The following is a 57,671-nucleotide window of genomic DNA, read 5'->3' on the forward strand; positions in this document are numbered from 1 at the left end:
TAGAGAGCAAAGCGTTAGGTGATGGTGATTCAATCACAGATACTAAGTCTGCACTTGTTTTAGAAGAGTTAATAGGGCAGTTTTTATTCAACCAAGGTAGTGAGTAATTATTATGTTGAAACAGTTTTTAGCCGTTATTGCACTTGGTGCAACCCTAGCTGTGCAAAGTGTTAGCGCAGCCGAAGTTAAACTGACAGATCCTAACAAAATGGTGCGTCAGGTAGCAGAGCATACATTTGAGCGCATTAAAAAAGATCAACCGCTTATCACTAAAGATAAAGAGCACCTTCGTGTTATTGTAGAAGAAGAGCTGATGCCATACATAGACTACAAATATGCAGCACTTCGTGTGTTGGGTAGTGAAGTGTCTAAAGTGCGTGCAATTACCGATGAAGCCGAAAAAGCCGAAGCAATTAAAGATATCCAAGAATTTATTGGCGCGTTTAGAGGCTATTTAGTTGCTACTTACGCGGGGGTATTTACTCAATACACTGACCAACATGTAGAATTTGGCGCAGAGCAGCCATTTAAAGGCAAAGATGTAGTTGTAGTAAAAACTAAAATTACAGAAGATGGCAAACCTGACATAAAAATTGATTTTAAAGTGCGTGAAGATCGCAGCGGCGAGTGGCGCGCATACGATATGATTGCAGAAGGAATTAGCTTACTCGATGCAAAACAAAGTGAGCTACAAGGTATTTTACGCCAGCAAGGTATTGCACACGTAAGTAAATTACTAGAGCAAAAGAGCCAGTTACCTGTGCAATTTAGAGGCAACAGCAGCAATGACTAAATTGGCAATTAGCCAAGTAGATGAGCAGCACTATAGGGTAAGTGGTGAACTTACCCGCAGCTCAATTGGCAATGAACAGCTTCTGAACGCCAAGTCATTAAGTAAGCATAAAACCATCTATTTTGACCTTTGTGAGGTAATGAGGGTTGACACAGCGGGCTTAGCTTGGTTAATTCACTCTTTTGCTGAATTTAAGCAACAGGGCACACGCCTTGAATTGCAAAATCCACCTGAGCAATTGCAAAATTTAATGCAGTTGGGTCAGGTAACAACTTTATTTGAGTGAGAGTTATGGAAACTAGCCAAGTCGAAACATTATTACGCGACGAACTTCAATTATCTGAAGTAAAAGTAAAAGCCAATGGTAGCCATTATGAAGTAATTGCAGTAGGTGAGTGCTTTGACGGTTTAAGCCGCGTTAAAAAGCAACAGCTAGTTTATGGCCCATTAATGAATACTATTTCAGACGGTACAATTCACGCTGTATCAATTCGTGCATTTACGCCAACTGAGTGGAAGCGTGAACAAAAATTTATTTTACCTCAATAGTTAAGGCCTCTTAATGGATCAGTTTGTAATTCAAGGTGGCACTTCACTTGCGGGTGAAGTAACTATTTCTGGCGCTAAAAATGCCGCATTACCAATTTTGTTTGCCGCACTGCTTGCCGATGGTAAAAGTACATTTACGAATGTTCCTCGCCTTCGCGATATTGTGACCACTGAGGCGCTTTTAAGCACCTTAGGCGCAACTGTAAATTGGCAAGGCGATACACTGTATATCGATGGCGCAACCGTTAATAAAACGCTTGCTCCTTATGATTTAGTTAAGCAAATGCGTGCCTCTGTTTTGGCACTTGGGCCTTTAGTGGCGCGTTTTGGTGAGGCGCAGGTATCGCTACCTGGTGGCTGTGCTATAGGCGCACGTCCGGTTGATATACATATTCAAGGTTTAGAGCGCATGGGCGCACAAATAAACGTTGAAAATGGTTATATCAATGCAAAGGTAGAAGGCCGCCTTAAAGGCGCTGAAATTTTCATGGAAATGGTCAGTGTTGGCGCAACCGAAAACTTACTAATGGCCGCAGCACTTGCCGATGGTAAAACGGTGCTTGAAAACGCAGCACGCGAGCCCGAAATTATTGACTTGGCCAATTGCCTAATTGCTATGGGTGCAAAAATTACTGGTGCAGGTACAAGCCGTATAGAAATTGATGGCGTAGAGCGTTTAGGCGGCTGTGAGCACAGCATTTTACCTGACCGCATTGAAACGGGCACTTTTTTAGTTGCAGCAGCGATGGCTGCAGGCGAAGTACTTTGTAAAAAAACAGATTTTCATTCACTTGAGCCTGTTATTGAAAAATTACGTGCCGCAAATGCATTAGTTGAAGTAAACGATGACAGCATTTATTTAGATATGCGTAATCGTGAGCTCAAAGCCGTTAATATTAAAACCATGCCACACCCTGGTTTTCCAACCGACATGCAAGCGCAGTTCACCGCGCTAAATGTAGTGGCTAATGGTAGTGCAACAATTACCGAAACCATTTTTGAAAACCGCTTTATGCACGTACCAGAGTTACAACGCATGGGCGCTAATATTCGTTTAGAAGGGCACACCGCTATTTGTGGTGAAACGCAAAGTTTAAGTGGCGCACAAGTAATGGCAACCGATTTACGCGCCTCTGCAAGCTTAATTTTAACCGGTATTGTGGCGCAAGGTGAAACGGTAGTCGATCGTATTTACCACGTAGACCGAGGCTATCAACGCATTGAAGATAAACTCAGTGGCTTAGGTGCCAATATTAAGCGCAGAAGTAGCTAATACCCATCCGCAATAATATTTATTCGCTTTGAGGTGAGAGCACACTTGCTCCTTAATTAAGCGCGCTGGGTTAAACACAGTTTACTTTAGACATAAAAAAGGTCGGATACGCGTATTGCTATCCGACCTTTTTATTGCCATTTTGGTTAGAGTTTAGTTTCGAGCTCTGCAACTCTAACCATTATTTTTTCTACTTTACCGTTTCGGTACAGCTCAAATTCTATTTCTTTACCGGGCTGTGTATTGCCTATTTTTTCGAGTACTTTTTGCGGGTTGGCCACACTTAACCCTGCAATTTTAATAACGATGTCTTGCTCTTCAATGCCAGCTTGCCATGCAGGGCCTAATGGGTCTAAATTGGTGATGCGCATACCAGCAACCTCAGTAAGGCTGTCGTTTACCTCTTTGCCCGTGCTATCAACCGCAGTGCCTTCAAAGCCTAAATAGCCACGTACTACACGGCCATGGCGTATTAGCTTTGCCATTACTTCTTTGGCGAGCGAATAGGGAACAGCAAAAAAGATTCCTTGGATATTAAGATTTTCACGAGTTTTAAATTGCGCAGAAGTGATCCCTACTAAATCACCATTTGAATTAACCAAAGCACCGCCAGAGTTACCTACATTTATAGCTGCATCCATTTGCAGTAAGTTGTTATAAGGGCTATCGGTAATTTTTTGTTTACCGGTGGCACTAATTATACCTTGGGTGATGGTTTGCCCTAAATTGAGTGGGTTACCAATGGCCAGCACTACATCACCTACACTGGTGGTGTAATTATCGTTTACGGGGATCACCGGCAGGTGGTCGGCGTTAATTTTTAATAAGGCTAAATCGGTAATGGTGTCAAAGCCAATTAACTGCACATCAAAAAAGCGTCGGCCATCGGTTAATATAACCAAGATTTGATCTGCATTATTTATAACGTGGTAGTTAGTTAATATGTAGCCATCTTGCGCCATAATTACGCCAGAGCCAAGCTCTTGAACGGTGTTTTGTTGCTTATAGCGAGGCTCTTTAGAAATGCTTTCTGAAAAAATAGTTACTACCGACGGTGCAGCACGTTTAACCGCGTCAGCAAAACTAAGGTGATTTGAGCTCATAGCACTGGGCAAGGGAACATTAGGGAGTAAAGAGGCGCGCATATTAGGGCTGAAAAAAACCACTAAAAAAGCGATACCTAAACCGACAAACAAAGGGGGAAGTACAAATTTTAGTAATTTCAGCACGAGATTCTTATTGTTAGTGAGCAATTCTTTATGATGGCACAAAAAAAATAACAGCGGCAAGTGCTGCTGTTATTTTTATTGCTTATTTATAACGTGTTACTTATTGGATAAGTACAAAGATAGACTCTCGGCCACGTTTAACGCCAAGTACAATATTACCTTGGGTATCTTCGATAATTTTGTTCATTTGACGAATGTTTTCTACACGTTGGCGGTTAACTTGTACAATCACATCACCTTCTTCAAGGCCAACACGTGCAGAAGGAGAGCGCGGATCTACTGTGGCGACTTCAATACCTTTAGTGCCATTTTTTTGCACGTTTTCAAGCGTTGCACCTTGGAATGCAGGATGCAGTTCATCGCCTGCGGCGGTTACACCCGAAGCACCATCAAGCGTTACTTTAATGGTTTTTACTTTGCCATCGCGGTAAATACCTAATTTAACTTCGCGTCCTTCACCTAACGTTGCTATTTTACTGCGCAGCTCGTGGAAGCCACTAATATCGCTGCCATTAATACTAATAATAACATCGCCGGCTTTAATACCTGCTTTGCTTGCTGCGGTATCATCCATTACTTGCATAACGTAAGCACCTTGTTTAACGTCAAGTTGCTGTGCTTTTGCAAGGCCTGCATCAAGTGGGCGGCCAGAAATACCCAGTGAGCCACGGCGAACTTCGCCATGTTCAATAATTTGGTCAACTAAGTTTTTCATCATATTTGATGGAATGGCAAAGCCAATACCAACATTTCCACCCGAGGCACCTAAAATAGCAGTATTAATACCAATAAGTTCACCATTTAGGTTAACTAAAGCGCCTCCTGAGTTACCTTGGTTAATAGCTGCATCGGTTTGAATAAAGTCTTCGTAGCCTTCAATATTTAAACCACTACGCCCTAATGCACTTACAATGCCCGAGGTTACTGTATGGCTTAAACCAAATGGGTTACCAATTGCTACTGCAAAGTCGCCGACACGCAATTTATCTGAATTTGCCAGTTTAACTTCGGTTAAGTCATCTGCATCTATTTGTAATAGCGCAATATCAGACTCTTTATCGGTACCAATTTTGGTGGCTTCAAATTCACGGCCGTCTTCTAGCGTTACCACCATTTTTTCGGCATCTTGAATTACGTGGTTATTTGTTACTACATAGCCTTCGTCGGCATCAATAATAACCCCTGAGCCTAAACCGCTAAATTGGCGCTTTTGACTACGTGGTTGAGGGTTTCCAAAAAAGTATTCAAGCGGGTCTGCACGGCGGCGCACTTCTTTTGAGCCAGAAACCTGAATGCTCACAACGCCAGGGGTAATTTGCTCAAGCATAGGCGCAAGTGTGGGTAATTGTTGGCCGTTAACTGCAATAGGCAGTTTTGCATAAGAGGCCATTGGGCTTAGTAATAAGCTTGTAGATAAGATTGCAGCACTAATAAGTGATAATTTCATTTTCATAGTCAGGGTGTACTCCACATCACAGGAAAAGCAAAAAGGCTGCATAAGCAGCCTTTTCGAATTTAAATATAAAGCTGTTACATTTAAAGACTATGGGGTCAAAAAAAAGTTCCTCAAGATAGCTTTAACATTTTAGCGTGCTCAGTGTTTTAAGAAGCTTTAGCAGGTTTTGTATCGCCATTTTGCCCTGCAAATAAACCAGACTCACCCGAGACGTAATCGGCAGGTTGTGCTTGTGCAGATGAACGGTCAACCTCGCGCTCTTTTAAAGACGCTTGTAATTGCTCTGTTGTTTCTTTAGAGAAAAACGGCTCGCTAGGTGCTTTGTTTTTATCATCAAGTAAGAGTTGATTGGTTTCTTCAACATGGCTGAGTAGTTGGTCGTAGTTTTCTTTCATTTTATTCACAAGCTTACCTGTGCTTGCTAAATGATCGGCCACATCTTGGCGATACTGCTCAAGCGCGTTTTGTGCTTGCTCGGCTTGCTCTTTTAATTCATCTTGCTTAAATTGCTTTTTAGTAACGAATGCACCAACAAAAAATGCCACTACAGCAGTAATAATAATTAAACCTACCCACGTAACTGTGCCCATAACTTTACCCCTTTGGGAAAAAATATCTAATAATGCCTGATTCAAATATAAATCATCCTGTGGGTAATATACCCCGAGTTAAGATGCGTGTTAATATGTTGTGCAAATTAAACTGTGTTTAAAATGTAATTAGATATGACTCCTTGGCAAACTTACCAGCAAGATCTCAAGCGCGATGACTTTGTACATGACCAAGCACAAGAAAATGCAGTGCGCCATTTACAACGTTTATACGATGACCTCACAAATAAAAAACCACAGCAACAAGGCTTTTTTGCAAAGTTGTTTAATAAAAGCGAACCTGAGCCAATTAAAGGGCTTTATTTTTGGGGTGGTGTAGGGCGTGGTAAAACCTATTTAGTAGATACCTTTTACGAAGCGCTGCCAGGTGAGCGTAAAATGCGTGTGCATTTTCATCGCTTTATGCACCGAGTTCACGATGAACTAAAAAAGCTAAATAATAAAAGCAATCCACTGGAAATTGTTGCCGACATATTTAAAGCCGAAACCGATATCATCTGTTTTGATGAATTCTTTGTTCAAGATATTACAGATGCCATGTTACTCGGCGGCTTAATGCAGGCATTATTTGCACGCAATATAGTATTAGTCGCCACCTCTAATATAGTGCCTGATGATTTATATAAAAACGGCTTACAGCGTGCGCGTTTTGTTCCGGCCATTGAACTGGTAAAAGCGAACACAGAAATAGTAAATGTAGACTCTGGTATTGATTATCGCTTGCGTACACTTGAGCAAGCCGAAATATTTCACAGCCCGCTAGATGAGCAAGCCGATAAAAACTTATTTGAATATTTTGATAAGCTCTCGCCAGAGGCGGGGGAGCTTGATCAACCCATAGAAATAGAAGGGCGCTTAATCAACACACGCAAAGTGGCTAAGTGTGTAGTGATGTTTGAATTTAGCGAATTGTGCGAAACCGCACGTAGCCAAGTCGACTACATGGAAATTAGCCGCTTATATAACACTGTTATTATTTCTAATGTTAAACAGCTTGGACAAAATAATGATGATGCAGCTAGGCGCTTTATCGCTTTAGTGGATGAGTTTTACGAGCGACATGTAACATTAATTATTTCGGCTGAAAAACCGATCACGCAGCTTTATACCCAAGGTAATCTTAACTTTGAATTTAAGCGCTGCATTAGCCGCCTGCAAGAAATGCAGTCTTTAGAGTATTTAGCAAAAGAGCATTTAGCATAGCGCTAATACGACTGTATCGACTCTTTAAAGTGGCCTTATTGTTGTTTTTATATAAATGCATAAATTTTTGTAATTTTCTTGTGGAAAAAACAACCGCTCGGTAGCAATGTGTTTTAAGTGCTGGTATACTCCCGCGTCTGCCACGTTGCGTTCTATGTCCTCATATAGTTTAGCCACTTGTGAGCGGCGCTAAAGTCTAAAACTCGAAGGGGTTATAGCATACTTAGAGCGGTAGTTAATAATAACTGCCTGTGGTTTTAATTGAAAAACATTGGATTTTTATAAATGAAAACGTTTGTTGCTAAACCAGAAACAGTAAAACGTGACTGGTACGTAGTTGACGCTGAAGGTAAAACTTTAGGTCGCATCGCTACTGAAATCGCTCATCGCCTACGCGGTAAGCACAAAGCTGAATACACTCCACACGTAGATACTGGTGATTACATCATCGTTATCAACGCTGAGAAAGTTACTGTAACTGGTAACAAATTCAAAGATAAAGTGTACTACGCTCATACTGGTTTCCCAGGTGGTCTTAAGTCTACTACTTTTGATAAACTTCAAGCTGCAAAGCCTGAAATGATCATCGAAAAAGCTGTTAAAGGCATGTTGCCACGTGGTCCTTTAGGCCGCGCTATGTACCGTAAACTTAAAGTTTACGCAGGTACTGAGCACAACCATGCTGCACAACAGCCTCAGGTTCTAGACATTTAAGGAGCACTATCATGGCAAATCAATACTACGGTACAGGTCGTCGTAAAAGTTCAAGTGCTCGCGTATTCTTACGCCCAGGCACTGGTAACATCGTAATCAACAAGCGCTCTTTAGAAGAGTACTTTGGTCGCGAAACAGCACGCATGGTTGTTCGTCAAGCTCTTGAGCTTGTTGACATGACTGAAAAATTTGACCTTCACATCACCGTTGCCGGTGGTGGTACAACTGGTCAAGCTGGTGCTATCCGTCACGGTATCACTCGTGCACTTATGGAGTTTGACGAGTCATTACGTCCACAACTTCGTAAAGCAGGTTTTGTTACACGTGATGCACGTAAAGTTGAACGTAAGAAAGTGGGTCTTAAGAAAGCGCGTAAGCGTCCACAGTTCTCAAAACGTTAATTTTTACGTTATCAAGAATTCAAAAACCCAGCTTATGCTGGGTTTTTTGTTTTTGGCATTAAAATTTAAGTACTTACCTACCTCAAGCCCGCTTTTTTAAGGCTAGGCGCTGATCATATTTTATAAATACTGCGTATTTAATGTACGAAAGCTTTAAAATACCCATTTCGCTGCAAAAAAGTTAAATAATTATCGCAATTAGTGTAAATCCATCAGTTAATTGGTGGAATTTTTTGCTACAATTGGCTGGCAAGTAGTATGAGCAAGTTCAACATCACCATGTACAGTTTATCTGTTTCCTCGTAGTGGGGTTGATCTTGGTCAGTATATTGTTTTTACAGAAGCGCTATTATAGTCATTCGGCTTTATTCTCGAGCTTACTTTATCAAACTATTGATCAAGTCGGGTTATTCGAGCGTGAGGCTGTGAATAACCTTGTTTTAATCAAGGGTTTTAATTATGATCGCTTCTATTTTAAAAATTTCGAAAAATTAACCTGCTGTAACTGATGTTCTCAATATAGCAAGTGTTGAGAATCATAGTGGAGATAAGTGGATGAGCAATGCGCCTGTAGACAATGGCCGACGTCGCTTTTTAACCATAGCTACCTCTGTTGTAGGTGGTGTTGGTGCGGCTGGGGCTGCTGTTCCTTTTATTGCGTCTTGGAATCCAAGTGAGCGAGCTAAATCTGCGGGTGCGCCTGTAGAAGTAGATATCAGCAAACTTGAGCCAGGACAATTAATACGTGTCGAGTGGCGTGGTAAACCTGTATGGGTTGTATCACGTACCCCTAAAATGCTTGAGCAGATGAAAGAACATGAAGGTCAACTTCGTGATCCGCAATCGCAAGAGCCACAACAACTAGAATCATCAACAAATGATTACCGTTCATTACGCCCAGAGATTTTTGTCGCTGTTGGTATTTGTACGCATTTAGGGTGTTCTCCAGGCTTTTTCCAAGGTAACTTTAGTGAAAAAGTTGAAGGGACAGATGATGGTTTTTACTGTCCATGTCACGGTTCTAAATTTGATATGGCTGGGCGAGTATTTCAATCAGTTCCTGCACCATTGAACTTAGAAGTACCACCTTATACTTTTCTTGATGAAACCACTATTTTAGTGGGCGAAGAAAAAGGGGTAGCCTAATGTTTGGTAAAATTGTTAGTTGGATTGACGACCGTATCCCAATGACACGTGTTTGGAACATGCACATTGCACAGTATCCAGCACCTAAAAACTTTAACTTCTGGTATTTTTTTGGCTCACTAGCCATGTTAGTACTAGTAAACCAAATACTTACTGGTATTTGGTTAACGATGAACTTTGTTCCCTCTTCTGAAGGCGCTTTCGCATCAGTAGAGTACATCATGCGTGATGTTGAATACGGTTGGTTATTACGTTATTTACACTCAACGGGTGCATCTGCGTTTTTCATCGTTGTTTATATGCATATGTTCCGTGGCATGATCTACGGCTCTTACCAAAAACCACGTGAATTACTGTGGTTGTTCGGTATGTTTATTTTCTTAGCATTAATGGCTGAAGCCTTCATGGGTTACTTACTACCATGGGGTCAAATGTCGTTCTGGGGTGCGCAGGTAATCATTTCGTTATTCGGGGCTATTCCGGTAATTGGTGACGACTTAACACTTTGGATCCGTGGTGACTACGTAATATCGGGTGCAACGCTTAACCGCTTCTTTGCATTACACGTTATTGCACTACCATTGGTTATTGTAATTTTAGTGTTCTTACACATTGTTGCGCTGCACGAAGTGGGCTCTAACAACCCTGACGGTGTTGAAATAAAACGCAAAAAAGGCACTGTGGCTGAAGAAGATAAGTCTAAATTTAAATTTCATGAGTATTACACCGACAAAAAAGACATTGTTGATGCGATACCGTTCCACCCGTACTACACAGTAAAAGATATTGTGGGCGTGGTTGGTTTCTTAATCTTGTTCTGTTGGGTTGTATTCTTTATGCCTGCGATGAATGGTTTCTTCCTAGAAGCGCCAAACTTTGAAGCAGCAAACCCACTTAAAACACCAGAGCACATTTTCCCAGTTTGGTACTTTACGCCATTCTATGCAATCTTACGTGCAATCCCTGATAAACTTATCGGTGTTGCGGCAATGGGTGCGTCAATTGTGGTACTCGCATTGTTACCGTGGATTGACCGTGGTCGTGTTAAATCGGTTCGTTACCGTTGTGGTTTCCACAAATGGAACATTGCAGGTTTTGTTGTAACTTTCGTTCTTTTAGGTTGGGTGGGTGCAACGCCACAAACTGATATGAAAACGATAATTTCTCAAATCTGTACTGTGACTTACTTTATGTTCTTCGTACTGTTATTTATATACAGTAAGAATGAAAAAACTAAGCCATTGCCTGAGAGGTTAACGAAATGATGAAAAAGCTACTTATTGGTGTATTTGCTTTATCAGTAAACTTGCTGCCTAACATGGTTATGGCTGCGGGTCCTTCGGTTCCTCTTATGGAAGCGGGTAACGATATATCTGATCAGCCTTCTTTGCAGCGCGGCGCAAAGTTGTTCATGAACTACTGTCTTGGTTGTCACCAAATGCAGTATCAACGTTATGAACGTACTTTCCGTGATATTGGTATTCCAACCGAGCTTGGCAAAGAGCAATTGATTTTTGATGGTTCAAAAGTAGGTGGCCATATTCTTAACGCTATCGCAAAAGAAGATGCTGCTAAATGGTTTGGTGCGGCTCCGCCGGATTTAACCAATGTGGCGCGTGTGCGTGGCAGTGATTGGATTTACACTTACTTAAAATCGTTTTACAAAGATGAATCTCGCCCGTTTGGCGTAAATAATACGTTATTCCCATCGGTGGGTATGCCACATGTTCTTCAAGAACTACAAGGGCTACCAACACCTATCATTGAAGAAGTTGAACAACATGGTCAAACAGTGACTAAAGTTGTTGGTACTGAAACAGATGGTAAGGGCGAATTAAGCGTTGATGAATACGATCAAGCGGTTCGTGATTTAACGAATTTCTTAGAGTATGTAGGTGAACCTACACGCCTTGAGTCAGAAGCGTTAGGTATTAAGGTAATTGGATTTTTAGTTATCCTGTTTATCTTGGCATTTATGCTTAAGAAAGAATACTGGAGAGATGTTCATTAATTTGAGCATTTTACAAGGTAATTTTGCAATAGGGGCTTAAGCCCCTATTGCTGTTTTAGTTATTTAATGGAGGTATAGGCATGGCCGTAGCTGCCAATAAGCGCCCTGTAATGACCCTTTTTTCTGGTGCTAACTGTATGTATAGCCACCAAGTACGTATTGTACTTGCAGAAAAAGGTGTAAGTGTAGATATTCATTTGGCTGAAAAGGATAACTTGCCAGAGGCACTTCACGAAATTAACCCTTACGGTACAGTACCCACACTGATTGACCGTGAGCTTGGCTTATATCAGGCAAACATCATCATGGAATACCTTGATGAACGTTTCCCTCATCCTCCACTAATGCCTGTGTATCCGGTAATGCGTGGTCGTAGCCGTTTAATGATGCACCGTATTGATACTGATTGGTACAGCCTTGCTGAAAAAATCATTAACAATACAGCAGATGCTGCACAAGCTCGTAAAGAGTTAACTGAAGCGTTACTTGCAATTGCACCAATCTTTAACGAAGCTCCATACTTTATGAGTGAAGAGTTTAGCTTAGTAGATTGTTATTTAGCACCACTATTATGGCGTTTACCAGAGTTTGGTATTGAGCTTAATGGCTCTGGCGCTAAAGAGCTAAAAGAGTACATGATCCGCTTATTTGAGCGTGAGTCATTCCAAGCTTCTTTAACTGAAGCAGAGCGTGAGATCCGTTTATAATGACGCCTAATCGTCCTTATTTATTACGTGCTTTTTTTGATTGGATCGTAGATAACGACTGCACACCACATTTAGTGGTTGATGCGCAGTACCCAGCAGTACAAGTGCCTACGCAGTTTGTACAAGATGGCCAAATAGTGCTTAATATTAGCCCTTCTGCCGTTACTGGGTTTTCGTTAGATATGGAACAACTAAGCTTTAATGCGCGCTTTGGCGGACAGCCAATGCAAGTATATGTGCCTTTAGGTGCGGTGCTTGCTATTTATGCGCGTGAAAATGGCGAAGGAACAGTCTTTACTGCAGATGAGTTTTTAGAGGACGAAGACGATTTTGCACCTGACCTTGAAAGTGTGGAAACATCAGATGAAATTATTGATGAAACCCCGCCAGAAAAGCCAGAAAAGAAAAAAGGCTCACATTTACGCGTTATCAAGTAACGCTTAAATACAAAAAAACCGCTAATTAAGCGGTTTTTTTATGTGCCTCATAAACGGCTTTTTATGTATTTTATAAATATTCAAACACTTTAATAACGCGCTCTACACCCGATACATTGCGTGCAATGTTAACCGCTTGGTTAGACTCAGATTCTGATACTAATCCCATTAAAAATACTTCAGCGTTTTCGGTCACTACTTTAATATTATTACTCGGTATATCTTTAGCTGTTAAAAGCTGCGCTTTTACTTTAGAGGTTAGCCACGAGTCATGCGTTTGTGTGGTAATTCCAATATTTGAGCCAATTCTAATTTGGTTATGTATTTTACGTATACCTGAGAGCCCCTCAATGCTCTGCTGAGCTTGGTTTTTCATTTCTTGATTGGCAACCTGACCTACTAGTAAAACAATGCCATTAACGCTTATAGCGTCTACATTGGCGAACTTTTCTAGTCGTTCAACTTCACTAAGCGCAATACTGGCTTTAATTTCTATATTATTGTCGTCTATTTGTGAGCCTATGGTGCGGCGATCATTTGCTGCTGTTACTGCACCAGCTGTTCCTGCAACCACTGCGGCTGCACAGCCTTGCAGTAAAACAACAGTACCTAAAACAATAAGAGAGCGTTTAAACATAATTTTCATCCTGCGGGAAAAGAGTTAAATCAACCAGTTCACTTAAGCAATGTAAGTTAACTAAGTGAGATTCAATAATGCGGCTAGGGCGCTTAGATGGCGTACGAATTTCTACATCATTAGGGCCTAATAAGCCAACGAGTTCTCCACCATCGTCACCTACCATCACTATGACCTTCATATCTTTAGTAAGTGCAGCTTCTACAGCAGAAATAATATGTTTTTCGTTGCCATTAATTGCTAACGCAAGCAGTAAATCGCCTTGTTGTGCAAAAGCACGTACTTGGCGAGCAAAGGTATCATGCTCATCTACTTGGCTACTTTGCCCTAAATTGATATTTTCTTGAGATAGCGCAATAGCAGGTAAACAGGGGCGCTCTGTTTCGTAGTGATTAACTAATACGCCGGCCATGTGCTGCGCTAGCATATGGCAGTTTGCCGTGCCACAGCAAAGGAGTTTGTTACCATTAATTAAACTTTGTGCAATGGTAAATGCCGCAGACTCTAGTGCGCTTGGCAGTACTTCGCCTGCTGCTATTTGTACTTGAATGCTTTCTGTAAAAATTTCTTTAATTGTATCTTGCATAGACTACCAATAATTTATTCGTCATTTTTGTTTGTTGCTGGGCGTTTTACTAATCTGTTTGCGTGTTGTTAAAGTACGCTTTTGATCCAATTTATATTGGCAGAGCCTTCACCTGTAATGGCAACATAGTCGACTCTTATAGGCTGATTAGTTAAGTTTTTTGCTGCCAAGTAGTGATAAATAGTGCGTTTTAATCGTGCTTGTTTTTGTGCGCCAAGGGCATAATTTGCACCGCCTCTCGCATTGTTTTTACGAAACTTAACTTCCACAAATACAAGCGTATCGCCGTGTTTCATAATCACATCAAGCTCACCAAAGGGGCAATAATAATTACGCTCAATAGGCGTAAGCCCTTCACGGGTTAAGTATTTTTCTGCTTGGCGTTCATAGTACTGGCCTTTTTCTCGGCTATTTTGCCACAGCTCTTTAAACCACGACATAGCCGCTCCAGATTAATCAAACGTAAGCGTATTGCTTTCGTTGGCTGATTGCATAAATAAAGGCACGGGCTGCTTTGTTTCTAGCTGTACGGCTTTTATGCGTCTATTTGTGTATTGTGCCCAATCAAGCGTACGCTCTATGTGTCCGCTTGTATTTACCGAAAGCTTCCCACTTAAACCTGTAAACTTATTACCGGGCATTACACTCAGTTGCCTAATGTCGCTGAGCACCGATACGGCATCGTAAGCCATGGCAAATAGGCGTTGGCTTATATCAGCATTTTCAGGCCACAGCGTGTTGTATTGGTTGCGTAAATTATGTTGTTTAACTGTCGCATTAAGCATCCACGGAAGCTCTGTAAAGTAAAGCCCTTCTAAATCACCTTTATCGGTGCGATCTATTTGCTTACTATGGCTTTTAGAGCTGGCATAAAGCGGGATGCGCTGTGCAAAAGTACTTACATTTACATCTAAATAAGGTTTTATCAGGCGTGTTTCTATAGCGTCGCCTAAAATGTATATGGCATCAATATCGCTACGAGAGCGAGTTTCACTTTCTACTTCTTGTTTAAATAAAGACTTAACCGTTTTAATACGCTGCTTAGATTTATCAACCTCTAACAAGCTTGTAATTGTGTTTGGCATGTCTTTGTTATCGTTATAAAACCCAATTTGCGGTTTTGTTTCGCTATAGCGCTGCCACTGAATATTAAAGTAATCAACCAAACGCTGACCATTGGCATTATTAGGCGCTAATAACATAGGCTTTTGATAACCTTTAGCTAAAAAGTGCTCCAGCGCTTGCTGCACTTCATGCTCAGGGTTTAAAGCAAAAAAGTAATGTTGCAGCGAAAGTCGCTCACCATCAAATGTATTTAAGTGTAATGTAGGGGTATCAATAAGTGTTTTAGCTTGCGCAAGTTTATCTATATTCGCTTTTAATAATGGCCCAATCACAAAGTCTGGATTAAATTGGCTCAGCTGCTCGCTTAGCACTTGGGTTGAAAGGTTCTCATCTATAAAAACAGTGTCGCTAATAGTTTGCTTATCAAGCCCTGCCAAAATGCCGGCTTTTAGGGCGTCACCTAAACGCTCATTTGCGCCTGATTGCGGTAAAAGTACAGCTAAACGCTCTATATTAACTGGTGCTAGGTCGGCTAGGGCTTCATCTTGCTCGGGTAAAATAGCTACGGCAGGGTGCCCAGGGTAGCGACGGCGCCAATTATTAATGGCTTGGTCAAGCTCTACACCGCTATTTGCATATACCTGGTGGTATAAAGCTAAGTTAGTCCAACCTTGTTGTATAACAGAGCCACGATTAAAGCGCTCTAGCGCATAAGAAGACAGCTTTGTTAAGTTATCCCACAGCGCACTTTGCAGAGCAGGGATCTCAATATTATTTTTATTCGCAGTTTCTGAGGCTCTAAAAAAATAAGGTGCGGCGCGCTTAGGAAAGTTTTGCGATGCATATATGCTAGCAGTTAAATATTGATGCCAAGCAAAGTGTTCAGGCTGTTTAAGTTGGCCATCGAGCGATTGCAAAATAACGAGCGCTTGGTCGTTTTTATTTTGCTGCTTTTGTGCATAAGCAATGTATAAGCGGTTTTGAATTTTATCTACACTTGGGGTTTGCTCAAGCTCATTACAAATGTTTTCAAGTAACGGCCAGCTTTGCTCCGAAATAGCCGCATCACGCGCACTATAAAGCAATTGAATTTTGTCGGCACCGGTACGATTAAGCGCTAATTTATAAATAGCATCGGCACTGGTTGCTTGATTTTGCAGCGCATTCGCACTGGTGTTAATGCTATCGCTATTTTTAGTTGGTTTTTCGGTTGTGCTACAGGCCGATAACCCTGACAATATAATTAATAGACTAACAAGTTTAAGTCGCACAATGATTTCCCAATACGTTAACGCGATTTGCTTATATTACTGACTGACGCAGGAGACCTCAATGTTAAATGAGGAGAATTCACAGAAAATTGGCACTCTTTACATTGTTGCCACCCCAATTGGCAATTTTGACGACTTAAGCCAGCGTGCCATCGCGACATTATCGCAAGTTGACTTAATCGCTGCTGAAGACACGCGCCACACCGGTAAGCTACTAAGCCACTTTGGTATAAAGGCTAAAACCTTTGCATTACATGACCATAACGAAAAACAAAAAGCGCAGCAGATTATTGATTGGCTAAACGAAGGCAAAAATATCGCGCTAGTCTCAGATGCCGGCACGCCGCTGATAAGCGACCCAGGTTATGCCGTTGTAAACCTGTGCCGCGAGCAAGGCGCGCATGTAACACCCGTGCCCGGTGCGTGTGCTGCTATTACTGCAGTGTGTTGCTCAGGCCTGCCAACAGATCGTTTTCAGTTTATTGGCTTTACACCGGCTAAAAGTAAAGCCCGCCAAGACTTTTTCATAGAAGCTGTAAACTCAAGCATTACCAGCATAATGTACGAAAGCACCCACCGTATTATGGCAAGCCTAGATGATTTAGAAGCGGCCTTAGGTAGTGAGCAACAAGTGGTATTTGCAAAAGAGCTTACCAAAACCTTTGAAACCTTTTTTAATGGTAGCGTAAGTGAGTTAAAGCAGTTTTTAACTGATGACCCAACCAAGCAACGCGGCGAAATAGTGCTCATGTTGCCAGGTAAACCCAAGCAAGTAGATGATATACCGCAAGAGGCGCGTAAAATGTTGGCGCTACTTGAAAGCGAAATGCCGATGAAAAAAGCCTGTGGTATTGTTGCTGAATACTTTGGAATGAAGAAAAACGCCCTGTATAAAACAATTATTGACGAAAAAGAGTAAATCTTTACTGCGTACAAGGCGCAGCTCATGTATACTGCGCGCCGAGTTAGCCAAGATAATCGCTGCCTGTGACGAAAATGATCAGGGGGAGGAAAGTCCGGGCTCCACAGGGCAGAGTGCCAGCTAACGGCTGGGGGGCGTGAGCCCACGACAAGTGCAGCAGAGAGGAGACCGCCAACCCTCGGGTTGGTAAGGGTGAAAGGGTGCGGTAAGAGCGCACCGGGCCACTGGTAACAGTTGGTTGCAAGGTAAACTCCACTCGGAGCAAGACCAAATAGGGTTCCTTATGGCGTGGCCCACGTTGGAACCGGGTAGGTTGCTTGAGCCATAGAGCGATTTATGGCCTAGACGAATGATTATCACTTTCTTCGGAAAGGACAGAACCCGGCTTATAGGCTAACTCACTCATTCAACAAAAAAGCCCGCAGTTAACGCTGCGGGCTTTTTTGTGCCTAAAATTTGATTAAGTACTTTGTTGTTTTTTAAGGCTCAGGCTGTCCTTTTTTAAGTCGCTTACTGAGTGCTGGCTGCGATATACCGAGTAGTTGCGCTGCCATTGATTGATTTGAGTTGCTACGTTTCATAGCTTCTGCTACCAGTAATTCTGCGGCTTGTTTTAAAGTGGGTAGCATTGATGTTGACTCAAATAACGGCTTGGCAAGCTGGGCTTGCATATCTAATTTAGGCACGGCGCTGCGTACGCTTTCAAACGCTTTCATAGACAGGGCGCCACTTTGGTGGGTGCTCATTGCATCAAAGGCCATGGCGCGCAGCTCTCTTATATTGCCTGGGAAAGCGTAGTTTTCGAGTAAAATTAATAATTCTTTTGGAATACTTGCCACCGGTTTATTAAATTCTTGTGCGGCAAGCGTTAAAAAGTGCTCGAGTAATAAGGCTATATCTTGCTTGCGCTCCCTAAGCGGCGGAATATTTACATGATGAATTTTTAAACGGTAGTATAAGTCGTTTCTAAATTCGCCATTTTCTTTTTTAGTGAGTAAGTTTTGGTGGGTGGCTGCAATAATGCGGGCGTTGATGCGCTTTGGGGTATCGCTGCCTACTGGGTAATATTCGCCTTCTTGCAAAAGCCTTAATAGCTTTACTTGCGAGGCCAGGTTTAAATCGCCAATTTCATCAAGAAATAGTATCCCGCCTGATGCGCGTTCTATCATGCCTTTGCGGGCTTGCTCAGCGCCTGTAAAAGCGCCTTTTTTATGGCCAAATAAGGTATCCGAAAATAAGTTATCGTCAAGGCCGGCTACGTTTACACACACAAGCTCGCCACTGCAGCTACTGGTTTCGTGAATGGCTCTGGCTATAAGCTCCTTTCCTACGCCGCTTTCTCCGGTAATAAGAATAGGTTGTTGGCTATTTGATATAGACTCAATGTAATTAAACACCGAATGCATTTGATGATCCACACTAATAATTTTAGAAAACGCAGGATGCAGGCTTGTTTGGTTTTCTAGCAGATAGCCGCGCATGGCTTGGTTTTCTAAGTTTAGCTCTTGAAAACGCACCACCTGCATTATGCTATTACTTAGGCGTTCGGGATCTTCTGTTTTTACATGATAACCATAAGCACCTAACTTTATGCATTTTACAGCGGCTTCTACTTGGTTAATGCCGCTGATGATCACCACCGAAATGTGCGGAAAAAGCTCTGTAATTTGCGCTATAAGCTCATCGCCGCTGATATGTGGCATGTTTAAATCAAGCAATACAACGCGAACATTCCCTTGGTTTAGTTTGGCAATTACATCGCGGCTATCATTACATTGTACAATGTTGTTAATGCCGCAGTAGCGCTCTATTGCAAACGATATGCTTCGTAAAAAGCTGTTGTCGTCATCACAAATGAGGACCTCAAAACTAGGATATAAATTAGTATTCATAGTTCACTCTCGTGTTGTAATAAGGGTAGTGATAGCTTTACTTTTGTGCCTTTACCGAGGGTTGATTTAAAGGTGAGTTGGCCTTGGTGATCTGCCACGATCCCCGCTGATACAGAAAGCCCTAAGCCGGTGCCGCCAGATTGTCGTTTGGTGGTATAAAAGGGGTCGGTGAGCTTAATTAAGTGCTGTTGATCAATGCCTACGCCTTGATCTTCAATGCTCAGCACAACCTGATTGTGTTTAGTATGGAAATAGCTGGTGATAATAATTTTTTGCGATTTGTCTTCAAGCGCTTGGCAGGCATTTAAAATTAAATTAACGATTACTTGCTCGATGCGGCTGCCGCTGCCTTTAAACGCAGGCAGTGAGTTGGCTAAGTTAACCTCTAAGTGGTTTGTAGAGTTTTTAATTTGATTTGTGACTAAGCGAATAGAGCGGTTTGTTAGTAGGTTTAAATCTAGCTGCTCAGTTTTCTCATGCGATGCTTCACCTTTTACGGCAAAGCTTTTTAAATCCTCTACTATGCCTTTTACCTTGTTACTGGCAATGTGCATATCGTCTAAAATTTCTGGCAGCATATGTTTAAAGCGCTGATAGCTTACACCGGCAACAAGAAAGTCGCCTTGGCGTGCTTGATGCTCATCAAGTATGTCTGTTGCATCTTCAAAGGCTTCTTTTATAAACGGAAAATTTAACGTTAAAATACTACATGGGTTATTAATTTCGTGAGCTACTCCCGAAACCAGTACCCCCAGTGAGGCCATTTTATCTGCATGAAGTAGCTGTAACTGCTGGGCTTGTAGCTCTTTGGTGCGGCTTTCTACTTTTTTGCGCAGGGCTTTGTTCCAAATTATCACCACGGTGCTAATTAGTAGCAGCACCACTACACATATACCCGCTATTACGCCGGCTTTAGACCAAGGTGATACGTTTAACGGGCCAAACCATTTATCGTAAATTTCTTGCTGGCGACCGGTGTTTTTTAAAATAGCTAAGCCTTGAGTAAATTGCGATAACAGCGCTTCATCTGCGGTTTTAGTGGCATAGCCATAAAGCCGGTTTCTTTCTAGGCTAGAAATAGCAGTGATGTTTGATAGCCCCAATTTTTTACTTAAATATAAGCCGGGTAAGTTTGAAACCACTGCAAAGTCATAGCGGCCAGAGGCAAGCAAACGCAGGGCATCGGCATGGGTTTCAACCGGTATAAGGGTAATGTTTAAGCCTGAGTGGTTAAGCATATCAAATGCTGAGCCATTGCTTTGTACAATAACGCGGTAGTTTTCAAGCTCGCTGTAGTGCGTTATTTTAGGGCTATTGTCGCGCGCAAATATAGAGTGGTTAACAAACGTGTGCGGGCTAAAGTTATACAGATCGGTGCGCTCGGGTGTGGCGGCCATGCCTTGTAAAATATCCACATTTCCACGGTCAAACTCGGCTCTTATTTCGGCCCAGGGCATTAGCTTTATTTTTATATTAAGCCCCATTACAGCGGCTATTTCTTGGCTAAGTTCTACGTTGTAACCTGTAAGTTCGCCATCTTCGTTAATAAACTCATAAGGGGGGTAGTTAAAATCTCCGCCCACTATAATTTGTTTAGGCTGCGATAAATTAGCTTGTGCAATGCAGTTTAGGCTATTAATACCCAGTAGGCTTAGTAGCGCTATTTTTAATACATAAAACCAAGCGTTTTGTTTAATAAACAAGTGAGTAAACCTCTGCATTTTTTAGTTGTGGTAGTGCGTTAGTAAATTGTCTAAACAGTACAAATAAAATGGCGTTTATGTTTCTTTTACAGCCGCAAAAAGGTTGTTTTTAGTTGGCAGCAGGGGACTATAGTCTGTATTTTAATTTTATATAAATTAGGTACTAACGAATTTATCATGGTTTTAAGTCTTATCTATTTATACTTTAAACTAAATAAGAATAAATTAATTGTTAATTAAGGTTTTTTGTAAGGCAGTTATGTCTTTTTAAGGCTGTTTAATAAAATAAAAGCGATTTAATATCGGCTATTAAATCGCTTTTATTGGTTGGGCCTATTTAGAGAATGTTGACCTGTGTAGATTAACGTTTTCAAGCTAGGGTAGTTTAAGTAAGGCGCTGGGCTTTTAAGCGAGTAGGCTTAATAATCGCTTTTGCTAAATACTAAACTCACTACTGTAAATTTAATCACGATTGGTCAACATGCCTTAGTACTAAAACTTCATGTTTAGGTTTACTTGAATGCGATCGCGGCCATTGTTGTTAGTGGGTATATCGTTATTAATATTATCCACGCTAAACCATCTTAAATCGGCATTTAGGTTCTCTGCAATTTTGTAATCTAGCTGTACGCGTGTGCCTTTAATATTGGTATAAGAACCCGGAGTATTAGTTTGCGTAAACGCGCCGTTCATAGGCAATGCATAGGCTTCGGTACGTAGCACGTAAAAACGCAGGCCAAACTGCTTATTAATTTGATAACGAGCATGTACAGTAAACGCTGTATTTTCGCTATCGGCTTCACTTGTGTAGTAATCGGCTGCAAAGCGCACTGCGCCATAACGTACATCAAGGTTATAGGTCATTACGTTGCCTGCTTGGTCAGCATCAAGGCCCGACTCAGCACTGGCATAGGCCGTATCTGAGGCGCTAACAAAAATTCCGCCAATACCGGCTTTAAGGTTAATGTTATTAAAACTTGTAGCATATACACCTTGTAATTGTTGCCAGCTAGCATCGCGCTTGCCTTCGCCATTATCGACGTTTTCTTCAAGAATAATATGCCCCGCATTAACGCTAAACGTATTGTTACTCCAGTTAGCTTGTACACCTTCTAGTGCTATATCGTCACGAAAAAGCAGCTCTGATGAATGCATATAAACGGGGGCCGCTTTACCAATATATACTTGGGTGTTACTAAGCCCAGTGTACTTCATAAAGGCACGGTCTAAACCAAAGTCATCGTTATCGCTGGTATCGGTGATACCAAAGGTTTGATGGGTTGAATCGTGTTGGCTTGAGGTTGTTCTAAAGCGCATTTGCGCTGACCAGTTATCGGTAGCTGCGTATTTAATACCAAATCGGGCACGCAAACGGGCGCGGCTTGTTGAGTCAATTGTATCGCCTTCGGTGCGCTCAAAGCGCATACGCATATCGCCAAATAGCTTAACGGCTTCAAGGCCATTTAAACCTTCAATTGTAATATCTGCGTGGGCAGGCTTAGCTAAGGCAATAACACCTAATGCAACGGGCAAATAGATAAGTTTACTAGTCATGGTTTGTTCTCTATAAAATTACTAAATCGAGGGTTATTGCTTAGCGGGTTGAGCCGCTGTGTTGTCTTGGTTGTAAAGGGTTTCGTCAAGCTCGCCTTCGCTTTTGCCAATTAATAAAGTAACCATTAAATCGCCAGTTACATTTATGGTAGTGCGCGCCATATCTAAAATTCGGTCAATACCGGCAACTATTGCAATGCCTTCAAGTGGTAGGCCAACGGTGGTCAGTACTAGCGAAAGCATAATAAGGCCTGCACCGGGTACACCAGCGGTGCCTACAGAGGCTAAAGTAGCTGTAGCTATAATTGTTAAGTAATCTGTTGTGGTGAGGTCAATACCAAAGGCTTGGGCAATAAACAGTGCTAATACGCCTTGGTATAAAGCGGTGCCATCCATGTTAATAGTGGCGCCTACTGGCAGTACAAAGCTTGATACAGTACGCGATACACCTAAGTTTTGAGTGGCGCATTTAATGCTGGCAGGTAAAGTACCTGAGCTACTTGTGGTGGTAAAAGCAATAATTTGCGCTTCAATAATACCTTTATAAAAACGTTGTGGATTGAGCTTGCCTAGTAGGCCTACAAAGCCGCCACCCAACACTAAAACGTGAATAATGCAGCCTAGGTACACTAAGCCAATTACTTTTATAAGTGGCAGTAAAACATCCAGTCCATACTTGCCAGATACCCAAGCCATTAATGCAAATACACCGTATGGCGCCAGCTTCATTACAAGCTCAGTTAATTTGTACATTGCATCGGCTAGGCTTTCAAACATTTTGCTAGCGGGTTCGCCTTTTTCACCAATTAGGTTTAAAGCAATGCCTAAGCTCAACGCAAACACTATAATTTGTAAAATATTACCTGAGGCTAATGAGCCCACTGGGTTTTTTGGTACTAAACCTACAATGGTGTCTACTAAGGTAGGGCTTGGTTTAGCATCGGCTACTGTGGTTGCAACCATATTTAAGCCTGCGCCAGGTTCAAACAACAACCCAAGACCCAAACCAATCGAAATAGCTACTGCGGTGGTGGCTAAATAAAATACGATTGACTTAACACCAATACGCCCCATTTTAGTGGTGTCTTTCATTGAGGTAACACCAACAATTAATGAGCAAAATATAAGCGGTACAATTAACATTTTAATGGCGCTAATAAATAGCTGGCCAATTGGTTTTATATATTCAGCATTATTGCCTAACAGCATGCCGGCAATAATACCCGCTATCATACCTATGAGTATTTTTAGCCAGAGCGCCATTTTTTAGGCTCGTTGTTATTAATACTTGTTGTACTGGTCATAGTGTTATTCCAATTATTTATAATATTTAGTGGGAGCTATTTAACTTTTGCTTAGGGCGTTAACGCGCATATTGCACTGGCACGTGCACAGGCCGCACAAGGGGCTTGCAATTTTATGGACAAGCTTTCGTTAGCCTTTTTAGATAGGGGTTGTTTGTACACGTGCATAATTAAGCTCTAAAGTTGTTAGATTATTGTTATTGCATTAATAATGCCAAGCACGGTTTTGTTAATAACGTATTGAATGTTATTGGTTTTATTGTTTTTGGTTGGTGGTTTGTTAATATAACTTTTTGAATAATTATTAATAATTAAAGGCGGGTTAAAGGCGGCTTAAATGATGGTTTATAAATAACTCATTTAAAATCAATTAGTTGATAGGTGTATAACTTTTATTATTGGTATAACAAAAGTTATATTTAATGCATTAATTAATCATATTTTTTGATTTTTTAGGGTTTAAAACATTATTAAGCTGTAAATTGGCTGTATGTGGTTTTATTTTTTCTTATACGTTTAGCTTAGATAATATTTTTACCCTGTTCAGGATCCCGTGATTTTTCAGCTTGATCACGAATTTCGTCGGTATCACTACTTACATCATCAACCGTTTCATTTTGCTGCAGCTGCTTAGAGCTTTGCTGAGCAGTTAAAGGTTGCTCAGCTTTATTGGTGGGCTTTTGTGTATCACTCTCATCAGGTGCACTGAGTAAAATACGCTCGCGGGCATCATCTGGCATACTGATGTTTTGCGCTGTAAATTCGGTTACTAGCTCACGCATTAACTGCGAGGCCACTTTTAACGGACTATGTTGTTCGCTGTTAACCCAAAAAAACAGATTAAAGTTAATTGTTGAGCTGCCTAAATTATTGATCAGTACTTGTGCTGGTGGCTCAGTAATCACACCCGTTTGCTTGTTTGCAATTTCAAGGGCGAGTGTTTGGCAGTAACGAATATCGTTATCGTAACCTATGCCAATCACCACCTTGGCACGCATTTTTGGATTTGCAGTTAGGTTTTTAATGGTATTTTTATAAACCGTGGCGTTAGGTATTTGTATATGGTTGCCATCGTAATCAACTAAGGTGGTTGCGCGAGCGGTGACCTTTTTAACCACACCTAAGCGGCCATCGACTTCTATTACATCGTCTATTTTAAATGGCCGTTGAACGCTCAACAGCAAACTAGCAATAAAGTTCTCTGCTATGTCTCTAAAGGCAAAGCCCAATATTAAGCCTATTAATCCGGTGCCGCTCATAATGGCAATAGCAAATTCGGTAAGTCCTGCTAAACGCAAAAATAAATACACGCCCAGCAATAAAATTAAAATGCTAATCCCGCGTTTAGCCACTAAGTGCACAAGTTTACTGTCGGTCATATAAATGAGCGGTTTTACTAACAGCTTAGACAAAGGACTGGCGACAAAATAGCTAATAGTTAAAAGTATAAAACCTAATAAAAGAGTGGGTAATATTTGCGCTGTTGCGTGAAGTAATTGCAAACTTTGGGCGTATAAATACTGCCAACTGAGCACGCTTTCTGGGGTGTTTAAGGCATTCACAGCCGTGGTGTTCACTGCAATTAGCATAGTTATAAGGCTGTTCATGGCGTATTACCTTGGTATTTTAAATAATCTAGCAAGCAGCAAGTTTAATACCAATGCCATAAGCACAGCTTGGCAAACTTTTTGCTCGATAATAGGCTAAAAAGGAGCAAACAATGAGCAAACCTAAACGGGGACAACATGCCGAGCAGCCAGTGCACATTCCGGTTATTGGTTGGTGGGACATAGCCAAACGTATTTTTAAGCAAATGAGCCAAGACAACTTATCGCTGGTTGCAGCGGGCGTTGCGTTTTATGCCTTACTTGCTATTTTTCCTGCTATTGCTGCAATGGTTTCTGTGTATGCGTACTTTTCATCGCCCACCGATATTAGTGAACACCTGAGTAAAATAGTTACCTTATTACCGCAAAGCACGAGCGATTTAATTTTATCTCAGGTCTCGAGCTTGGCTCAAACCTCAAACGCCAGTTTAAGCTTAAGTGCAATTGGTACACTTATTCTTACTATTTGGAGTAGCTCTAAAGGCAGCCAAGCGCTCATTACTGCCTGTAATATTAGTTATCATGAATACGAAAAGCGCTCATTTTTTCATGCTCAGTTAGTACGTTTTTTATTTTCGGTAGGGGCTATTTTAGTGGCTATTTTTGCTTTGCTAATTATAGGTATTTTACCCATAGTACTTAATTTAGTGGGCTTAAAAGAAAGTATAGACTTACTAATAAAGTTAATATCGTGGCCATTACTCGCCTTTATGTTTAATTTTGCATTGGTGCTTTTGTATCGCTATGCACCACACCGAAAACCCGCAAAATGGCGTTGGATTACACTTGGCTCGTGTATTGCGACTGTATTATGGATTTTAGCCTCAATTGGTTTTTCGTTTTATGTCTCTCACTTTGCAAGCTACAACGAAACGTATGGTTCGTTAGGCGGGGTAGTGATTATGCTAATGTGGCTCTATATAAGTGCCTATATTATTACGCTTGGGGCGGTAATAAATGCGGCAACCGAACAACAAACAGCGAAAGATAGTACCAAAGGCCCCGCTAAAGAACGCGGTAAACGCGGCGCCTATGTTGCTGATCACCTTGATGTAGATGAGCCGACAAACTCTTAGCCCGGCTCGTTATTGCACAAGCTTATGAGATGTTGAGTAAATGCTTGGCCAACGGGGCCTAAACGGTCATTGTCGGTGCACATTAAATAAAGCTTTAAGGAGCGGGTTGTACCTTGCTCTAAATTAAGGGGCTTAAGTGTGTTGTTTTTAAGATAAGGTTTAATTTGTGCACTAGGCAGCCATGCATAACCAAAGTTTTGGCTAACCATATCAATAGAGTTACGTAAGTGACTTACTGTCCAGCGCATATCTGCCCCAAGCCAGCCGTCGTCGTGGCTGGTGTGGGTGGCCGAATCGCGAACAACTATTTGCCTGTGTAATTTAAGCTCTCTGTAGGTCAGTGGTTCAGTGCGCTGGTGTAAGGGGTGATCAGGGTGCGCAACGGCAATAAATTCTATCTCGCACAAGCTATGGCAATTAATGCCATAAAGCGCAATAGAAGTAATTGCTAAGTCGACCACTGCATTGGTAAGTAATTCGTTTGCACCGTTAAGTACGCTTTCTATCAGTTCTATTTTTACCAGTGGGTATTGCTCATTAATATGGCTTAGCGCTTGGTACAATAAATGCTGCGGAAACACTTCATCTACCGCTATTTTTAATGTGCTTTCAATACCTTCGCTTAACGTATTAGCAACCGATTCTATTTTGCTGGCTTCATCTATTAAAAATTCGGCGCGGCGCAATATAAGCTTACCGTTTTCGGTTAAATACGCTTTACGGCCTTTTACTTCAAGCAATTTTACTTGCAGTGCCGACTCTAACTTTTGCACTGCATGGTGCACGGTTGATTGGCTTTTAAATACCGCGCTGCTAGCACCGGCAAATCCACCATGCTCTACAACAGCTTTAAACATTCTCCACTGCTCGAGTGTTGCCTTTGCCATTTTAAACCTTGTTACTACTTACTATTGATTAAACTACCTGACCGTGTAGACACTCTATTTATTGCGTAACTACTTATTTATTATTGGCAATAACCATTTTTTTGCTGCTCAGCAGCGTCATAAACTCTTTTTTAGGCACTGGCTTTGAAAACAAATAACCTTGCCCGTAGTCGCATCCTGCTTTTAGTAGTAGTTGCATTTGTTGCTGCGTTTCAATCCCTTCGGCAATCACTTTTAAGCCAAGCTGGTGGGCCATTACAATAATGGCTTCACATAAAGCAAGCTCCTGGCTCCCTGCTTTAATATTATCAATAAAGCGTTTATCTATTTTTAGGTAATCGGTATCCATTTCTTGCAAGTACGCGAGCGATGAATAGCCGGTACCAAAGTCATCTAGCGCTAATTGCACACCTGACTGAACTAATGTTTTTAAGCGACTTTGAGTTAGTGGCTCTGGGTTGACCATAAGGCCTTCTGTGATCTCGGCCACAATAGAGGAGGCAGGTAGTTTGGCTGCTTTTAAAATCTCACACCAATCGTCAATTCCGCTATCGATTGTAGATAACTGCACAGGAGAGACATTTATACTAATTTGAAATTGCTCCCCCATGGTGGTGTTTATTTCTTTTAGGGTGTGTATTGCTTGTGTAAATACAAATTGGCCCAGCGCATTTATTTGCCTAGTTTCCTCAGCAAGCGGTATAAACGTCGCCGGCGAGACTAACCCCTTTTTAGGGTGATGCCAGCGAATGAGCCCTTCGGCTTTATGAATGTGCAAATCGTTTAATGCCACAATAGGCTGATAAAATAGCTCAAATTGTTCAAGCTCTATGGCGGTGCGTAAATCTTTTAATAGCTGCATACGCGCTTGCGCATGAATACGCATATCTTTTGAAAAAAACTCAAACCCATTACGGCCGTTATTTTTAGCTTTATACATGGCTTGGTCAGCAGCTTTTAATAGCAGCTCTGTACTTTGGCCATCGCTAGGTGCGCATGCAATGCCCATACTAGCGCTAATAAATAGCTCCTCGTCTTCAAGCTGTATACTTGATGAAAGGCTTTGCAATATATTGCTGGCAATTTGGTTTATATGGCGACTGCTTTTAACGTGGTCGTATACAATCACAAACTCATCACCGCCAATACGCGCGACAAAACTGGCGTTTATTGCAGCTTGAATTATCCGTTGAGAGACTAACTTAAGTAGATTATCACCATAATGATGGCCTAACGTGTCGTTAATATCTTTAAAGTGATCAATATCGAGCAGCATCACAACAAGTTCGCATTTGTCGCCTGTTACTTCATCAAAGCGCTTATTTAAACGCTCTTTAAGCTCTAGCCTATTTGGTAAATCAGTTAAGTGGTCGAAGTGAGTTTTTCGCCATATGGTTTCATCGGCTTGTTTTTTTTCTGTTAGGTCGGTAAAAATGGCCACCCGGCGAGTAGGCATGTTTTTATCATCGTACACGGTATCTATAATGAGGTATTCGCTATAGGTGTCGCCATTTTTTTTACGATTAATTATCTCACCCTGCCAACGGCCAGTTTCTCTGAGCTCTGCCCACATTTTTTCATAAAATGCTTTTGAATGTTTGCCAGATGCTAAAATACGACTGGTTTTACCTATCGCTTCTTCTTTGCTGTATTGGGTTGTTTCGCAAAACGCAGGGTTTACGTCATAAATAATGCCGTCGGGGTCTGTAATCATCATCCCTTCACTACTATTACTGTAAACAAGCGACGCTAAATGAAGTGCTTTTTCGTTGACCTTTTTTTGGCTTATATCTCTAAGAACAATAATGTATTCATTATTAGTGAGTGCATTGATTCTTGCCTCAAAAAAGTGCTCTTTAGATTTTTTAAACAATGTAAACTCAATGGTTTGTGAGCCATCTAAAGTACCTAATTGAGAAAGCAGTAACTCTGCGTTGGCCTCAGAGAGTACATCCACTAATTTTAAAGCTTTGCCTGTCTCAACATTTAGCACAGGGCTAATATAGCCGCCAATATAAAGGATTTTTCCTTGGGCATTTATACGTATGTAGGTATCGGGTAAAGCATTTAATAAGCTCATTAACTCGTTGTGCTTATTTTTTAATTTAGCCTCTGCAGATAACCGGGTTTGTGCCATCACAGCAAAACGGTCATAAAGCGCGCGCAGCTCTGGGCTATTGGGCTTTTTAATATGTTTGGGCATAGTGCCATTTGCCAGTTCATCTGTGGCTTTGGTTAAATTAGCGATAGGCTTAAATATACTTTGTTTAATTAAGCGCCTAGCGAGCAGCACCAACAGGGCAATAGCCGATAAAAACGCAAAAATGGTTTTAGCAAAGCTTTCATTCACTTTATTAATAAAGTCTTCAACCGAAACGGCTATATAAATGTCTAAATTATTATCATGGCCGTCTTTGTATATTACTGAGCGATGAAAAACCTGGTTTTCGCCTTCTGCATTTTTGAACACGGTTAACGAGCTTTTATCGTGAAGTAAATCTATGTCAGTAATTTTTTGGCCTAAATTACGTGGTTGATTAGGGTAGTTGGCCAGTATTAAGCCATTAGAGTCGGCAATAACGGCCTTGGCATTGTTAGGTAATTTAGCTTCGCTTAAGGCGATATTCCACCAATTCAATGCAATAACGGTAACCAGTGTGCCTTTTAGTTGGTTATTACTATCTATAATTGGGTAGGCAAAATTGACACTTTGCGCTTGAATACTTCGGTCGTATTGAAAATACCCCACCGAAAAACTTTTATTACTAATGGCATTTTGAAAATAAGTACGATCGCTAATATTAATATTTTTACTACGACCATTTGTCACGCACTGTAGGTCGCCATTTTTATCAACAATACCTATATTTGCAATATTCTTATAAAGGGCTTTTATTTCGTAAAAGTAATTAGGGCAGGTTGTGGGGAGTGTTTCATTTTTTGCTGTTTTATCGGCTAAATAAATAGTAATACGTTTAACATCATCAACCATTGTTTTTTGATGTTGTGTCAATTGCTTAGCTATATTTACTATTCTTTCTTCACTTTTTTCAATGGCAGCATCACGCTCATACCATAGCGTAAATACCGTCACAGCGGCACCGGGAATGCTAAGTAGGATGAGTAACCTGTAAAGCTGGCTTTTAAGCGATGAAGTAAAAATAAGTTTTCCTTAAGCTCTGCGTCCCTAAAAAGTGATTGTAGACATAAAAGCCAAAAATAACCATACAAAATATAGGGTTGTACTAAAAAGTTATTAGAAACCAGCTTAAGTCTGTGTTTTTAATCATGAAGCTTATTATGCCAAATAAACGAATTATCCAAATAAGCACTCAACTTTCTAAAAAATAGAATGTTTTGCTCGATTTAAAGACATAGTCGTATTGTTTTATGAATGCTTTAATAAGCTCATTAATTAATCTACTACAGTATTTTAAATATGAACATAGCAAAAGTGTTAACTGCTTACGCCACCCAAGATGGTGATGGTGTAAACATAAGTCGGATACCTGGTTTTGATGGCAAATATCTCGATCCTTTTTTAATGATTGATGAGCTAAAGTCTAACAATGAAAGTGACTATATTGGTGGCTTTCCACCGCACCCTCATCGCGGCATTGAAACCTTTACGTACATTATTAAAGGTGGCTTTGAACACCAAGATCAAATGGGCAACAAAAAAGCGATCCGATCTGGCGATGTACAATGGATGAGTACAGGTAGAGGCGTAATGCACAGTGAAATGCCACTGACAGATGCAAAAGAGGGGCTGCATGGCTTTCAAATTTGGATCAATATGCCCAGTGGCGAAAAAATGCGTGCGCCACGTTATCAAGATACTACACAAAATCCAGCGCCTGAAGTCACTAACAAGCACGGCGTGAGCTTTAGCGCACTTGCGGGTAATTGGCAGTTTGAAGATTGTACGTTAACGTCGAGTTTGCAAAGCTTAGCGGCCAATGCTGCACTGGCCAATGTTACTCTCCCTGTTAATACACGCCTGCAGTTAGCAGGGCTTAAACAACGTAAAGTGATGATTTATGTTCATACAGGTGAGCTTATTACAGGTGACGAGCAAACATTTAATGCTGGCAAGTTGCTTATATTAAGTGAAAACAGTGACATTGATATATCTTCACAAAAGGGGGCGGGGATACTTATTTTAGCGGGTAACCCACTTGAGCAACCTATTGCACATATGGGCCCATTTGTAATGACCACGCAAGAGGAAATTAAACAAGCGGTGCGTGATTATCAAAACGGCGAATTTGGCAACATTTAATAGTTAATTGAGGAGGTTATTATGGGTTTATTAGTTGATGGTCAATGGCATGACAAATGGTACGACACCGACTCGAATAATGGTAAATTTAAACGCGAAGCAGCGCAGCTTCGTAATTGGATCACAAAAGATGGCAGCCCTGGACCTACAGGAAAGGGCGGATTTAAAGCGCAAGCAAATCGCTATCACTTATATGTTGCCTTAGCGTGCCCGTGGGCGCATCGCACACTTATATTCAGACAGCTAAAAGGCCTAAGCGATATTATTAGCGTATCGGTAGTCAGCCCAGATATGTTAGATAAGGGGTGGAGCTTTGATAAAGATAACCTCAGTAGCGGCGATGATTTATTTAATAGTGAATACTTACATCAAATTTATACCAAGCACGATAAAAATTACAGTGGGCGAGTAACTGTGCCTGTGCTTTGGGATAAGCATCAAAATAAAATTGTTAGCAATGAATCTGCAGATATTATTCGTATGTTTAATACCGCATTTAATGAAATTACGAATAATATGGATGACTATTACCCACAATCACTACAGGCTGATATTGACGAAATTAACGACCTTGTTTATACCAATATCAATAACGGGGTATATAAAGCGGGTTTTGCAACCACACAAACAGCATACGAAGATGCATTTACTGCGTTATTTAAAGCACTTGATAAAGTAGAGGGCATACTAAGTAAAAATCGTTACCTGATGGGGAGCACATTAACTGAAGCGGATTGGCGTTTATTTACCACACTCATTCGGTTCGATAGCGTGTATGTAGGGCATTTTAAGTGTAATTTACGCACCATTGAAAGCTACCCAGCGCTGAGTAACTATGTACGTGAGTTATACCAAATAGAGGGAGTAGCCAGTACGGTTAACCTTGAGCATATTAAGCGACATTACTATTTTAGCCACACGATGATCAACCCAACGCAAATTATTCCAAAAGGGCCGGCGTTAAACTTTAGCCAAAATCATAATAGAGACGAGTTGGGCTAAGAGGTATTAGAAGGCATTATAATAAGCGGCAATTGCACTTTTAAAAAAGCTTTTATAAATGCAATTGCTGCTATGCAAATAACTTTACCAGCCAGCCGTATTTTCGCACAAAGCTGGTTTCGCTTTTGCCAGCTTGAACAGTTGCTCCGGCTAAAAAGGCTGATGCCAATCCTACCTTGGTGGCTGCAAAGCGCTTAAAGCGATACTTTATTGCTGCATGGTGCTGGCGTTTTAATGCATGCTGTAAATCCATTTGCTTATTTAACGTGTCAACGTTCTCATTGGGTTCTTTAATTAGAAAATTAACGAGCATGGTTATTTCCTTATAGATTTAAAAGTTGCTTTAAACTTTTAATCGTTTTACTAAAGCCAATTTTATTGCTTAGGTATACGGTATTTCGCCAAAGCCAAATTAAACAAATTATTTGCGCGAGTGCAGCAGTAGCAAAGCTAAGCCAAACCGAGCCAAATAAATCATATACACCGTAGCCAATTGCACCTAGTAAGCCGGCCCACAACAAAATCAAACCACTGGCAAAACATCCTAAAAATATAGTGATCAACGCCATTGATCGTAACGACAGCTTCCACTCAGCCTTTGCAAGTTGGTGGGTAAGCTTTCCTTGCGTTTTATAATCCTCCTTGAGCTGGTCAGAGTATTCAATGATCTTTGCTATATGATCCTGCCAATCATCCTTTTGGCTAGGGTCATCAGTTGTTTGATTTTGAGCATTACCGTCCGTGGTTGCTGTTGTTTGTGAGCTACTCATTATTTATTACTTACGACGAAATAATGACGTTACAAGCATACCCGCCGCAAAAGCAATACCCGCTGTTGCTAGCGGATTTTCTGAGGCAAAAGCACGCGTTTTTGCGCTGCACTCAGTTAGTTTTTCACGAGCAATAAGTTGTTTTTCGCTTAGTGCTTCTGCAGAGCTTGAAGCGCCTTTACGTACGCTTGACTCAGCAACTGATGCCTTGCTTGAAAGTGCATCTACTGCATCGTGTGCTACAGACGTTGCTTTTTCAGTCAACGGTGCCTCACTCTCTTTTTGTTTAAGATCAGGTTTCATGTTTGTTTCAGTATTCGGTTTTGTATTTGTTGCAGTAGCCATAATCAATCCTTAATAAATAAAATAAAAAAATTTAACTGGTGCTATAGCAGATGCAACGATTAAACCAACCATTAAAAATAATTTAACCACTTGATTTTATTGTTTTTATATATTTAAGGTAGGGTGCGGTAGATTAAATAAAAAGCAGCATGAAGTAAGTATTGCTGCTGTGCTAAGTAAATTTTACATGCCTATAAACCTAGGGCCTGTTTACCTTTCGAGATTTAATTTGCAGCAGTCTGTTTGGGATTTAGGCAAGGTAGAGCCTATGTAGTGTGGTTATTCCCCATAAATAGGCGATAACGACGTATAAATGTCAAACAGGCGCTGCCCGAAGGGTTCTGCCTAGGGAGCATTTACTCTTTGTTACTCGGTTTTTACTTAGCCCACTAGGTTACAAACCTCACGCCGCGATTAAATACCCCCTAGATTGAACAAATTATAATCCTTAAAGGTCAACAGGCCCTAGATTCATTTTTTTGTAATTATTCATTGATTATTCAGTAAGCAAATTATGTAAACCAAACGTTATTAGTATCGCTTAAAAAAAATTTTATCTACTACCTCCACTTTTTCCCACGTAATTCAATCGCTTTGCGTAAAGCCTTATTTTTTCTAGCTTAGCGAGACGTTAAAGCTGGTCAGCTTACTTGACAAAAAGGCTTGTCAAGCCCTAAACTGGAGCACTGTGGTAAAAAGTGGTTTTTAGTGGATCTAACTGGATCAAATTAATCGAAACTCGATTACACAATTTAAAAGTAGGCTTTTTATGTTTCGTGGCGCTAGTTCACTGAGCTTGGATGATAAAGGACGTTTTGCGGTACCGACTAAGTACCGAGACGCTTTGCTGTCTGAAGATCAAGGAACGGTAATATGTACCATTGCGCTAAACGAGCCGTGTTTATGGTTGTATCCTCTTGCACAGTGGCAAGAAATAGAAAGCCGCTTATCTAAAATCTCTAATATGAATCCACGCGCTCGCCGAATGCAACGTATGTTGTTAGGTAATGCCACAGAGTATCAACTTGATAAAAATGGTCGAATTTTGCTGGCGCCTTCATTGCGTAGCCACGCAGAACTTGGCAAAAAGATCATGCTAGTTGGTTTAATGAATAAATTTGAAATTTGGGATGAAGCGCGTTGGCACGAACAAATGCGCCAAGACACTGAGCTGGAAAGGCTCGGCGATTTTGAAGCAAACCAAGATTTAGATAATTTCACACTCTAACGGCACTAAAAAAGGCAAACACAAGCTAATGACTGCGCAATTTGAACACGTATCCGTATTAATGGACGAAACCATCGATGCTCTTGCAATTAAGCCAGACGGCATATACATGGATGGTACTTTTGGACGTGGTGGACACTCAGGTCAAATACTTGCTCGACTTGGTGAGCAAGGGCGTTTACAGGCCATTGATCAAGACCCACAAGCAATAAAATCGGCTGAAAAATTTGCCGATGACGCACGCTTTGCTATAGCTCACACCCGCTTTTCTAACTTATACGATGTAGCAGAGCAAAACGATCTGTTAGGTAAAGTTGATGGCATTTTATTAGATATTGGCGTGTCCTCCCCCCAGCTTGATGACGCAGAGCGTGGCTTTAGCTTTATGAAAGACGGCCCTCTTGATATGCGCATGGACCCAACAAGTGGGCGCAGTGCAGCGCAGTGGCTAGCCGAAGCTGAGCTTGAAGACATTACCCATGTAATTAAAACCTACGGTGAAGAAAAATTTGGTAAGCGTATTGCCCACAAAGTACTTGAGGTAAGAGAGCACACGCCAATTACTACAACCAAGCAACTTGCCGATTTAGTCGATGAAGCGGTGCCCGTTAAAGATAAATTTAAACACCCAGCCACACGTACATTTCAGGCAATCAGAATTTACATAAACAGTGAACTGGAAGAAATTCAAACCGCACTGCAAGCCGCTGTAAAAGTATTAAAGCCAGGTGGGCGTTTAGTGGTTATTTCGTTTCATTCACTTGAAGACAGAATAGTGAAGCAATTTATTAGAAAACAGAGTAAGGGAGAAGCGATACCCAGAGGTCTGCCTTTAACCGACGCACAAATAAATAAAAACCTGACGTTAAAAGCAGTGGGTAAAGCTATTAAACCAAGTGCTGAAGAAATTGAGCGTAATCCACGCTCTCGCAGCTCAGTACTTAGGATTGCACAGAGGCTTGGATGAACACTAAAGCGAATCATCGCCAACCCAATTTATTTTTAGAAATATTAAAAGGCCTAGGAGCTAACAAGCTAACCTCGGCCTTGTTGGTTGTGATATTCGCTTCAAGCTTTGCAGTAGTGCAGGTTACGCACTCGGCTCGCGCGCAGCTAATTAAGCAAGATACGCTGCTACAAGAGCGAGATGAGCTCGACCTTGAATGGCGTTATTTACTTGTAGAAGAAGAGTTTTATTCGCAGCATGCGCGCATTGAAGAAGTTGCTACCACGCAGCTTCAAATGAAGCGCCCTACCAGTCAGGATGAACAGGTAATAATAATACAATGAGAAATCGCGGCAAAAAACAGGTCAATAACTTAATCACATGGCGCTTTATGTTGGTGTGCACTGTGGTGTTTTTAGTGTTTGTAACACTGGTGTCGCGTGCTGCCTATTTACAAGTTATTGAGCCAGATAAAGCCCGTTCAGAAAGCGATAAACGCACCGTTCGTGTAGAAAAACTACATGTACAACGCGGTATGATCTTCGATCGTCAAGGCAAAGAGCTTGCTGTAAGTGTGCCTGTAGTCAGTGTGTATGCCGATCCTAAAGCATTGCATAAGTCACTTGTTGCTAAAGTTATAAAACAAGCACGTAAAAACGGTGAAGATCATAAAACGCTTGCAGAAAATGCCGCTGAGCTTGATAAGCGTACCTCTGTTTATTATGAAAATGATCTGCGTTGGCGTGAGCTGGCAGATGTATTACGTATCGATCCTAAAAAAATAAATTCGCGTTTGTTAAATGATCCCACCCGTCGTTTTGTGTATTTAAAGCGCCAAGTTACACCGGCTGTTGCCAACTACATTAGCCAATTACGCTTACCTGGTATTCATTTGTTAGATGAGTCTAAACGTTATTACCCCGCGGGAGAGGTAACGGCCCACATTATTGGTTTTACTAACATTGATGGAAAAGGCATAGAAGGCATTGAAAAACTCTACGAAAATGCCTTAACAGGCGAAGAAGGCCGCCGCACTATTCGTAAAGATGCCCAAGGCCGCGAAGTTGAAGTATTAGATGAGCGTGAGCGTGTAGAGCCTGAAAATATTCAGCTGAGTATTGATCAACGTATCCAAGCAATTGCTTATAAAGCAGTAAAATCTGCTGTACTCACATATAAAGCGACATCGGGGTCGGCCATGGTGGTTGATGTTAAAACCGGTGAAGTTTTGGCCATGGTAAATAGCCCATCATTTAATCCAAATAATTTGAACGATGCACAACCACATAAACGCCGTAACCGCGCAATTACCGATTTGTTTGAACCAGGCTCAACCGTTAAGCCACTAGCCATTTTAGCTGGGCTAGACTACGGCGCAATTAAAGCCGACGACACCATTGATACCTACCCAGGTTGGATGCGTTTAGGCGGCAGTTTAGTAAAAGATACCCGTAACCACGGTGAAATGACGCTTCGCGAAATTCTAAAGTATTCATCAAACATGGGCGTGGCGAAGGTAACGCAGCAAGTACCTAAAGATTACTTAGTTGGCTTATATCAAAAAGTGGGCTTTGGTAGCGATACCGGCACAGGCATGGTTGGCGAAAGTAGTGGTTTATTTTATCCAAACCGCCGCTGGTCTGACTTTGAAATTGCCACGTTATCGTTTGGTTATGCTATTTCGGTAAGTACGGCGCAAATGGCCCGTTTTTACACCATGTTAGGCGCCGGTGGGATTAATCGTCCGTTAACGATTTTAAAGCAAGACGGTGTGCCAGAAGGCGAGCGTATTTTTAAACAAAAAGACGTAGAAGCCGTTGTTCACATGATGGAAAGCGTGTTTGAAAAAGACGGTACAGCCCGAAACATAAAAGTAGATGGCTACCGCGCGGCAGGTAAAACCGGTACTTCTAAAAAGGCGGTTGCTGGTGGTTACGGTGATGAATACGTAGGTTATTTTGCAGGTGTAGCACCGGCAAGTAATCCACGCTTGGCTGTGGTAGTGATGATAAATGAGCCCGGTGGCGATGTGTACTATGGAGGTGCCACCGCAGGCCCTGCATTTGCAGAAATCGTCTCTAACGCATTAAGAATATTAAACGTAGCCCCTGATAAGGAAGAAGTGGCTTACGTAAAAGGTAAAGATAACGATGCGTGATTTAAAGGCTATTTTAAAATACATCGACATAGATGCACCTTCGCAGCTGGTTAAAGATTTACGCCTTGATAGCCGTGATGTAACCCCTGGCGATGTATTTGTGGCTATAAAAGGCCATGCGCTTGATGGCGGACAGTTTATTGCCAAAGCAATTGAAAACGGCGCTACAGCCATTATTGCCGATAGGCTGTGCGAATTTGATGTTACTTTTGAGCCACTGTATTTAGTAACCGAGCTTGATAAAAAACTCCCAGAACTGGCGAGTCAATTTTATGAAAATCCAAGCCAATCTCTCGATTTAATTGGTGTAACGGGCACTAATGGTAAATCTACAACAACGGCTATGATGGCGCATTTAGCGCAGTTTTGTAGTACCCCTTCGGCCATTATAGGCACATTAGGTTACGGCCACCCTGATACACTTACGCCACTTATTAATACCACGCCTTCGGCTGTTGACTTGCAGCACATATTGCATGACTTAAAACAGCAGCATAAAAAGCTTGTGGCGATGGAGGTTTCATCGCACGGGTTAGTGCAACAACGTGTGGCACAATGCCAATTTAAAGCGGCGGTATTTACTAATTTATCGCGCGATCACCTTGATTACCATGGCGATATGACAAGTTATGGCGACGCTAAGCTTATGCTGTTTCGCGATTTTGACCCACAGTTAGTGGTGCTTAATCAAGACGATGGGCAAGCAGAGCAATGGCTTGAAAAATACAGTTTTAATAATCTTATTTGTTATGGTCGTAAAAATTTAGCGCCTAAAAATGCACAGTATGTGTATTTTTCTGATGTTGAGTATTCTAAAAATGGCATTTCGGCGCAATTGAGCACAAGTTGGGGTGATATTAGCGTAACATCGCCTCTATTTGGTGAGTTTAACTTATATAATTTAACTGCGGCACTGGCAACATTGTTGGGGCTAGGTTATCCGCTTGAGCAGTTAGCCGCCGGATGCGCGCATTTGCAACCCGTTGCTGGGCGTATGCAAGCGTTTAGCGAAGTTAATTTACCCACGTGCGTTGTTGATTACGCCCATACGCCAGATGCACTTGCTCTGGCTTTACAAGCATTGCAAAAGCATGTGCCTGGTGGGGTTAGTTGTGTTTTCGGTTGTGGCGGCGACAGAGATAAAGGCAAGCGTGCCTTAATGGCGCAAGCAGCAGAGCAAAATGCAGATAAGGTTATTGTTACCAGCGACAATCCGCGTTCAGAAAACCCAGATGCTATTTTGGCAGATGTGGCAGCGGGTTTATCGCAGCCTGAAAAAGCCCATTTAGAGGCTGACAGAGCAAAAGCCATTCGCTATGCAATAGAAAATGCAAATGCGGATGACGTTATTTTAATTGCCGGCAAAGGCCACGAGGATTACCAAATTATTGGCGATCAACGTATCGACTTTTGCGATCGCAGTTATGTAAAAGAACAACTAAAAAAAGCAGTAAGAGGGATAACTCAATGATCCCAATGGACTTTGATTGGCTGGCAAATGTGCTAGCAACCGATTATCAAGGTGATAATCTCAATGTAGTAAATATTAATACCGATACCCGGAGCATTTGCGACGGTGAGGTGTTTTTAGCTTTAAAAGGGCCTAATTTTGATGGCCATAAATTTATTGCTGACGCTAAACAAAAAGGCGCTATTGGCGTTATTGTTCAGCATAAAGTAGATGTAGATATTGTGCAGTTTGTTGTTAGCGATACCCGTATTGCATTAGGTAATATAGGTGCGGCGGTTATGGCGCAGGTTAACCCAAAAACCATTGCCATTACGGGCAGCGTGGGTAAAACAACGGTAAAAGAAATGTGCGCCGCTATTTTATCGGTGCACGGTGATGTGCTTGCTACAAAAGGTAATTTTAATAACGATATTGGCGTACCACTTACGCTATTACGTTTAGAGCCGCAGCACCGTTTTGCTGTTATAGAGCTTGGCGCTAATCATTTAGGCGAAATTGCATACACTACCGCCATGGCAAAACCCGATGTAGCTGTGGTGTGTAATGTGGCCGCTGCGCATTTAGAAGGCTTTGGTAGTCTAATGGGAGTTGCTAAGGCAAAAGGTGAGATTTTTGATGGCCTAAAAGACGATGGCGTTGCCATTGTTAACTGCGATAGCGAATTTAGCCAATACTGGCTTGATAAATTAAAAGGGCGCACTGTTAAGTGTTTTTCAAGTACTGAAAAACTTGATATTTGGGCTGAAAATATCAGCCTAGATGAAAACGCTCGCGCGAGCTTTTTATTGTGTACACAAGATCAAAAAGTACCTGTAACGCTTGCTCTTCCTGGTAAGCACAATGTGAGTAACGCGCTTATTGCCGCGGCTTTAACCAGCGAGTTTGATGTATCACTTGAAGAGATAGCCACCGCACTTGCCACCATGGGCGATGTGAAGGGGCGTGTAAACTTAATAAAAGTAACTGATTCACTGACCGTTATTGATGATACCTACAATGCAAATGTTAAGTCGGTAAAAGCAGCAATTGATTTATTAAGCGATATTCAAGGGCACCGTATTTTAGCACTGGGCGATATGGGAGAGCTTGGTGAGCAAGCCAGAACTTATCATCAAGAAGTAGGCGAATACGCAAAACAACAAGGCATTGATGAGCTGTATACGCTGGGTGTGTTAAGTAAATACGCAAGCGATGTATTCGATAAGCCAAACCGTCATTTTTCTAACCGCGAAGAGATGCTCAAGCAAATTCAAACCAGTCTTAATAACACAAACAATAAAACCACGCTTGTGGTGAAAGGATCGCGCAGTTCTCGCATGGAATTATTAGTAACCGATTTAGTAAATGGCCAGCAACAAGCCATCAATGGAGTATCATAATGTTAGTTTGGCTGGCAGAGTATTTAACCCAATATTACAGTGGCTTTAATGTTTTTTCGTATTTAACCTTACGTGCCATTTTAGGCATATTAACAGCGTTAATGATGTCGCTTTATTTTGGCCCTAAGCTCATTCGTTCGTTACAAAAAATGCAAATTGGCCAAGTAGTGCGTGATGATGGCCCCGAATCTCACTTATCTAAAAAAGGTACTCCTACTATGGGAGGCTTACTTATTTTAGGCGCCATATTTACCAGCACCTTATTATGGGCTGATTTATCAAACAAATACGTATGGGCAACCTTATTTGTAATTGGCTCATTAGGTTTAGTGGGCTTTATAGATGACTACCGTAAAGTAATACGTAAAGACCCTAAAGGGCTAATTGCTAAATGGAAGTATTTTTGGCAATCGGTTATTGCTCTAGTGGTGGCAACTGCACTGTATGCAACGAGTACGCAAGCGTCAGAAACCTCACTTGTTGTGCCATTTTTTAAAGATGTTTTGCCACAACTAGGCTTGTTTTACATTGTAATTACTTACTTTGCATTAGTAGGCACTTCAAACGCGGTAAACCTGACTGATGGCTTAGATGGCCTGGCGATTGTGCCGACTATTTTAGTGGCTGCTGCACTGGCGATAATTGCTTATTTAACCGGTAATATTAACTTTTCGGCTTACTTACATATCCCGCATTTACCGCTTGCTAGTGAGCTGGTGGTTGTGTGTACCGCTATTGTTGGCGCTGGGTTAGGCTTTTTATGGTTTAACACATACCCAGCACAGGTGTTTATGGGAGATGTAGGGTCGCTGGCACTTGGCGGCGCGCTGGGCATTATTGCTATTTTAGTACGCCAAGAGCTACTGCTTATTATTATGGGCGGCGTGTTTGTAATGGAGGCTTTATCGGTAATTTTACAAGTGGGCTCATACAAATTACGCGGACAGCGCATTTTTAGAATGGCGCCGATTCATCATCATTACGAGCTAAAAGGTTGGCCAGAGCCACGTGTTATTGTGCGCTTTTGGATAATTTCAATTGTGCTAGTACTTGCTGGCCTTGCGACATTAAAGATTCGATAAATGCAGTATTTAAACGAGATAAAAAACAAACATATAACAGTGCTCGGACTCGGTGTAACCGGTCTGGGCATTGTGCGTTTTTTATTATCTCATGGTTTTGCACCAAAGGTCGTTGATAGCCGTGTTGCGCCACCAGGTATGGATTGGCTAAGCGAGCATGCTCCTGAGCTTAATACGCATTTTGGTGATTTAGCTAGCGCCGCGCTTTGTAAAACCGATATGATCATCATAAGCCCCGGGCTTAGCTTAAAAATTCCCGCAATTGCTCAAGCAATAGAGTCAGGCATTGAAGTAATTGGTGATGTAGAGCTATTTGCTCGTATAAATACAAAACCGGTTGTTGCTGTTACTGGTTCTAATGGTAAATCAACCGTTGTTACCTTAGCCTACGAGGTATTAAAAGCTGCAGGTTATAAGGTGGCATTAGGTGGCAATATTGGCACTGCGGTATTGGATTTACTAAGCGATGATTTTGATGTGTATGTGCTGGAGCTTTCGAGTTTTCAGCTAGATACCTGCTCAAGCTTAAAACCAATAAGCGCAGCGGTATTAAATATATCTGAAGATCATTTAGATCGATACGACAGCTACCAAGCCTATATCGACTCTAAATTAAGTATTTATAACAATGCTGAGCTTTTAGTAACCAACGCAGATGATATTCAAACTAAGCCTATTAGTCGCGCTTTAGCGCCGCAAATGAGCTTTGGCAGCGACCAAGGTGATTACCACTTAGCTGAGCGCAATAATGAGCTGCACTTTATAGTAAAAGGCGAGGCGTACTTACCTGTTAGCACGCTTGCGGTCGTTGGTAAGCACAATTACTTAAATACACTTGCGGTTATGGCGTTATTAAGCCCGTTTGATATTAGTAAAGAACAGTACGCAGCGGCGCTTTCTCAATTCAATGGTTTAGCGCACCGTTGCCAGTTTGTTGATGAGCAACATGGTGTTCAATACTTTAACGACTCTAAAGCCACCAATGTTGGCGCCACTATAGCAGCAATAGATAGTTTGGCCTCAGATCACGAAAACCTGATTGTAATAGCCGGTGGGGATGCTAAAGGCGCTGATTTAAGTGCGTTAAAGCCATATATAAAAAGTCATGTAAAAGCGCTTGTATGCTTTGGTAAAGATGCAGCAGAGCTTGCTGCTTTAACGAGTAAATCGCACTTAGTAAACACAATGCAAGAGGCGGTATCGCTCGCTAAAGTACTTAGCAAGCGCGGTGACATTGTATTACTTGCGCCTGCCTGTGCCAGCATTGATATGTATAACAACTACATGCAACGCGGTGATGACTTTGTGCAATGTGTAATGGAAGGGCAATTATGATTGCCTTTGCCGATTTAAAAGAAACACTCACCCCAAAACCCTCAGCACAGCTTTACGATGTGCCACTGCTTTATTGCATGTTAATGCTTATAGGGGTGGGTTTTATAATGGTGACCAGCGCCTCAATGCCTACAGCCGAAAGGCTGTTTGATAACTCATACCATATTACCATTCGCCACAGCATGTTTTTAGCGATGGCATTTGTTTTATTTTGGATTGCTGCCAGCGTGCCTATGGATTGGTGGAAACGCTCAAACCCGTATTTGTTGCTGCTTGGTATGGTGCTACTTATTGCTGTGTTAATAATAGGCCGCGAAGTCAACGGCGCTAAGCGTTGGATACCCATTGGGCCTGTTGGTTTTCAGGTGGCCGAGGCCGCTAAATTATACTTTTTCAGTTATATAGCAGGCTACTTGGTAAGAAAGCGCGAAGAAGTACAAGAAAATATTAAAGGCTTTGCTAAGCCTATCGCTGTATTTGCGGTCTATGCCTTACTTATTTTACTGCAGCCCGATTTAGGAACCGTGGTGGTTATGTTTGTAACAACTGTGGGGCTGTTATTTTTGGCCGGCGCAAAGTTATGGCAGTTTTTTGTACTCATTTTAACGGGCGTAGGGCTTGTTGTATTACTGATTATTGTAGAGCCATACAGAATGGCGCGAGTGGTGGGCTTTTTAGACCCTTGGGAAGACCCATTTGGTAAAGGGTATCAGTTAGTGCAATCGCTTATGGCCTACAGCCAAGGCGGCTGGTTTGGCCAAGGATTAGGTAACAGCGTGCAAAAGTTACAGTATTTACCCGAGGCGCATAACGATTTTATTTTTGCCGTTATAGGTGAAGAGCTAGGCCTTGTAGGTGTAGCAAGTATTTTATGTGTGTTGGCTGTGTTTGTATTTAGGGCGCTTTTAATAGGCCAACAAGCTTTAAAATGTGGTAAAGAATACGAAGGCTATTTTGCGTTTGCTATTGGCATTTGGTTTGCGTTTCAAACCATGGTTAATGTAGGCGCCAGTGCGGGGTTATTACCGACTAAAGGGTTAACCTTGCCGTTTATTTCGTATGGTGGTTCAAGTTTATTAATAATGACGATTGCCACCGGTATTTTATTGCGTGTTGATTTTGAAACTAAAATGGCAACCAAACAAGCCACCTCACGCGGAGGTAAGCGATGAGTAAAAAATTAGTAGTTGTGGCCGGTGGTACAGGCGGGCATATATTCCCAGGTATTGCTGTAGCCGATTATTTAAAAGAGCAAGGCTGGCAAGTAAGCTGGATAGGCACGCCAGACAGAATGGAAGCGGATGTTGTACCAAAGCACAACATTGAAATTGATTTTATTAATGTAAAGGGCGTACGCGGTAATGGCTTAAAGCGTCTTATTAAAGCCCCATTCATGGTACTTAATGCAATATTGCAGGCGCGTAAGGTATTGAAATCTCAGCAACCTGATGTAGTGCTTGCTATGGGCGGCTATGTAACCGGGCCAACCGGCATTGCCGCTAAAAGTTTAGGCATTCCACTGGTGATTCATGAGCAAAATGCAGTAGCAGGAATGAGCAACAAGTGGTTGGCAAAATTTGCTAACAGAGTACTTGCTGCGTTTCCAAGCGCCTTTGCACCAGGGCAAGCCGAATTAGTCGGTAACCCAGTTCGTGCAAGCGTTGCTAATGTAGCTAAACGTGATGTTTCAAGCCCTATTAATATTTTAGTGGTAGGTGGCTCGCTAGGCGCACAAGTGCTTAACCAAACACTGCCAGAGGCGTTTAATTTACTTGCTAAAACAGCGCCAATTAAAGTGTGGCACCAAACAGGTAAAGGCCATATTGAGGGCGTGAAAAGCGCGTATGCGCAAAACAACATTACAGATGAAGACCTAAAAGTTGCTGAATTTATAGATGATATGGACGCCGCCTACGCGTGGGCCGATATTGTTATTTGCCGTGCTGGTGCACTGACTGTTAGTGAAATTGCCGCCGCGGGTAAAATGGCTGTATTTGTGCCGTTTCCACATGCGGTAGACGATCATCAAACCGCCAACGCAAAATATTTAGTAACCGCAAATGGCGCGCTTTTAATGCCTCAGCCGCAGTTTAATAAAGATTCAATAGTCGAGCTATTAAACCCGTATTTGGCAAAGCCTATATTAATTAAACAAATGGCCAGCAATGCTAAGCAGCAAGCCATTTTAGATGCCACAGCAAGCGTTGCCTCGCACTGTGAGCAAGTAACAAATAAGAGAAAATAAGTGAAAGATAAGTCAATACAAGAACAACAAACTCGACCTGCTATGCGTCGAATAGAAACCATCCATTTTATTGGTATTGGTGGTGCGGGTATGGGCGGCATTGCTGAAGTACTGGCTTTTGAAGGCTACCGCATTACAGGCTCAGATATAGCGCACAGCGCAATGACCGAACGCTTAATTAAAGCCGGTGCAGAAGTATTTATAGGCCATCACGAAAACAACGTAAAAGATGCCAACGTAGTTGTTGTTTCAAGTGCTATTGACGAAACAAACCCTGAGATTATTGCTGCAAAAGCAGCGCGTATACCGGTAGTTCGCCGTGCAGAAATGCTTGCCGAATTAATGCGTTTTCGCCATGGCATTGCCATTGCGGGCACACATGGTAAAACCACAACAACCAGTTTAATTGCCAGCATTTATGCTCAGGCAGGGCTTGATCCTACTTTTATTATTGGCGGCTTATTAAATAGCGCGGGCAGTAATGCAAAAGTGGGCAAGAGCGACTTTTTAATTGCTGAGGCAGATGAAAGCGATGCATCGTTTTTGCATTTACAGCCTATGGTATCGGTGATCACCAATATTGAAGAAGATCACATGGAAACCTATGGCGGCAGTCTTGAGAAAATGAAAGACACTTATGTGGACTTTATTCATAACCTGCCATTTTATGGCTTAGCCGTAGTGTGCATAGACTCGCAGGTAGCAAGTGAGCTGATCCCGCGTTTTGGTCGCCCTGTGATCACGTATGGCGAGTCAAAAGATGCCGACTACCGCATGAGCGATTTTAGCCAATCAGCAAGTACTTGTACTTTTACAGTGACACATAAAAGCGGTGAAAGCTTAAGTGCAACGCTTAATATGCCAGGTAAGCACAACGCACTGAATGCCACGGCGGCAATTGCAGTGGCCAAAGATCAAAACATTGCTAACCACGCAATTTTAGAGGCGCTGCAAAAATTTGAAGGCATAGGACGACGCTTCCAGCATTATGGCAACTTTGAAAACGAGCGCGGCAATGTCATGCTGGTGGATGATTACGGACATCACCCATCAGAAGTTGCTGCCACCATTGCAGCGGTACGCGAAGGCTGGCCAGAAAAGCGTTTAGTTATGGTTTATCAACCGCACAGGTTTACCCGTACACGCGATTTATACGAAGACTTTGTAAAAGTATTAGCAGATGTAGATCAACTTTTATTACTTGATGTGTACAGTGCCGGCGAAGAGCCTATTGTTGGCGCAGACAGTAAAAGCCTGTGCCGCAGCTTACGTCAGCGCGGAAAAGAGCCTCTACATGTAGCAACGAGCGCAGAGCTTGCGGGTGTGCTGGCCGATAACTTACAAAATAACGACTTAGTTTTAACGCAAGGCGCTGGTAATATAGGACAATTGGTTAAAACATTAGCGGCAACAGGTATGTCGGTGGAAAAATTAAAGCAAGGTGAAGTATGACGCAAGCAAACGCGCAATTTGGTAAAGTAGCAGTACTGCTTGGGGGTAACTCAGCAGAGCGCGAAGTGTCACTACGTTCAGGGCAAGCGGTGCTTAATGCACTACAAAATGCCGGCGTTGATGCCATTGCTTTTGACCCGCAAAATCGCTCTTTGTGGGAGCTAAAAGAATTACAGGTCGATCGTGTTTTTATTGCTTTGCATGGCCGTGGTGGCGAAGATGGTACAGTGCAAGGCGCGCTTGAATTTATGAACTTGCCATACACGGGCAGCACTGTATTAGGTTCAGCCTTGGCAATGGATAAAGTACGTTGTAAGCATTTATTTAAATCTGCAGGGCTAAGTACAGCGCCTTATGCAGTTGTTGATGCTAAAAAAGGCTTTGATGCAAAAGCTATTATGGATGAGTTTAAAAAAGTAATGGTGAAGCCATCGCACGAAGGCTCAAGCATAGGTATGGCGCAAGCAAGTACCGCTCAAGAGCTTGAAGATGCTCTTACACATGCTTTTAAGTTTGATAGCCAAGTGTTAGTAGAGCAGTGGATAACCGGCCGCGAATTTACCGTGACTGTATTAGGCGATGAAGTACAGCCTGTGATTGAAATGACGACTCCAAATGGTTTTTACGATTACCAAGCTAAGTATCAATCAAATACAACACAGTATCATTGCCCTGCAGATTTATCGGCGCAAGATACACAGCACTTACAGGCTATCTCGTTAGAGGCGTTTGATTTAGTGGGTGCAAGCGGCTGGGGCCGTGTAGATGCCATGCAAGATGAGCAGGGGAATTTTTATTTATTAGAAGTAAATACAGTCCCTGGCATGACCGAAAAATCGCTGGTGCCCATGGCGGCAAAAGCAAACGGGGCAACATTTGAGCAATTAGTTGTTCGCATTTTAGGGCAAACGCTTTAATATGCATCCCCTTTTAGAAAAAGCTCAACAGTTAAAACAGCAACTTAACTTTAATTGGTCGCTAATTTTTGGTGTGAGTTTTTTTCTGGTGGTAGTGATTGGGCTCGTGCAAATAACTACCGGTGTATCTGATTGGCTAGTAGAGAACAAAGATGCACAAATAAAGCACTTAACAGTGCTAGGAAAGCCCAAATACACTGACGAAAAGGCCATAATAAAAGCAATAAAAAAGGCCGATTTAAGCAGTTTTTTTGAGCTAGATGTAAAACGCGTACAGCAACTGGTAAAAGATTTACCTTGGGTTGCAACCGTATCGGTACGCAAGCAATGGCCCGATACAATACAAGTGTACGTAGTTGAACACGAAGCCGTAGCCCATTGGAATAGCGATTTACTGCTAAACCAAAGTGGCGATGCCTTTGAAGCAAGTAGCGATAAACTCGCCAATGATTTACCGCAACTTTACGGCCCAGAAGGCAGCGAAAAAGAAGCGTGGATTGCCTTTAAGCAGTTTGACGAAATGCTAAAGGTAAATGCATTAACGTTAAAAAGCTTAGCCCTTTCGGAGCGTTTTTCGTGGCAGTTATGGTTAGATAATGGTGTGCGCTTAAATTTAGGGCGCAAAGACAAAGCAAAGCGAGTACAGCGGTTTATAGATGTGTACCCGCGCATGGAAAAGCGTGCAGATGCACAAATAGATGCAATAGATTTACGCTATGATACCGGCCTTGCAGTTAGCTATAAGCCTGTGCAAGAACAGCAATTACAAAATAAGAGTAAGGCATGACTAAGTCAGCAGAAAGAAACCTAGTGATTGGATTAGACGTTGGTACCTCAAAAGTGGTGGCCACGGTAGGTGAAATCACCGCAGATAACAAGCTCAGCATTGTTGGTGTGGGCAGCCAAGTATCTCATGGTATGGATAAAGGCGGCGTTAACGATTTAAACTTAGTGTCTGAGTCGATTCGCCGAGCAATAGATGAAGCCGAGTTAATGGCCGATTGTCGTATTAGCTCAGTGTACTTAGGGATTTCTGGCAAGCACATACAATGTCAAAACGAAAGCGGCGTGGTTGCTATCAATAATACAGAAGTAACCGATGAAGACATTGAAAATGTAATTCATATAGCGCGCTCTGTGCCTATTTCGGCCGAGCGTAAAATGCTGCATGCATTACCGCAAGAATACAGCATTGATATGCAAGAGGGCATTAAAAACCCCCTTGGGATGAGCGGTGTACGTATGGAAGCACGTGCACACATTATTACTTGCTCAAACGACATGGCTAAAAACATTGAAAAATGTGTTGAGCGCTGTGGTTTAGAGGTTGATCAGCTTATATTTACCGCACTTGCATCGTGTTACTCGGTTTTAACCGATGACGAAAAAGAGCTTGGTGTAGCGGTACTTGATATTGGTGGTGGTACAATGGATATCACTATTTATATTAACGGGGCATTACGTCATTCTTCGGTTATCCCTGTGGCGGGTAATCAAGTAACCGGTGATATTGCAAAAATATTTCGTACACCTATATCACATGCTGAGTCACTCAAAGTACAATATGCATGTGCAAGTAGCCAAATGGCCAGTAACGAAGACACCATAGAAGTACCAAGTGTAGGCGGGCGACCAGCACGATTAATGTCGCGCCATACTTTATCTGAAGTGGTAGAGCCTCGTTTTAGAGAATTATTTGAATTAGCGATGGAAGAAATTCGTCGCTCAGGTTTAGAAGACCAAATTGCGGCAGGCCTCGTTATTACAGGCGGGACTGCTAAAATGACTGGCGCAATGGAAGTGGCTGAAGACATTTTCCAAATGCCAGTGAGAATAGGCAAACCAATCGGGATAGTTGGTTTGACAGACTACGTAGACGATCCTTCGTACGCAACCGCTGTAGGTTTGTTACAATACGGGCGCACTATGCAATCGATGAATGCACAAAAGTCGAAAGCAGAGGATAATAATAATTGGTGGAACCGCATTACTAAATGGTTCCAAGGCGAGTTTTAAAGTACTCAAGTCGGAGAGTAAACATGTTTGATATGATGGAACAACACAGCGAAGAAGCTGTAATTAAGGTAATTGGCGTGGGCGGTGGCGGCGGTAACGCTGTTGAGCACATGGTAAAACAACAAATAGAAGGCGTGCGCTTTATAGCCGCAAATACGGATGCACAAGCATTACGTAATTCCGCTGCCGATATTACCGTACAACTAGGCACGCAAATAACCTCAGGGTTAGGTGCAGGTGCAAACCCAGAAGTAGGCCGCGAATCGGCTGAAGAAGATGCAGAAACAATCCGTGCCAGCCTTGAAGGCGCAGATATGGTATTTATTGCTGCCGGCATGGGTGGTGGTACAGGTACAGGTGCTGCACCAGTGGTTGCTAAAATTGCCAAAGAATTAGGTATTTTAACGGTTGCTGTAGTAACGCGTCCTTTTGACTTTGAAGGCAAAAAGCGCGCAGCGGCTGCTGAACAAGGCATTAACGAATTGTCAGAAATTGTAGACTCACTTATTACAATTCCGAACAATAAGTTGCTTAAAGTTTTAGGTAAAGGGACTACACTGTTAGATGCCTTCGCTAAAGCAAACGATGTACTTTTTGGTGCGGTTCAAGGTATTGCGGAGCTAATTACACGCTCTGGTTTAATTAACGTGGATTTCGCCGACGTACGTACCGTAATGTCAGCAATGGGTACTGCCATGATGGGCACAGCCTCTGCATCAGGCCCAGATCGTGCTCAAGAAGCTGCAGAAGCGGCTATCTCAAGCCCATTACTAGAAGACGTTGATTTAACCGGTGCTAAAGGTATTTTGGTTAATATTACCGCGGGTATGGACATTGCGATTGAAGAATTTGAAATTGTGGGTAACCACGTTAAAGCGCTAGCGTCTGAAAATGCAACTGTGGTTGTAGGTGCGGTTATTGACCCAGAAATGAGCGACGAGTTACGTGTAACCGTTGTTGCTACGGGTTTAGGCGGCGATCGTCGTCCGCAGTTTGGTATTGTTGATAACGGCTTTAAAAAGGCATCAGGTTCTGATGTAGCAAGTTCATCAAACCAATCTAGCAGCATGTACGTACCAAGCTTTGCAAGCCAAGGCACAAGCACTGAAGAAACGACGCCAAGCACGCAAGTAGAAAGCAAAGAACAAGCGCCATCTACAAGCTCAAGCAACACGGCAAGTTCATCAGCGCAAAACAGTAAAAAAGCGGATAAATCAGAAGGCGGAGATTATTTTGATATTCCGGCTTTTTTACGTAAGCAGGCTGATTAACATTTACTAATGCTTTTGTTTGAAATATGTACAAATATTGAAAGGCAAAAGGATTTATGTTAAACTCCGCCGTCTAACTGTAACTGATTTAAAAGTGAGCGAACCTATGATTAAACAGCGTACGATTGCACAAGTAGTCAAAGCCATAGGAATTGGACTTCATAAAGGTGAGAAGGTCACAATAACTCTCCGACCTGCGAGCGCAAATACCGGGATTGTATTTCGTCGTGTCGACCTTGATCCGGTTGTTGATTTTGAAACAACACCTGAAGCCGTTGGTGATACGCAGCTGTGTACCTGTTTAATTAACAAAGATGGCGTTCGCTTATCAACGACTGAGCACCTAATTGCAGCGGTTGCTGCAATGGGTATCGACAATTTAATTGTTGAATTAGACAGCTCAGAAGTGCCGATTATGGATGGTAGTGCATTACCGTTCATTTATTTGTTACAAAAAGGCGGCATTGAAGAGCAAAATGTTGCGAAACGCTTTATTCGTATAAAAGAAAAAGTACGTATTGAAGAAGGTGATAAATGGGCCGAAGTAGAACCATATGATGGTTTTCATATCGACTTTGAAATTGCCTTTGATCACCCGGCCATTAATGAAAGCCGCCAGCGCATTGGTTTAGATATTACTGCGCAGAGCTTTACTGAAGAAATTAGCCGTGCACGTACATTTGGTTTTATGAAAGACATTGAATACATGCATGCTAATAACCTAGCACTTGGTGGCAGCATGGACAGCGCAGTAGTACTTGATGACTTTAAAGTACTAAACCCAAATGGTTTGCGCTACAGCGATGAATTTGTAAAACACAAAATATTAGACTGTGTGGGCGACATGTTTATGACAGGTCATAACCTACTAGGTAAAGTAACGGCTTATAAATCGGGTCACGATTTAAATAATAAGTTACTTCGCAAAATTATGGCAACAGAGTCAGCATGGGAGTGGGCAACATTTGAAACGCCTGTTACGATGCCTGCACCCGGCCTTGAATTAGCGACGGCCTAATTTAGTATTTTTTAAAAATACACGCTCACAAACAGTTATAAAAAATGACGCTTAATAGCGTCATTTTTTTTGCCTTAAATTAGCGAGTTGCAGCTAATTACTATTAATTTTTAATAATTAACGCGCAGCTTAAAGCGCTAAAATTGCTAGTAACTGTGCCAGTTCAGTTATGGTGTAGGTTGGGCTTATGCCTGCTGGTAACTGCTCGCCTTGGTGCTGTAGCCAACAGGTATCAATACCGGCATTATTGCCTCCTAAAATATCGCTAGAGGCAGTGTCGCCCACCATTAATATTTTGCTTTTGTCTGGGTTACCCATAAGCTCAAATGTGTGCTCAAAAATAGCCTTGTTAGGCTTAGCAATGCCTACCAGCTCTGATATAACCAGCCAATCAAACATATTTTCAAGGCCGGTATGCGCTAGGCGCAGGGCTTGCAAACGGGCAAAGCCATTAGTAATAATACCCAATTGTGCATGCGGTTTGAGTGCATTTAGTAAATCGATTGCGCCGGGGAGTGGTTCACAAATTTGTGCCATAGCATCTAAAAATGCATCGTTTAGCTCTTTAGCGGGGACCCCTAATTTTACAGCCCACTCGTTAAAGCGGGTTACTTGTAAGTAATCGGCGCTAATTTTTCCATCTTGATAATCTATCCACAGCTGCTTATTAGTTTTTTGGTAATGGATGTAATCAGCTTGAGTAAACTCAATGTTGTACGCTTTAAACATGCGGGTCATCCCCGCTAAAATATCAAACCTGAATAGTGTCTCGTCTGCATCAAACAGTACATAACTGTATTTCATTAATTTTCCTGATAAAGGCTAGGGTGTAAAAAAGGAGCCATAGCTAAGGTAAGCGCTTGGGTGTAGGTGCTTTGACGAGTGGCATGATTGTTTGTGAGAAGCCCTATCGCGCCGCCTTTTTGCTTAACATTATGGGTGTTAAATGCTTTATCCATTACATCGCCAAGCTCTTCTCCGCTTAGCAGCGCGTTATATAACACTTGCGGTAACGGCAGGTTACTGCTGCGTCCTATCGCTTGCTCAGAGCCATTATTAATCACAACATAGGCAAAGGTTGCAGCTCCATAGCTAAATTGCTCTGCACCGCCTTCCATTGCACAGTAGTAATCTGCTTGGTACATGCTTTTACAGTAAGTAACTCGGTTTTGTGCGCCGATACGGGTTTGTTCCTCGCCAATTGGTTGATCGGGAACATTTGAGGGAGCATCAACGCCTTGGCAATCAATTTCGTAACTAGGAAAGTACATTGCAAAAATATGTTTTGCAGCGTTAATTTTTACTGGGTTTTTAGAGCCCACAATAATTTTTAATGAGTGCGACACGTTTTCCCTCACTGTTAGCAAAAGCAGCAGTGTACGTCAGAAGTGTAAATCATAAAAGAGGGGCTAAATGGGTATATCTAAAGGGGCTAGGTTTTCAAGAGCTCGCTTTTTAACAATAATGTCTTTAATAAGCGGAGTAAGCACCAGCTCCATTGCTAAACCCATTTTACCGCCTGGCACCACAAGGGTATTTATACGTGACATAAAGCTGCCTTCAATCATCTGTAAATAATACGGAAAATCAACGTCATCAATTCCTCTAAAGCGAATAACCACAAAGCTTTCATCTAGCGAAGGTATATCTTTTGCGCTAAATGGGTTTGACGTATCAACCGTTGGCACACGTTGAAAGTTAATATGGGTGCGCGAAAACTGCGGTGTGATGTGGTTAATGTAGTCATCCATACTGCGTACAATGGAGTCCATTACTTTTTCGCGAGAGTGGCCGCGGTCTTGCGTATCGCGGATCAATTTTTGGATCCATTCAAGATTAATAATAGGCACCATGCCTATAAGCAGATCCACGTGCTTAGCTACATCATGATCCTGATCAACCACGCCACCGTGCAAGCCTTCGTAAAACATTAGATCAGTGTTTGTTTCAAGATCTTGCCAAGGGGTAAAGGTCCCCGGTAATTGATTGTATGGCACTGCTTCGTCAAAGGTATGTAAGTATCGGCGCAATTTGCCTTGGCCTGTTTCGCCGTAGGTACCAAATAAGGTTTCTAATGCGCCAAAGTCATTGGCTTCACGGCCAAAGTAACTTATGTGTTTACCTTCTTGTTGTGCTTCGCGTACTTTTTTATCCATTTCTGGGCGCGTGTAACGATGAAAGCTATCTCCTTCGATAAAAGCCGCATCAATGTTGAGGCTACGAAAAATATGTTTAATTGCATTGGTGGTAGTGGTAGTTCCCGCACCCGACGAACCTGTAATAGCAATGATAGGATGTTTAGCTGACATGTATTTTCTCTTTTTTAGGACCAAGTTAGTTATAAAGAGTTGACTGACTTAGGTCAAGTGACGCCATCGGCAAATAACGTTATCATGAGGTGCTTAAAAATAAAACGAGAGAAAGCATGAAACTTATTAAACCATGGCTTGGGCTAGTCTCTTTAGCGGCGCTAAGCCTTGCTACAGCGCAGGCTAGCATGCCTAAAAGCCAAATATTACTTGCTGATTTAAATACACCCTACGGTATGCAAGTGAGTATAGTGAGCGACAAAAATAGCTATAACAACCAACCTTATTTAACAAACCAGGGTATTTATTTCACCCATGAAGTTATTTCAAGCGAGCAAAGTCAAACCGATATTGCCTATTATGACTTAACAACCAAGCAAGTAAGCAACATAACAAATACGCCAGTGAGCGAATATTCGCCCACTGTTATGCCCTCAAAACAAAGTTTATCGGCCATTGTGGTAGAGCAAGATAGCAAACAAAAGTTGTGGCAATACCCACTTGATACTGAGCAAGCACCAAGCCGTATTTTTGATTGGATTGAACCTGTTGGCTACCATGCATGGGGCGCTCAAAGCGATTTAGTGATGTTTATTTTAGGTGAGCCACATACATTGCAATATACTTCGGTTGCTGCGGCAAAAGGCGAGCTGGTAGCAAGTAACATAGGGCGTACGCTTATTTATAACAGTAAAACCGCAACATTTTTATTTAGTTACACAAAAAATGATCAGCATATTTTAGCAAGCTTTAACCCGCAATCTAAACAGGTAGAAGATTTACTTAGATTGCCAGAGCAAGTACAAGACTTTATTTTAAAAGATGCTAATACAGTGGCTTATGCGGTTAAAAACCGTGTATATATGCGTAACTTAAGCGGCACCGATGAGGTTTCTCAATGGCTTAACTTAAGCCCATATTGCGAGACAAACATAACGCGAATGAGTTATAAAAACGACAAACTTGCCTTTGTATGCGATGTAAAATAATTCGGACTTTGCAGCGCGTATAGGCTAATGTAATGCACAATTAAACATTAAAGGGATCACCACGTGGCTTATAGTGCAGATGAGTTAACAGAGCAGCTCATTCAGTTAAAGTGCAGAAGCAACTTTAAAATTAAAAACATTGCTGAGTACATGTTAGCAAATTCTAAAGAAGCAATTTATACCCACAGCGAAGCGGGTAAAGGCAAAATAATTATTCGCCCAGCCTTTGAGGTGTTTAGCGATGATTTTGCAACAATTGATGAGGTAACACGAGTACAAGGTTATTTTCATAGTAGCGAGATGACACGCTTTCCTACACGTATTCACAAAAGTGCGCAGCCGATTCACTATGGTGTGGCCTTTAAAATTAACTCAGAGCAAGCAGCAAAAGACTTTATTGCCAAGCTAACACAGATTATTAACGGGTAAATAAAAGCCGCTGAGTGAATAACTCAGCGGCTTTTTTAATTATACATATTTACTTTTAATTAAGCTTATTTGCTTTTTAAAAAGTCATTAACTGATGCCAGTTCACGCTCTTTAAGCGCAATACAGTCATGGGTACTTTCTTCAAGCTTGCTTAGCGTACGAGCGTAGCCCGGTGTTTCTTCAATTTTATCTTTAAAGAATGCTTGCGTGGTTGCTAAACTTTGTTCATCACAACGCGCGGTTGTAAAGTACGGTAAGTTAGGCACAAAAAACGGCGGTAAGCTTTGTGTTACCTTGTCGTAATTGTTGTATATCCACTCAATAAATAGTGCTTGGCGTGGCTCGCTATAACTTTGACCCGCTAAAATAGTGCGCATATCAGATGCGGTTACTTCGTCGGTTAGGGTGTACGCTAATACCTGCTTTTGTAACTGCGCTTTGCCCATAAAGCCCATTGCAGCCAGCATGTTTGTGCGTACTTGTGGATCTTTAGTGGTTTTAAAGGTTGCCATAAATTGATCAAGTAAGGCTTTATCCCCATTATAGGCGGCAAGTTTTAAGTAGGTAGCTGCTAAATACGGATCCACTTTTTGCGGATCGTTTAAGTACACTTGCGTTTGCTCTTTTGCTTTGCTGATCACACGTTGATCTTCACCATCAAAACCTAGTAAAGACACAACACCCGCACGTAGTTGCGATACTGCACCGTCTTCGCCAGCTTGTGCTTCCAGTGAGTATTTTTTAGCTGCAGGCATTACTGCACTGCGAATAAACTCAGGCCATAACGCTTCGTTGCTTTCATCTTTAAAGGTATTTTTTTGCGATACCAAATAGCCCAGCGCTGTATTTGCAACACGAGGGTGATCATCGCTCACAAATACTTCTAAGGTTTGCATTAACTTAGCCGCCGATATTACACCCGCATCAAGTAGTGCATCAGTGGCAGAGAGCAGCGCTAAACGCTCACGATCATTAAGTGCTTGCGGAGCATGTTTTATTAGTGAATCAAACTGCGCATCGTCCATTACCCAGCGGTAATAACCTAGCGCCCCTTCATCGGGATAAATCCACTGTGGCTCAAAATCAAGTGTTAAAGTTTGGCTTTGCTTATTGAGTAAAATACTCGCAGTTTTTACTTTATCACCAGCGCCATATTTTATCCCAACAGGGACATTCCAAAGCTGTGCGGGTGCATCTACACCAGCATTAGCAAAGCGACTTTGCGATATAGTAATTTTTTTACCGTCTTGTTTTACATCTACAAGCGGAAAAGAAGACTGTTCAATAAATGATTTTAAAACACTCGCAACATCTTTATTAGAAGCTTTACCTAGTGCTTCCCATAAATCGGCTGCTTCGGCGTTTTTATACGAGAATTTTTTTAAGTAACTTTGAATCCCTTTTTGGAATGCCTCTTCACCAATCCAGTTTTCAACCATAGCCAGTACTGCGCTGCCTTTACTGTAGGCAAGCCCTAAACCATCCATAATATCGGCTTCGGTTTTAATTGGTTTACGAATAGGCTTAGTGCTTAAGCGAGCATCTAATGCCATTACGTTGTTTTGTGGTAAATCAAGGTGAGATTCAAATTCTGGATTAAGCTGCTTAGTAATCTTTGCCGCCATCCAGCTGGCAAAAGCTTCGTTTAACCATAAGTCGTTCCACCACTTCATGGTAACTAAGTTACCGTACCATTGATGGGCAAGCTCGTGAGCAATAATCGACACATTACGCTGTTTTTTACTGCGTGTAGCGGCTGCTAAATCAACCAGTAATATATCTTCGCGGTAGGTTACTAGGCCTGAGTTTTCCATTGCGCCAAAAGGAAACTCGGGTACAGCTACCGAATCGAGCTTTTTATAAATATAAGGAATACCAAAATACGCCTCAAGTGCAGCAAGTACTTTTGGCATGTTCTCTTTTGCGTAATCAGCTAAATGAATTTTACCCTGCGGGGTAATAACACGCCCTGGAATTGGCATGTCTTTTATTT

Annotated in this window: 56 protein-coding genes and 1 other RNA gene (2 of these 57 cut by a window edge); 36 read left to right on the plus strand and 21 right to left on the minus strand. The window is 41.9% G+C overall.

Annotation, left to right across the window (positions count from 1 at the left end; translation table 11 throughout):
• The 5 genes in view from mlaD to murA are tightly spaced (at most 13 nt apart) and all read left to right on the plus strand, a layout consistent with a single transcriptional unit that may run on beyond the window.
• Positions 1-107, plus strand: partial view of an outer membrane lipid asymmetry maintenance protein MlaD gene (gene mlaD, locus MSC25_RS14260; protein WP_004589094.1) — the end only. It extends 442 nt beyond the left edge of the window; the window shows 107 of its 549 coding nt (coding positions 443-549); its start codon lies off the left edge, out of view; its stop codon occupies positions 105-107.
• Between the two features lie 5 nt (positions 108-112).
• Positions 113-793 carry an ABC transporter substrate-binding protein gene (locus MSC25_RS14265; RefSeq protein WP_248443806.1) on the plus strand — a complete coding sequence of 227 codons (681 nt, stop codon included), beginning with the start codon at positions 113-115 and terminating at the stop codon, positions 791-793.
• The gene (locus tag MSC25_RS14270; protein WP_024033329.1) at positions 786-1,079 is read left to right on the plus strand and encodes an STAS domain-containing protein; all 294 of its coding nucleotides are present in this window, start codon (positions 786-788) and stop codon (positions 1,077-1,079) included. The genes MSC25_RS14265 and MSC25_RS14270 overlap by 8 nt, the downstream gene beginning before the upstream one ends.
• 5 nt (positions 1,080-1,084) lie before the next feature.
• Positions 1,085-1,342 carry a BolA family protein gene (locus tag MSC25_RS14275; RefSeq protein ID WP_004589097.1) on the plus strand — a complete coding sequence of 86 codons (258 nt, stop codon included), beginning with the start codon at positions 1,085-1,087 and terminating at the stop codon, positions 1,340-1,342.
• A gap of 13 nt (positions 1,343-1,355) precedes the next feature.
• A complete protein-coding gene (gene murA, locus MSC25_RS14280) occupies positions 1,356-2,615 on the plus strand; it encodes a UDP-N-acetylglucosamine 1-carboxyvinyltransferase (RefSeq protein ID WP_004589098.1) in 1,260 nt (419 codons plus the stop codon).
• Positions 2,616-2,761: 146 nt separating this feature from the next.
• Here the strand turns inward: murA and MSC25_RS14285 are convergent, their stop codons facing one another.
• From MSC25_RS14285 to MSC25_RS14295, 3 genes are all read right to left on the minus strand, one after another.
• The gene (locus tag MSC25_RS14285; RefSeq protein WP_024033328.1) at positions 2,762-3,844 is read right to left on the minus strand and encodes a trypsin-like peptidase domain-containing protein; all 1,083 of its coding nucleotides are present in this window, start codon (positions 3,842-3,844) and stop codon (positions 2,762-2,764) included.
• A 100-nt stretch (positions 3,845-3,944) separates the two neighbouring features.
• Positions 3,945-5,297 carry a Do family serine endopeptidase gene (locus tag MSC25_RS14290; RefSeq protein WP_004589100.1) on the minus strand — a complete coding sequence of 451 codons (1,353 nt, stop codon included), beginning with the start codon at positions 5,295-5,297 and terminating at the stop codon, positions 3,945-3,947.
• A gap of 149 nt (positions 5,298-5,446) precedes the next feature.
• The gene (locus MSC25_RS14295; protein ID WP_004589101.1) at positions 5,447-5,890 is read right to left on the minus strand and encodes a YhcB family protein; all 444 of its coding nucleotides are present in this window, start codon (positions 5,888-5,890) and stop codon (positions 5,447-5,449) included.
• A 135-nt stretch (positions 5,891-6,025) separates the two neighbouring features.
• Here MSC25_RS14295 and zapE point away from each other — a divergent pair, with 135 nt between their 5' ends.
• The 8 genes from zapE to MSC25_RS14335 all read left to right on the plus strand — a co-directional run bounded on the left by zapE (position 6,026) and on the right by MSC25_RS14335 (position 12,530).
• Complete coding sequence (zapE, locus tag MSC25_RS14300) at positions 6,026-7,114, plus strand: cell division protein ZapE (RefSeq protein ID WP_064384781.1); 1,089 nt, start codon at positions 6,026-6,028, stop codon at positions 7,112-7,114.
• Positions 7,115-7,399: 285 nt separating this feature from the next.
• Positions 7,400-7,828: a 50S ribosomal protein L13 gene (rplM, locus tag MSC25_RS14305; RefSeq protein WP_004589103.1), complete on the plus strand. Its 429-nt coding sequence runs from the start codon at positions 7,400-7,402 to the stop codon at positions 7,826-7,828.
• A gap of 8 nt (positions 7,829-7,836) precedes the next feature.
• Entirely contained in the window at positions 7,837-8,229 is a 393-nt protein-coding gene (gene rpsI / locus MSC25_RS14310) for a 30S ribosomal protein S9 (protein ID WP_024600778.1), read from the plus strand.
• A gap of 555 nt (positions 8,230-8,784) precedes the next feature.
• The gene (gene petA / locus MSC25_RS14315) at positions 8,785-9,375 is read left to right on the plus strand and encodes a ubiquinol-cytochrome c reductase iron-sulfur subunit (protein ID WP_004589105.1); all 591 of its coding nucleotides are present in this window, start codon (positions 8,785-8,787) and stop codon (positions 9,373-9,375) included.
• Positions 9,375-10,640, plus strand: a complete 1,266-nt coding sequence (locus MSC25_RS14320; protein WP_004589106.1) for a cytochrome b N-terminal domain-containing protein — start codon at positions 9,375-9,377, stop codon at positions 10,638-10,640. Before petA ends, MSC25_RS14320 begins: the two co-directional genes overlap by 1 nt.
• Entirely contained in the window at positions 10,637-11,386 is a 750-nt protein-coding gene (locus MSC25_RS14325) for a cytochrome c1 (protein ID WP_024033324.1), read from the plus strand. Before MSC25_RS14320 ends, MSC25_RS14325 begins: the two co-directional genes overlap by 4 nt.
• A gap of 80 nt (positions 11,387-11,466) precedes the next feature.
• Positions 11,467-12,093, plus strand: coding sequence for a stringent starvation protein SspA (gene sspA, locus MSC25_RS14330; RefSeq protein WP_004589108.1), 627 nt, complete (start codon positions 11,467-11,469; stop codon positions 12,091-12,093).
• Positions 12,093-12,530, plus strand: a complete 438-nt coding sequence (locus MSC25_RS14335) for a ClpXP protease specificity-enhancing factor (protein WP_004589109.1) — start codon at positions 12,093-12,095, stop codon at positions 12,528-12,530. The genes sspA and MSC25_RS14335 overlap by 1 nt, the downstream gene beginning before the upstream one ends.
• Positions 12,531-12,600: 70 nt before the next feature.
• Here the strand turns inward: MSC25_RS14335 and dolP are convergent, their stop codons facing one another.
• The 4 genes from dolP to MSC25_RS14355 form a co-directional block, all read right to left on the minus strand.
• A complete protein-coding gene (dolP, locus tag MSC25_RS14340) occupies positions 12,601-13,167 on the minus strand; it encodes a division/outer membrane stress-associated lipid-binding lipoprotein (RefSeq protein ID WP_004589110.1) in 567 nt (188 codons plus the stop codon).
• On the minus strand, positions 13,160-13,753 hold the full coding sequence (locus tag MSC25_RS14345; protein ID WP_004589111.1) for an SIS domain-containing protein: 594 nt from the start codon (positions 13,751-13,753) through the stop codon (positions 13,160-13,162). The genes dolP and MSC25_RS14345 overlap by 8 nt, the downstream gene beginning before the upstream one ends.
• 68 nt (positions 13,754-13,821) lie before the next feature.
• Positions 13,822-14,193, minus strand: a complete 372-nt coding sequence (locus MSC25_RS14350; RefSeq protein ID WP_248443807.1) for a YraN family protein — start codon at positions 14,191-14,193, stop codon at positions 13,822-13,824.
• Between the two features lie 12 nt (positions 14,194-14,205).
• Positions 14,206-16,089, minus strand: a complete 1,884-nt coding sequence (locus MSC25_RS14355; RefSeq protein ID WP_121637965.1) for a penicillin-binding protein activator — start codon at positions 16,087-16,089, stop codon at positions 14,206-14,208.
• Between the two features lie 61 nt (positions 16,090-16,150).
• On the opposite strand from MSC25_RS14355, the gene rsmI reads away from it, so the two are divergent.
• Positions 16,151-17,008, plus strand: a complete 858-nt coding sequence (gene rsmI, locus MSC25_RS14360) for a 16S rRNA (cytidine(1402)-2'-O)-methyltransferase (RefSeq protein ID WP_248443808.1) — start codon at positions 16,151-16,153, stop codon at positions 17,006-17,008.
• 42 nt (positions 17,009-17,050) lie between these two features.
• Positions 17,051-17,416: RNase P RNA component class A (gene rnpB, locus MSC25_RS14365), an RNA gene on the plus strand.
• Between the two features lie 74 nt (positions 17,417-17,490).
• Here rnpB and MSC25_RS14370 read toward each other — a convergent pair.
• From MSC25_RS14370 to MSC25_RS14390, 5 genes are all read right to left on the minus strand, one after another.
• On the minus strand, positions 17,491-18,903 hold the full coding sequence (locus MSC25_RS14370) for a sigma-54 dependent transcriptional regulator (protein WP_248443809.1): 1,413 nt from the start codon (positions 18,901-18,903) through the stop codon (positions 17,491-17,493).
• Positions 18,900-20,606, minus strand: a complete 1,707-nt coding sequence (locus MSC25_RS14375) for a transporter substrate-binding domain-containing protein (protein WP_171044748.1) — start codon at positions 20,604-20,606, stop codon at positions 18,900-18,902. Before MSC25_RS14375 ends, MSC25_RS14370 begins: the two co-directional genes overlap by 4 nt.
• A 492-nt stretch (positions 20,607-21,098) precedes the next feature.
• Positions 21,099-22,160, minus strand: coding sequence for a putative porin (locus MSC25_RS14380; protein ID WP_248443810.1), 1,062 nt, complete (start codon positions 22,158-22,160; stop codon positions 21,099-21,101).
• 33 nt (positions 22,161-22,193) lie between these two features.
• Positions 22,194-23,423, minus strand: a complete 1,230-nt coding sequence (locus MSC25_RS14385) for a dicarboxylate/amino acid:cation symporter (RefSeq protein ID WP_024033316.1) — start codon at positions 23,421-23,423, stop codon at positions 22,194-22,196.
• Positions 23,424-23,985: 562 nt separating this feature from the next.
• Positions 23,986-25,053 carry a mechanosensitive ion channel family protein gene (locus tag MSC25_RS14390; protein ID WP_248443876.1) on the minus strand — a complete coding sequence of 356 codons (1,068 nt, stop codon included), beginning with the start codon at positions 25,051-25,053 and terminating at the stop codon, positions 23,986-23,988.
• A gap of 131 nt (positions 25,054-25,184) precedes the next feature.
• On the opposite strand from MSC25_RS14390, the gene MSC25_RS14395 reads away from it, so the two are divergent.
• On the plus strand, positions 25,185-26,147 hold the full coding sequence (locus MSC25_RS14395) for a YihY/virulence factor BrkB family protein (protein WP_004589124.1): 963 nt from the start codon (positions 25,185-25,187) through the stop codon (positions 26,145-26,147).
• Here MSC25_RS14395 and MSC25_RS14400 read toward each other — a convergent pair.
• Both MSC25_RS14400 and MSC25_RS14405 read right to left on the minus strand, forming a co-directional pair.
• A complete protein-coding gene (locus MSC25_RS14400; protein WP_024033313.1) occupies positions 26,144-27,034 on the minus strand; it encodes a LysR family transcriptional regulator in 891 nt (296 codons plus the stop codon). The genes MSC25_RS14395 and MSC25_RS14400 overlap by 4 nt on opposite strands.
• A gap of 73 nt (positions 27,035-27,107) precedes the next feature.
• Positions 27,108-30,128, minus strand: a complete 3,021-nt coding sequence (locus MSC25_RS14405; protein ID WP_248443811.1) for an EAL domain-containing protein — start codon at positions 30,126-30,128, stop codon at positions 27,108-27,110.
• A gap of 345 nt (positions 30,129-30,473) precedes the next feature.
• On the opposite strand from MSC25_RS14405, the gene MSC25_RS14410 reads away from it, so the two are divergent.
• Together MSC25_RS14410 and MSC25_RS14415 are read left to right on the plus strand one after the other, a co-directional pair.
• Positions 30,474-31,316: a pirin family protein gene (locus tag MSC25_RS14410; RefSeq protein WP_248443812.1), complete on the plus strand. Its 843-nt coding sequence runs from the start codon at positions 30,474-30,476 to the stop codon at positions 31,314-31,316.
• Between the two features lie 21 nt (positions 31,317-31,337).
• On the plus strand, positions 31,338-32,318 hold the full coding sequence (locus MSC25_RS14415) for a glutathione S-transferase family protein (protein WP_248443813.1): 981 nt from the start codon (positions 31,338-31,340) through the stop codon (positions 32,316-32,318).
• Positions 32,319-32,388: 70 nt separating this feature from the next.
• Here MSC25_RS14415 and MSC25_RS14420 read toward each other — a convergent pair whose 3' ends face one another.
• Genes MSC25_RS14420 through MSC25_RS14430 form a run of 3 tightly spaced genes read right to left on the minus strand, consistent with a single transcriptional unit; the run spans position 32,389 to position 33,433 of the window.
• Entirely contained in the window at positions 32,389-32,631 is a 243-nt protein-coding gene (locus MSC25_RS14420) for a hypothetical protein (RefSeq protein WP_004589129.1), read from the minus strand.
• Positions 32,632-32,641: 10 nt separating this feature from the next.
• A complete protein-coding gene (locus tag MSC25_RS14425; protein ID WP_004589130.1) occupies positions 32,642-33,088 on the minus strand; it encodes a hypothetical protein in 447 nt (148 codons plus the stop codon).
• Between the two features lie 6 nt (positions 33,089-33,094).
• Positions 33,095-33,433 carry a hypothetical protein gene (locus MSC25_RS14430; protein ID WP_004589131.1) on the minus strand — a complete coding sequence of 113 codons (339 nt, stop codon included), beginning with the start codon at positions 33,431-33,433 and terminating at the stop codon, positions 33,095-33,097.
• Between the two features lie 769 nt (positions 33,434-34,202).
• On the opposite strand from MSC25_RS14430, the gene mraZ reads away from it, so the two are divergent.
• From mraZ to lpxC, 16 genes are all read left to right on the plus strand, one after another.
• The gene (gene mraZ, locus MSC25_RS14435) at positions 34,203-34,661 is read left to right on the plus strand and encodes a division/cell wall cluster transcriptional repressor MraZ (RefSeq protein WP_004589407.1); all 459 of its coding nucleotides are present in this window, start codon (positions 34,203-34,205) and stop codon (positions 34,659-34,661) included.
• A gap of 28 nt (positions 34,662-34,689) precedes the next feature.
• Entirely contained in the window at positions 34,690-35,628 is a 939-nt protein-coding gene (gene rsmH / locus MSC25_RS14440; RefSeq protein WP_004589408.1) for a 16S rRNA (cytosine(1402)-N(4))-methyltransferase RsmH, read from the plus strand.
• Positions 35,625-35,951, plus strand: a complete 327-nt coding sequence (gene ftsL, locus MSC25_RS14445; protein WP_024033306.1) for a cell division protein FtsL — start codon at positions 35,625-35,627, stop codon at positions 35,949-35,951. Before rsmH ends, ftsL begins: the two co-directional genes overlap by 4 nt.
• A complete protein-coding gene (locus MSC25_RS14450; protein ID WP_024033305.1) occupies positions 35,948-37,765 on the plus strand; it encodes a penicillin-binding transpeptidase domain-containing protein in 1,818 nt (605 codons plus the stop codon). Before ftsL ends, MSC25_RS14450 begins: the two co-directional genes overlap by 4 nt.
• Complete coding sequence (gene murE, locus MSC25_RS14455; RefSeq protein WP_248443814.1) at positions 37,758-39,236, plus strand: UDP-N-acetylmuramoyl-L-alanyl-D-glutamate--2,6-diaminopimelate ligase; 1,479 nt, start codon at positions 37,758-37,760, stop codon at positions 39,234-39,236. The genes MSC25_RS14450 and murE overlap by 8 nt, the downstream gene beginning before the upstream one ends.
• On the plus strand, positions 39,233-40,615 hold the full coding sequence (gene murF, locus MSC25_RS14460; protein ID WP_248443815.1) for a UDP-N-acetylmuramoyl-tripeptide--D-alanyl-D-alanine ligase: 1,383 nt from the start codon (positions 39,233-39,235) through the stop codon (positions 40,613-40,615). Before murE ends, murF begins: the two co-directional genes overlap by 4 nt.
• Positions 40,615-41,697 (plus strand): phospho-N-acetylmuramoyl-pentapeptide-transferase, encoded by a 1,083-nt coding sequence (mraY, locus tag MSC25_RS14465; RefSeq protein WP_004589413.1) that lies wholly within the window; start codon positions 40,615-40,617, stop codon positions 41,695-41,697. The genes murF and mraY overlap by 1 nt, the downstream gene beginning before the upstream one ends.
• On the plus strand, positions 41,698-43,032 hold the full coding sequence (gene murD, locus MSC25_RS14470) for a UDP-N-acetylmuramoyl-L-alanine--D-glutamate ligase (protein ID WP_248443816.1): 1,335 nt from the start codon (positions 41,698-41,700) through the stop codon (positions 43,030-43,032). It abuts the gene before it with no gap.
• The gene (ftsW, locus tag MSC25_RS14475; RefSeq protein WP_004589415.1) at positions 43,029-44,204 is read left to right on the plus strand and encodes a cell division protein FtsW; all 1,176 of its coding nucleotides are present in this window, start codon (positions 43,029-43,031) and stop codon (positions 44,202-44,204) included. Before murD ends, ftsW begins: the two co-directional genes overlap by 4 nt.
• A complete protein-coding gene (gene murG / locus MSC25_RS14480; RefSeq protein ID WP_248443817.1) occupies positions 44,201-45,277 on the plus strand; it encodes an undecaprenyldiphospho-muramoylpentapeptide beta-N-acetylglucosaminyltransferase in 1,077 nt (358 codons plus the stop codon). The genes ftsW and murG overlap by 4 nt, the downstream gene beginning before the upstream one ends.
• Positions 45,278-46,729, plus strand: coding sequence for a UDP-N-acetylmuramate--L-alanine ligase (gene murC / locus MSC25_RS14485; RefSeq protein WP_004589417.1), 1,452 nt, complete (start codon positions 45,278-45,280; stop codon positions 46,727-46,729).
• Positions 46,726-47,646 (plus strand): D-alanine--D-alanine ligase, encoded by a 921-nt coding sequence (locus MSC25_RS14490; protein WP_054982320.1) that lies wholly within the window; start codon positions 46,726-46,728, stop codon positions 47,644-47,646. The genes murC and MSC25_RS14490 overlap by 4 nt, the downstream gene beginning before the upstream one ends.
• A gap of 1 nt (position 47,647) precedes the next feature.
• A complete protein-coding gene (locus tag MSC25_RS14495; RefSeq protein WP_004589419.1) occupies positions 47,648-48,433 on the plus strand; it encodes a cell division protein FtsQ/DivIB in 786 nt (261 codons plus the stop codon).
• Entirely contained in the window at positions 48,430-49,662 is a 1,233-nt protein-coding gene (gene ftsA / locus MSC25_RS14500) for a cell division protein FtsA (RefSeq protein WP_004589420.1), read from the plus strand. The genes MSC25_RS14495 and ftsA overlap by 4 nt, the downstream gene beginning before the upstream one ends.
• Before the next feature lie 23 nt (positions 49,663-49,685).
• Entirely contained in the window at positions 49,686-50,933 is a 1,248-nt protein-coding gene (ftsZ, locus tag MSC25_RS14505) for a cell division protein FtsZ (protein WP_004589421.1), read from the plus strand.
• A gap of 106 nt (positions 50,934-51,039) precedes the next feature.
• Positions 51,040-51,951, plus strand: coding sequence for a UDP-3-O-acyl-N-acetylglucosamine deacetylase (gene lpxC / locus MSC25_RS14510; protein ID WP_004589422.1), 912 nt, complete (start codon positions 51,040-51,042; stop codon positions 51,949-51,951).
• 129 nt (positions 51,952-52,080) lie between these two features.
• On the opposite strand, the gene yjjG is transcribed toward lpxC, so the two are convergent.
• The 3 genes from yjjG to MSC25_RS14525 all read right to left on the minus strand — a co-directional run bounded on the left by yjjG (position 52,081) and on the right by MSC25_RS14525 (position 54,260).
• Positions 52,081-52,755 carry a pyrimidine 5'-nucleotidase gene (gene yjjG, locus MSC25_RS14515; protein WP_248443818.1) on the minus strand — a complete coding sequence of 225 codons (675 nt, stop codon included), beginning with the start codon at positions 52,753-52,755 and terminating at the stop codon, positions 52,081-52,083.
• On the minus strand, positions 52,755-53,297 hold the full coding sequence (gene yjjX / locus MSC25_RS14520) for an inosine/xanthosine triphosphatase (protein ID WP_064384753.1): 543 nt from the start codon (positions 53,295-53,297) through the stop codon (positions 52,755-52,757). The genes yjjG and yjjX overlap by 1 nt, the downstream gene beginning before the upstream one ends.
• A gap of 63 nt (positions 53,298-53,360) precedes the next feature.
• Positions 53,361-54,260, minus strand: coding sequence for a phosphoribulokinase (locus MSC25_RS14525; RefSeq protein WP_004589425.1), 900 nt, complete (start codon positions 54,258-54,260; stop codon positions 53,361-53,363).
• Positions 54,261-54,376: 116 nt separating this feature from the next.
• On the opposite strand from MSC25_RS14525, the gene MSC25_RS14530 reads away from it, so the two are divergent.
• The gene (locus MSC25_RS14530) at positions 54,377-55,249 is read left to right on the plus strand and encodes a hypothetical protein (protein WP_248443819.1); all 873 of its coding nucleotides are present in this window, start codon (positions 54,377-54,379) and stop codon (positions 55,247-55,249) included.
• 63 nt (positions 55,250-55,312) lie between these two features.
• Positions 55,313-55,678, plus strand: coding sequence for a hypothetical protein (locus tag MSC25_RS14535; RefSeq protein WP_004589427.1), 366 nt, complete (start codon positions 55,313-55,315; stop codon positions 55,676-55,678).
• A gap of 65 nt (positions 55,679-55,743) precedes the next feature.
• Here the strand turns inward: MSC25_RS14535 and MSC25_RS14540 are convergent, their stop codons facing one another.
• Positions 55,744-57,671, minus strand: partial view of a M1 family metallopeptidase gene (locus tag MSC25_RS14540; protein WP_248443820.1) — the 3' portion only. The gene runs 646 nt beyond the window's last position; 1,928 of the gene's 2,574 nt are visible here — the last part of the coding sequence; its start codon lies beyond the right edge, outside the window; its stop codon occupies positions 55,744-55,746.

The organism is Pseudoalteromonas sp. 1CM17D, assembly GCF_023161805.1.
Lineage (GTDB): Bacteria > Pseudomonadota > Gammaproteobacteria > Enterobacterales > Alteromonadaceae > Pseudoalteromonas > Pseudoalteromonas atlantica.

Bases quoted from the DNA above. Each gene is read 5' to 3' on its own strand.
- MSC25_RS14265 (WP_248443806.1), top strand. From the start codon at position 113: ATGTTGAAACAGTTTTTAGCCGTTATTGCACTTGGTGCAACCCTAGCT.
- MSC25_RS14270 (WP_024033329.1), top strand. From the start codon at position 786: ATGACTAAATTGGCAATTAGCCAAGTAGATGAGCAGCACTATAGGGTA.
- MSC25_RS14275 (WP_004589097.1), top strand. From the start codon at position 1,085: ATGGAAACTAGCCAAGTCGAAACATTATTACGCGACGAACTTCAATTA.
- murA (WP_004589098.1), top strand. From the start codon at position 1,356: ATGGATCAGTTTGTAATTCAAGGTGGCACTTCACTTGCGGGTGAAGTA.
- MSC25_RS14290 (WP_004589100.1), bottom strand. From the start codon at position 5,297: ATGAAAATGAAATTATCACTTATTAGTGCTGCAATCTTATCTACAAGC.
- MSC25_RS14295 (WP_004589101.1), bottom strand. From the start codon at position 5,890: ATGGGCACAGTTACGTGGGTAGGTTTAATTATTATTACTGCTGTAGTG.
- zapE (WP_064384781.1), top strand. From the start codon at position 6,026: ATGACTCCTTGGCAAACTTACCAGCAAGATCTCAAGCGCGATGACTTT.
- rplM (WP_004589103.1), top strand. From the start codon at position 7,400: ATGAAAACGTTTGTTGCTAAACCAGAAACAGTAAAACGTGACTGGTAC.
- petA (WP_004589105.1), top strand. From the start codon at position 8,785: ATGAGCAATGCGCCTGTAGACAATGGCCGACGTCGCTTTTTAACCATA.
- MSC25_RS14320 (WP_004589106.1), top strand. From the start codon at position 9,375: ATGTTTGGTAAAATTGTTAGTTGGATTGACGACCGTATCCCAATGACA.
- MSC25_RS14325 (WP_024033324.1), top strand. From the start codon at position 10,637: ATGATGAAAAAGCTACTTATTGGTGTATTTGCTTTATCAGTAAACTTG.
- sspA (WP_004589108.1), top strand. From the start codon at position 11,467: ATGGCCGTAGCTGCCAATAAGCGCCCTGTAATGACCCTTTTTTCTGGT.
- MSC25_RS14335 (WP_004589109.1), top strand. From the start codon at position 12,093: ATGACGCCTAATCGTCCTTATTTATTACGTGCTTTTTTTGATTGGATC.
- dolP (WP_004589110.1), bottom strand. From the start codon at position 13,167: ATGTTTAAACGCTCTCTTATTGTTTTAGGTACTGTTGTTTTACTGCAA.
- MSC25_RS14345 (WP_004589111.1), bottom strand. From the start codon at position 13,753: ATGCAAGATACAATTAAAGAAATTTTTACAGAAAGCATTCAAGTACAA.
- MSC25_RS14350 (WP_248443807.1), bottom strand. From the start codon at position 14,193: ATGTCGTGGTTTAAAGAGCTGTGGCAAAATAGCCGAGAAAAAGGCCAG.
- rsmI (WP_248443808.1), top strand. From the start codon at position 16,151: ATGTTAAATGAGGAGAATTCACAGAAAATTGGCACTCTTTACATTGTT.
- MSC25_RS14370 (WP_248443809.1), bottom strand. From the start codon at position 18,903: ATGAATACTAATTTATATCCTAGTTTTGAGGTCCTCATTTGTGATGAC.
- MSC25_RS14380 (WP_248443810.1), bottom strand. From the start codon at position 22,160: ATGACTAGTAAACTTATCTATTTGCCCGTTGCATTAGGTGTTATTGCC.
- MSC25_RS14385 (WP_024033316.1), bottom strand. From the start codon at position 23,423: ATGGCGCTCTGGCTAAAAATACTCATAGGTATGATAGCGGGTATTATT.
- MSC25_RS14390 (WP_248443876.1), bottom strand. From the start codon at position 25,053: ATGCTAATTGCAGTGAACACCACGGCTGTGAATGCCTTAAACACCCCA.
- MSC25_RS14395 (WP_004589124.1), top strand. From the start codon at position 25,185: ATGAGCAAACCTAAACGGGGACAACATGCCGAGCAGCCAGTGCACATT.
- MSC25_RS14400 (WP_024033313.1), bottom strand. From the start codon at position 27,034: ATGGCAAAGGCAACACTCGAGCAGTGGAGAATGTTTAAAGCTGTTGTA.
- MSC25_RS14410 (WP_248443812.1), top strand. From the start codon at position 30,474: ATGAACATAGCAAAAGTGTTAACTGCTTACGCCACCCAAGATGGTGAT.
- MSC25_RS14415 (WP_248443813.1), top strand. From the start codon at position 31,338: ATGGGTTTATTAGTTGATGGTCAATGGCATGACAAATGGTACGACACC.
- MSC25_RS14420 (WP_004589129.1), bottom strand. From the start codon at position 32,631: ATGCTCGTTAATTTTCTAATTAAAGAACCCAATGAGAACGTTGACACG.
- MSC25_RS14425 (WP_004589130.1), bottom strand. From the start codon at position 33,088: ATGAGTAGCTCACAAACAACAGCAACCACGGACGGTAATGCTCAAAAT.
- MSC25_RS14430 (WP_004589131.1), bottom strand. From the start codon at position 33,433: ATGGCTACTGCAACAAATACAAAACCGAATACTGAAACAAACATGAAA.
- mraZ (WP_004589407.1), top strand. From the start codon at position 34,203: ATGTTTCGTGGCGCTAGTTCACTGAGCTTGGATGATAAAGGACGTTTT.
- rsmH (WP_004589408.1), top strand. From the start codon at position 34,690: ATGACTGCGCAATTTGAACACGTATCCGTATTAATGGACGAAACCATC.
- ftsL (WP_024033306.1), top strand. From the start codon at position 35,625: ATGAACACTAAAGCGAATCATCGCCAACCCAATTTATTTTTAGAAATA.
- MSC25_RS14450 (WP_024033305.1), top strand. From the start codon at position 35,948: ATGAGAAATCGCGGCAAAAAACAGGTCAATAACTTAATCACATGGCGC.
- murE (WP_248443814.1), top strand. From the start codon at position 37,758: ATGCGTGATTTAAAGGCTATTTTAAAATACATCGACATAGATGCACCT.
- murF (WP_248443815.1), top strand. From the start codon at position 39,233: ATGATCCCAATGGACTTTGATTGGCTGGCAAATGTGCTAGCAACCGAT.
- mraY (WP_004589413.1), top strand. From the start codon at position 40,615: ATGTTAGTTTGGCTGGCAGAGTATTTAACCCAATATTACAGTGGCTTT.
- murD (WP_248443816.1), top strand. From the start codon at position 41,698: ATGCAGTATTTAAACGAGATAAAAAACAAACATATAACAGTGCTCGGA.
- ftsW (WP_004589415.1), top strand. From the start codon at position 43,029: ATGATTGCCTTTGCCGATTTAAAAGAAACACTCACCCCAAAACCCTCA.
- murG (WP_248443817.1), top strand. From the start codon at position 44,201: ATGAGTAAAAAATTAGTAGTTGTGGCCGGTGGTACAGGCGGGCATATA.
- MSC25_RS14490 (WP_054982320.1), top strand. From the start codon at position 46,726: ATGACGCAAGCAAACGCGCAATTTGGTAAAGTAGCAGTACTGCTTGGG.
- MSC25_RS14495 (WP_004589419.1), top strand. From the start codon at position 47,648: ATGCATCCCCTTTTAGAAAAAGCTCAACAGTTAAAACAGCAACTTAAC.
- ftsA (WP_004589420.1), top strand. From the start codon at position 48,430: ATGACTAAGTCAGCAGAAAGAAACCTAGTGATTGGATTAGACGTTGGT.
- ftsZ (WP_004589421.1), top strand. From the start codon at position 49,686: ATGTTTGATATGATGGAACAACACAGCGAAGAAGCTGTAATTAAGGTA.
- lpxC (WP_004589422.1), top strand. From the start codon at position 51,040: ATGATTAAACAGCGTACGATTGCACAAGTAGTCAAAGCCATAGGAATT.
- yjjG (WP_248443818.1), bottom strand. From the start codon at position 52,755: ATGAAATACAGTTATGTACTGTTTGATGCAGACGAGACACTATTCAGG.
- MSC25_RS14525 (WP_004589425.1), bottom strand. From the start codon at position 54,260: ATGTCAGCTAAACATCCTATCATTGCTATTACAGGTTCGTCGGGTGCG.
- MSC25_RS14530 (WP_248443819.1), top strand. From the start codon at position 54,377: ATGAAACTTATTAAACCATGGCTTGGGCTAGTCTCTTTAGCGGCGCTA.